General features: G+C 72.7%; 43 protein-coding genes and 1 tRNA gene (1 of these 44 running past the window's edge). 23 read left to right on the plus strand and 21 right to left on the minus strand.

Translation table 11 applies throughout. The annotated features are described in order from the left end of the window. Positions 1-90: 90 nt before the first annotated feature. Complete coding sequence (locus tag ACFVWY_RS25510; RefSeq protein ID WP_389876573.1) at positions 91-558, minus strand: RDD family protein; 468 nt, start codon at positions 556-558, stop codon at positions 91-93. A 245-nt stretch (positions 559-803) separates the two neighbouring features. On the opposite strand from ACFVWY_RS25510, the gene glnA (ACFVWY_RS25515) reads away from it, so the two are divergent. After that, entirely contained in the window at positions 804-2,213 is a 1,410-nt protein-coding gene (gene glnA, locus ACFVWY_RS25515) for a type I glutamate--ammonia ligase (protein ID WP_389876574.1), read from the plus strand. Positions 2,214-2,602: 389 nt separating this feature from the next. Next, positions 2,603-3,994 (plus strand): lipase family protein, encoded by a 1,392-nt coding sequence (locus ACFVWY_RS25520; RefSeq protein WP_389876576.1) that lies wholly within the window; start codon positions 2,603-2,605, stop codon positions 3,992-3,994. A 12-nt stretch (positions 3,995-4,006) separates the two neighbouring features. On the opposite strand, the gene ACFVWY_RS25525 is transcribed toward ACFVWY_RS25520, so the two are convergent. Then, positions 4,007-4,492 carry a hypothetical protein gene (locus ACFVWY_RS25525; RefSeq protein ID WP_389876577.1) on the minus strand — a complete coding sequence of 162 codons (486 nt, stop codon included), beginning with the start codon at positions 4,490-4,492 and terminating at the stop codon, positions 4,007-4,009. 146 nt (positions 4,493-4,638) lie between these two features. Between ACFVWY_RS25525 and ACFVWY_RS25530 the strand changes: the two genes are divergently transcribed. Further along, positions 4,639-5,073 carry a hypothetical protein gene (locus tag ACFVWY_RS25530; protein ID WP_389876579.1) on the plus strand — a complete coding sequence of 145 codons (435 nt, stop codon included), beginning with the start codon at positions 4,639-4,641 and terminating at the stop codon, positions 5,071-5,073. A gap of 35 nt (positions 5,074-5,108) precedes the next feature. On the opposite strand, the gene ACFVWY_RS25535 is transcribed toward ACFVWY_RS25530, so the two are convergent. Further along, a complete protein-coding gene (locus ACFVWY_RS25535; RefSeq protein WP_389876581.1) occupies positions 5,109-5,378 on the minus strand; it encodes a hypothetical protein in 270 nt (89 codons plus the stop codon). Between the two features lie 130 nt (positions 5,379-5,508). Here ACFVWY_RS25535 and ACFVWY_RS25540 point away from each other — a divergent pair, with 130 nt between their 5' ends. Further along, positions 5,509-5,868 carry an arsenate reductase family protein gene (locus tag ACFVWY_RS25540; protein ID WP_389876583.1) on the plus strand — a complete coding sequence of 120 codons (360 nt, stop codon included), beginning with the start codon at positions 5,509-5,511 and terminating at the stop codon, positions 5,866-5,868. 280 nt (positions 5,869-6,148) lie between these two features. Here the strand turns inward: ACFVWY_RS25540 and ACFVWY_RS25545 are convergent, their stop codons facing one another. Continuing rightward, positions 6,149-7,060, minus strand: a complete 912-nt coding sequence (locus ACFVWY_RS25545; RefSeq protein ID WP_389876584.1) for a Gfo/Idh/MocA family protein — start codon at positions 7,058-7,060, stop codon at positions 6,149-6,151. Positions 7,061-7,359: 299 nt separating this feature from the next. On the opposite strand from ACFVWY_RS25545, the gene ACFVWY_RS25550 reads away from it, so the two are divergent. From ACFVWY_RS25550 to ACFVWY_RS25575, 6 genes are all read left to right on the plus strand, one after another. Next, positions 7,360-8,829, plus strand: coding sequence for a hypothetical protein (locus ACFVWY_RS25550; RefSeq protein WP_389876586.1), 1,470 nt, complete (start codon positions 7,360-7,362; stop codon positions 8,827-8,829). Further along, positions 8,826-9,977: a hypothetical protein gene (locus ACFVWY_RS25555; protein WP_389876588.1), complete on the plus strand. Its 1,152-nt coding sequence runs from the start codon at positions 8,826-8,828 to the stop codon at positions 9,975-9,977. The genes ACFVWY_RS25550 and ACFVWY_RS25555 overlap by 4 nt, the downstream gene beginning before the upstream one ends. Positions 9,978-10,167: 190 nt before the next feature. Next, positions 10,168-11,202 (plus strand): glutamine synthetase, encoded by a 1,035-nt coding sequence (gene glnII / locus ACFVWY_RS25560; protein WP_389876589.1) that lies wholly within the window; start codon positions 10,168-10,170, stop codon positions 11,200-11,202. Between the two features lie 531 nt (positions 11,203-11,733). Then, entirely contained in the window at positions 11,734-12,345 is a 612-nt protein-coding gene (locus tag ACFVWY_RS25565) for a winged helix-turn-helix domain-containing protein (RefSeq protein ID WP_389876591.1), read from the plus strand. Between the two features lie 144 nt (positions 12,346-12,489). Then, entirely contained in the window at positions 12,490-13,758 is a 1,269-nt protein-coding gene (locus ACFVWY_RS25570) for a sensor histidine kinase (protein WP_389876593.1), read from the plus strand. Next, positions 13,743-14,390, plus strand: coding sequence for a LuxR C-terminal-related transcriptional regulator (locus tag ACFVWY_RS25575; protein WP_389876594.1), 648 nt, complete (start codon positions 13,743-13,745; stop codon positions 14,388-14,390). The genes ACFVWY_RS25570 and ACFVWY_RS25575 overlap by 16 nt, the downstream gene beginning before the upstream one ends. A gap of 49 nt (positions 14,391-14,439) precedes the next feature. Here ACFVWY_RS25575 and ACFVWY_RS25580 read toward each other — a convergent pair whose 3' ends face one another. Beyond that, positions 14,440-14,766, minus strand: coding sequence for a hypothetical protein (locus tag ACFVWY_RS25580; RefSeq protein ID WP_389876596.1), 327 nt, complete (start codon positions 14,764-14,766; stop codon positions 14,440-14,442). 313 nt (positions 14,767-15,079) lie between these two features. On the opposite strand from ACFVWY_RS25580, the gene ACFVWY_RS25585 reads away from it, so the two are divergent. The 5 genes from ACFVWY_RS25585 to ACFVWY_RS25605 all read left to right on the plus strand — a co-directional run bounded on the left by ACFVWY_RS25585 (position 15,080) and on the right by ACFVWY_RS25605 (position 23,042). Beyond that, the gene (locus tag ACFVWY_RS25585) at positions 15,080-18,202 is read left to right on the plus strand and encodes an alpha-N-acetylglucosaminidase (protein ID WP_389876598.1); all 3,123 of its coding nucleotides are present in this window, start codon (positions 15,080-15,082) and stop codon (positions 18,200-18,202) included. A gap of 59 nt (positions 18,203-18,261) precedes the next feature. Then, positions 18,262-20,169: a hypothetical protein gene (locus ACFVWY_RS25590; RefSeq protein WP_389876600.1), complete on the plus strand. Its 1,908-nt coding sequence runs from the start codon at positions 18,262-18,264 to the stop codon at positions 20,167-20,169. A 77-nt stretch (positions 20,170-20,246) separates the two neighbouring features. After that, positions 20,247-21,152: a metal-dependent hydrolase gene (locus ACFVWY_RS25595; RefSeq protein WP_389876602.1), complete on the plus strand. Its 906-nt coding sequence runs from the start codon at positions 20,247-20,249 to the stop codon at positions 21,150-21,152. A 2-nt stretch (positions 21,153-21,154) separates the two neighbouring features. Next, entirely contained in the window at positions 21,155-22,237 is a 1,083-nt protein-coding gene (locus ACFVWY_RS25600) for a PDR/VanB family oxidoreductase (protein WP_389876604.1), read from the plus strand. 82 nt (positions 22,238-22,319) lie between these two features. Beyond that, the gene (locus tag ACFVWY_RS25605; RefSeq protein ID WP_389876606.1) at positions 22,320-23,042 is read left to right on the plus strand and encodes a TetR/AcrR family transcriptional regulator; all 723 of its coding nucleotides are present in this window, start codon (positions 22,320-22,322) and stop codon (positions 23,040-23,042) included. Between the two features lie 13 nt (positions 23,043-23,055). Here the strand turns inward: ACFVWY_RS25605 and ACFVWY_RS25610 are convergent, their stop codons facing one another. The 8 genes from ACFVWY_RS25610 to ACFVWY_RS25645 all read right to left on the minus strand — a co-directional run bounded on the left by ACFVWY_RS25610 (position 23,056) and on the right by ACFVWY_RS25645 (position 38,888). Continuing rightward, the gene (locus ACFVWY_RS25610) at positions 23,056-25,092 is read right to left on the minus strand and encodes an ATP-binding protein (RefSeq protein ID WP_389876608.1); all 2,037 of its coding nucleotides are present in this window, start codon (positions 25,090-25,092) and stop codon (positions 23,056-23,058) included. A 190-nt stretch (positions 25,093-25,282) separates the two neighbouring features. Next, positions 25,283-30,616: a pullulanase-type alpha-1,6-glucosidase gene (gene pulA / locus ACFVWY_RS25615; RefSeq protein WP_389876610.1), complete on the minus strand. Its 5,334-nt coding sequence runs from the start codon at positions 30,614-30,616 to the stop codon at positions 25,283-25,285. 119 nt (positions 30,617-30,735) lie between these two features. Continuing rightward, entirely contained in the window at positions 30,736-32,460 is a 1,725-nt protein-coding gene (locus ACFVWY_RS25620; protein WP_389876612.1) for a carbohydrate-binding module family 20 domain-containing protein, read from the minus strand. 416 nt (positions 32,461-32,876) lie between these two features. After that, positions 32,877-33,947, minus strand: coding sequence for a LacI family DNA-binding transcriptional regulator (locus ACFVWY_RS25625; RefSeq protein ID WP_389876614.1), 1,071 nt, complete (start codon positions 33,945-33,947; stop codon positions 32,877-32,879). Further along, positions 33,932-35,608, minus strand: a complete 1,677-nt coding sequence (locus tag ACFVWY_RS25630) for a glycoside hydrolase family 13 protein (RefSeq protein WP_389876616.1) — start codon at positions 35,606-35,608, stop codon at positions 33,932-33,934. Before ACFVWY_RS25630 ends, ACFVWY_RS25625 begins: the two co-directional genes overlap by 16 nt. 106 nt (positions 35,609-35,714) lie before the next feature. After that, positions 35,715-36,542 carry a sugar ABC transporter permease gene (locus ACFVWY_RS25635; protein ID WP_389876716.1) on the minus strand — a complete coding sequence of 276 codons (828 nt, stop codon included), beginning with the start codon at positions 36,540-36,542 and terminating at the stop codon, positions 35,715-35,717. Positions 36,543-36,580: 38 nt separating this feature from the next. Further along, positions 36,581-37,597 carry a carbohydrate ABC transporter permease gene (locus ACFVWY_RS25640; protein WP_389876618.1) on the minus strand — a complete coding sequence of 339 codons (1,017 nt, stop codon included), beginning with the start codon at positions 37,595-37,597 and terminating at the stop codon, positions 36,581-36,583. Between the two features lie 19 nt (positions 37,598-37,616). After that, positions 37,617-38,888, minus strand: a complete 1,272-nt coding sequence (locus tag ACFVWY_RS25645) for an extracellular solute-binding protein (RefSeq protein WP_389876619.1) — start codon at positions 38,886-38,888, stop codon at positions 37,617-37,619. A gap of 361 nt (positions 38,889-39,249) precedes the next feature. Here ACFVWY_RS25645 and ACFVWY_RS25650 point away from each other — a divergent pair, with 361 nt between their 5' ends. Beyond that, positions 39,250-40,287, plus strand: coding sequence for a LacI family DNA-binding transcriptional regulator (locus ACFVWY_RS25650; RefSeq protein WP_389876621.1), 1,038 nt, complete (start codon positions 39,250-39,252; stop codon positions 40,285-40,287). Positions 40,288-40,489: 202 nt separating this feature from the next. Continuing rightward, positions 40,490-41,335 carry a phosphatase PAP2 family protein gene (locus tag ACFVWY_RS25655; RefSeq protein WP_389876718.1) on the plus strand — a complete coding sequence of 282 codons (846 nt, stop codon included), beginning with the start codon at positions 40,490-40,492 and terminating at the stop codon, positions 41,333-41,335. On the opposite strand, the gene ACFVWY_RS25660 is transcribed toward ACFVWY_RS25655, so the two are convergent. The 7 genes from ACFVWY_RS25660 to ACFVWY_RS25690 form a co-directional block, all read right to left on the minus strand. Then, positions 41,323-44,313, minus strand: a complete 2,991-nt coding sequence (locus ACFVWY_RS25660; protein WP_389876623.1) for a bifunctional [glutamine synthetase] adenylyltransferase/[glutamine synthetase]-adenylyl-L-tyrosine phosphorylase — start codon at positions 44,311-44,313, stop codon at positions 41,323-41,325. The two genes, ACFVWY_RS25655 and ACFVWY_RS25660, sit on opposite strands and share 13 nt — an antisense overlap. A gap of 48 nt (positions 44,314-44,361) precedes the next feature. After that, positions 44,362-45,159: a putative protein N(5)-glutamine methyltransferase gene (locus ACFVWY_RS25665; protein WP_389876624.1), complete on the minus strand. Its 798-nt coding sequence runs from the start codon at positions 45,157-45,159 to the stop codon at positions 44,362-44,364. A 194-nt stretch (positions 45,160-45,353) separates the two neighbouring features. Continuing rightward, positions 45,354-46,379, minus strand: a complete 1,026-nt coding sequence (locus ACFVWY_RS25670; protein WP_389876626.1) for a TolB family protein — start codon at positions 46,377-46,379, stop codon at positions 45,354-45,356. Beyond that, positions 46,376-47,692 carry an MFS transporter gene (locus ACFVWY_RS25675; RefSeq protein WP_389876720.1) on the minus strand — a complete coding sequence of 439 codons (1,317 nt, stop codon included), beginning with the start codon at positions 47,690-47,692 and terminating at the stop codon, positions 46,376-46,378. The genes ACFVWY_RS25670 and ACFVWY_RS25675 overlap by 4 nt, the downstream gene beginning before the upstream one ends. Positions 47,693-47,694: 2 nt before the next feature. Next, positions 47,695-49,020 carry a discoidin domain-containing protein gene (locus ACFVWY_RS25680; protein WP_389876627.1) on the minus strand — a complete coding sequence of 442 codons (1,326 nt, stop codon included), beginning with the start codon at positions 49,018-49,020 and terminating at the stop codon, positions 47,695-47,697. Positions 49,021-49,386: 366 nt separating this feature from the next. After that, positions 49,387-49,509: a hypothetical protein gene (locus ACFVWY_RS25685; RefSeq protein WP_389876629.1), complete on the minus strand. Its 123-nt coding sequence runs from the start codon at positions 49,507-49,509 to the stop codon at positions 49,387-49,389. A gap of 261 nt (positions 49,510-49,770) precedes the next feature. Then, positions 49,771-50,055, minus strand: coding sequence for a hypothetical protein (locus ACFVWY_RS25690; protein ID WP_389876630.1), 285 nt, complete (start codon positions 50,053-50,055; stop codon positions 49,771-49,773). A 208-nt stretch (positions 50,056-50,263) separates the two neighbouring features. Between ACFVWY_RS25690 and ACFVWY_RS25695 the strand changes: the two genes are divergently transcribed. Beyond that, positions 50,264-50,338 (plus strand) — tRNA-Trp (locus ACFVWY_RS25695). Between the two features lie 599 nt (positions 50,339-50,937). Here the strand turns inward: ACFVWY_RS25695 and glnA (ACFVWY_RS25700) are convergent. Further along, the gene (gene glnA, locus ACFVWY_RS25700; RefSeq protein ID WP_389876631.1) at positions 50,938-52,299 is read right to left on the minus strand and encodes a type I glutamate--ammonia ligase; all 1,362 of its coding nucleotides are present in this window, start codon (positions 52,297-52,299) and stop codon (positions 50,938-50,940) included. A gap of 234 nt (positions 52,300-52,533) precedes the next feature. On the opposite strand from glnA (ACFVWY_RS25700), the gene ACFVWY_RS25705 reads away from it, so the two are divergent. From ACFVWY_RS25705 to ACFVWY_RS25725, 5 genes are all read left to right on the plus strand, one after another. Continuing rightward, positions 52,534-53,214, plus strand: a complete 681-nt coding sequence (locus tag ACFVWY_RS25705; protein ID WP_389876632.1) for a DUF3105 domain-containing protein — start codon at positions 52,534-52,536, stop codon at positions 53,212-53,214. After that, complete coding sequence (locus ACFVWY_RS25710; RefSeq protein ID WP_389876634.1) at positions 53,211-53,969, plus strand: DUF305 domain-containing protein; 759 nt, start codon at positions 53,211-53,213, stop codon at positions 53,967-53,969. The genes ACFVWY_RS25705 and ACFVWY_RS25710 overlap by 4 nt, the downstream gene beginning before the upstream one ends. A gap of 126 nt (positions 53,970-54,095) precedes the next feature. Further along, positions 54,096-54,521: a CBS domain-containing protein gene (locus ACFVWY_RS25715; protein WP_389876635.1), complete on the plus strand. Its 426-nt coding sequence runs from the start codon at positions 54,096-54,098 to the stop codon at positions 54,519-54,521. Between the two features lie 301 nt (positions 54,522-54,822). Further along, positions 54,823-56,511, plus strand: coding sequence for a multicopper oxidase family protein (locus tag ACFVWY_RS25720; RefSeq protein ID WP_389876637.1), 1,689 nt, complete (start codon positions 54,823-54,825; stop codon positions 56,509-56,511). A gap of 88 nt (positions 56,512-56,599) precedes the next feature. After that, a protein-coding gene (locus tag ACFVWY_RS25725; RefSeq protein ID WP_389876638.1) for an NAD+ synthase crosses the window boundary here: on the plus strand, positions 56,600-57,671 show its 5' portion. It continues 683 nt past the right edge of the window; the window shows 1,072 of its 1,755 coding nt (coding positions 1-1,072); it begins with the start codon at positions 56,600-56,602; the stop codon falls past the right edge of the window.

Raw genomic sequence — 57,671 nt, forward strand, 5'->3', positions numbered from 1 at the left:
GGAGCCGACGCGGAGCGTCGGTGACTGACGACAACGCGGCAGATGTGCGTGCCGGCCCCCGCGAGCCCGGCATGATCCAAACGAGAGGCCCTAGATACGGACCTGTACGGAGCGGGCCAGCCGGTCGTGCAGGCCGCGCCCGTCGCGGTCCCAGACCAGGGCCGGGATCACCAGGCACACCAGCACGCTCCGGACGACCACGCGTCCGAACGTCAGCCGGCCGCCGCCCTCGGCGACGACCCTGATCCCCAGGATGCGCTTGCCCGGCGTACAGCCGAGGGTGCCCACGGTGAGCACGCTCAGCACGAAGAAGATCCCCAGCGCCCAGTTTCCGGCCGCCTGCTGGTCACCGCGAGCGAACAGCCCGTATGCGATCAGCAGGCAGAGTGACCAGTCGATGAAGAGCGCGCCGAACCGGCGGCCGAGGGGCGCCATGGAACCGGGGCCGTGCTCGGGCAGGCCGAGCCGCTTGCCCCGGTAGCCGAAATCGGCCCCCATCTCCTCGGCGGCCGCGCGCGGCCCGGAGAGCCACGATCCGATTGCTTGCCTATTGTCCACCCGGACACGGTACTGCGCCCGCCCCCGCGCCCGGCCGGGCGGGTGCCGCAACCGGGCCCGGTCGCGGGGCTGCGTAGCGGCTCGCGAGGCGCTGGTCACACCCGCCCCGGTTAACTTCTGCGAAACAAATGGGTCATGCTTGAGAAATCCGGTCTGCCTATGGTCGGGTCCAGCGTGTGCCAGCGCACTGGCCGCACCACGAGCCACAACCCCGTCCCGTCCGGGCCGGGAGTAGGAGGAGTTGGATGTTCCAGAACGCCGACGACGCGAAGAAGTACATCGCGGACAACGACGTCAAGTTCATCGATGTCCGGTTCTGCGACCTGCCCGGTGTGATGCAGCACGTCACCGTCCCGGCGCCGACCTTCGACCCGACCGAGGAGCTGGCCTTCGACGGCTCGTCGATCCGCGGCTTCCAGGCCATCCACGAGTCCGACATGGCGCTGCGCGCGGACCTGTCGACCGCTCGCCTCGACCCCTTCCGCCGTGACAAGACCCTCAACATCAACTTCTTCATCCACGACCCGATCACCGGCGAGCAGTACAGCCGTGACCCGCGCAACGTGGCGAAGAAGGCCGAGGCGTACCTCGCCTCCACCGGCATCGCCGACACCGCGTACTTCGGCCCCGAGGCCGAGTTCTACGTCTTCGACCACGTCCGTTTCCAGACGTCGGCGAACGAGAGCTTCTACCACATCGACTCCGAGGCAGGCGCCTGGAACACCGGTGCGGTCGAGAACAACCGCGGCTACAAGGTCCGCTACAAGGGCGGCTACTTCCCGGTCCCGCCGGTCGACCACTTCGCCGACCTGCGCGCCGAGATGTCCCTGGAGCTGGAGCGCAGCGGCCTTCAGATCGAGCGCCAGCACCACGAGGTCGGCACCGCCGGCCAGGCCGAGATCAACTACAAGTTCAACACGCTGCTCGCCGCGGCCGACGACCTGATGCTCTTCAAGTACATCGTGAAGAACGTCGCCTGGCGCAACGGCAAGACCGCCACCTTCATGCCGAAGCCGATCTTCGGCGACAACGGCTCGGGCATGCACGTCCACCAGTCCCTGTGGGCCGGTGGCAGCCCGCTGTTCTACGACGAGCAGGGTTACGCGGGCCTCTCGGACATGGCCCGCTACTACATCGGCGGCATCCTCAAGCACGCCCCGTCGCTGCTGGCCTTCACCAACCCGACGGTGAACTCCTACCACCGCCTGGTCCCCGGCTTCGAGGCCCCGGTCAACATGGTGTACTCGCAGCGCAACCGCTCGGCCGCGATGCGCATCCCGATCACCGGCTCGAACCCGAAGGCCAAGCGCGTCGAGTTCCGCGCCCCGGACCCGTCGTCCAACCCGTACCTGGCCTTCTCCGCGCTGCTGATGGCGGGCCTGGACGGCATCAAGAACAAGATCGAGCCCGCCGAGCCGATCGACAAGGACCTCTACGAGCTGGCCCCCGAGGAGCACGCCAGCGTCCAGCAGGTCCCGACCTCCCTCCCGGCCGTCCTGGAGGCGCTGGAGGCGGACAACGAGTACCTCCAGGCCGGTGGCGTCTTCACCTCCGACCTGATCGAGACCTGGATCGACTACAAGCGCACCAACGAGATCGCTCCGATCCAGCTCCGCCCCCACCCGCACGAGTTCGAGCTGTACTTCGACCTCTAGGAAGCAGCTCCCGAACGCGGCGGGCAGGTGGCCGAGGAGCTCTCCGGGCGTCCGCCTCCGCCTCCAGCGAGTCCGGCTGGAGGCGGACGCCCGATCCTGGAAAGCTCGTAGGTCAGAGTGGTTCTTCCTCGCCGCTCAGACCCCCCGGGGCCGCATGTTCCACGCCAGTGCCGCCATCCGAAGTCAGGGTGGCGGCCCTGGCGCGTTGGTGCGCGCGGCCGCGTGAGCGGAGGGCCGCAGACGTCTTGTCGCCCGGAGACACCTGGACTTACTCTGAAGTAAGTACCGGTGAGTAACCGCGCTGCCCCGGCGCCCGCAGGCATGGCCCTGCCGGGCCGGCGGGCCCGGATCCGGTGCGCTCCCTCCACACGACGAACGAGGAGCCCGTCATGAGCCGCAGGAAGACCCGTTCGCGTTCCACCCACGCCCCCGCCCCGGTGACCGGTCGCGGCGGGGCCGGGCTGCGGCTGTCGGCCTGTGCCGCCGTCGCCGCGGTCGTGGGGGCCGGGCTCTTCGCCGTGCCCGCCTCCGCCGCCCCGTCGGAGCCCGTCGTCTCGCGCGGGGTGACCATTCCCGCGTTCTACACGCCTCCCGCCCAACTTCCCGCGGAGAACGGGGCTTTGGTCCGCACCGAGGCCATGCCGCTGGGCTTGGCCATCCCCGGGCTCGACGGCCGGCCGCTGCCGGGGACCGCTACCCGTCTGATGTACAGGTCGACCGACTCGGCCGGGCAGCCCGTCGCCGTGACCGGTGCCTACATCGAGCCCTCGGCCGCCTGGAAGGGCGGCGGTCCGCGTCCCCTGGTCGCGGTGGCCTCGGGGACCATGGGCCAGGGCGACCAGTGCGCGCCCTCCTTCGCCCTGCAGAACCCGCTCACCCTCACCGGCGACACCGTGTCCGTGGGGTACGAGGCCCTGGCGGTCTACCGGCTCCTGTCGACCGGGGCCGCGGTCGTCGTGACCGACTACGTCGGCCTCGGTGCCACCGACCGCCTGCACACCTACGTCAACCGCGTCGACGAGGCGCACGCCCTGCTGGACGCGGCCCGCGCCGCCCGTGCCGTACCCGGCGCGTCGGTCACCGCGGCTTCGCGGACCGGCCTGTACGGATACAGCCAGGGCGGCGGTGCCAGCGCCGCGGCGGCCGAGCTCCAGACCTCCTACGCGCCCGACGTGCCCCTCTCCGGCACCTACTCCGGTGCTCCCCCGGCGGACCTGACCGCGGTCATGAAGGGCATCGACGGCAGCGCGCTCGCCGGTGCGCTGGCCTGGTCGATCAACGGTTTCGTCCAGTCGGACCCCGATCTGCGGGCGGTCGTCGACGCGAACGTCAACGCCGCCGGACGAGCCGCCCTGGCCGACGCCTCGACGATGTGTGTCGGCGACGCGCTGTTCGGCTACGGCTTCGCCAAGAGCGACAAGTGGACCGTCAGCGGCAGGTCCATCGGGGACGTCATCGCCGCCGACCCCCGTGCGCGGGCGGCCCTGGACAAGCAGCGGATCGGCACGCTCAAGCCCGCCGGGCCGGTACGGCTGGCCACCGGTGTCCAGGACGACATCGTGCCCCACGCCCAGGCCCGGAAGCTCGCCGTCGACTGGTGCGGCAAGGGCGGCAACGTCACCTACGACGCCGTCGTGCTGCCGGACCTCGGCGACAAGATCCTCACCAACCACCTCGTGCCGCTCATCACCGACCAGGGCAGCGCCGTCTCCTGGCTGACCGACCGCCTCTCCGGCAAGGCGGCCACGTCCAACTGCTGGTCGATGCCCGTCCAGCCCTGACCTCGTCGCCGGTCAGTGCCGCAGGGCCGTACCCACCTCGGCCTCGACCTCGCCGGAGAGCTTGCGGTTACTGCGGGCCGTGGCCTTCCTGGAGGTGTGGGAGGCCACGTCGCCGACCGTCACCACCACGACGTCGAGCAGCTTGCCCTTCGGGTCGCGGAAGTTGACCTGCACCGCGTAGGACTTCGTGGCGTCGGTGCTGTTGTCGACGGTGATCTCGGTGGTGGTGCGGCCGTCGGCCGCGGTGGCCGGGGCGGAGAGCCTGACGTCGGAGGTGGCGTCGACTCCGTTCTTGAAGTTCTTCAGCTTCTCGCTCGCGGCGGCCGTCGCCGAGGCCACCACGTCGGCGCCGCGGGAGGCCACCGACTCCGCGGCGGACGCGGCTCTGGACGCGGTGTCGGAGGCGCTGCCGCCGTTGTCGGAGCAGGCGGCGGCCGTCGTGATCACGGTCGTCGTCAGCAGTACGGCGCACAGCCCTCGGGTGGCCTTCGCGGTCATCGTGCCTCCAGCGCGGTCGCTCTCCTCGGGGTGTCCTGCCCCAGTGAACGGCGCGCGGGGGCGCGGCGCACCGCCGCGTATGCCGGACGGGTGGCGGACGGGCGGCCCGGCTGGCGGTGCGGCGGGCGTCGGGCCAGGCTGGGGGCATGGGCGACGGGCGGCCGGGCGGTGACCCTGCGACGGTGCGGCCCCGGCGGCGGTGGCCCTGGGTGCTGCTGGTGGTGGTGCTCGCGCTGACCGCCGGGGGCGCCGCGGCCGTCGTCCTGACCGCCGCCGCGCTCTCGCGGGACGGGACGCAGCCGCGCCGGATCACCTACCGGGTCACCGGGACCGCCGAGGACGTCACCGTCACCTACCCGTCCTGGCAGGAGGGCGGGCTCGCCGCCGCGCGGCTGAGGCTGCGGACGCTGCCCTGGACCGGGGAGACCCTGACCAGGGGCTTCATGAGCGGCGGCTCCTTCACCGTCACCCTCGGCGCGGCGGGCGGCGAGGTGTCCTGCGCCGTACGGGTGGACGGCGGGCCCGTCCGTACGGCCACGGCTTCCGGCGCCTTCGCCACGGCGGCCTGCGACGGCTTCTGAGCGGGAGCGGGCACGGCCGCCGAAGGACCCGGCCGTCAGCGGCCGTAGCGGATCAGGGCACGCACCATGCGGCAGGTCGTGTCGGACGGCGGGTGGATGCCGACGCGCTCCGCGGTGGTGCGTATCTTCGCGTTGGTCGCCGTCGACGGGTAGTACACCCCCGTGTCGAGCAGGGCTATCGCGAGCCGCATGGCCTTCAGGCGGCGGTTGTGCGAGACGTACCACTCGCGGGGTCGGCCCGCGGGCAGCGGCTTCTTCATCAAGGGCTGGTGGATCGGCTTGGTCGTGACTGCGGCAACGGCCATGGGCAACCTCCTGGCACGGTCGTGGAACCCTCACGAACTGCCTCCATTTTACTGCCGGGCACTGACAATCGGCCCTGGCCAGACGGGCTTTCGAGGGGCTTTCGGCGATCCCTCGCGTACCGTTGGCCCCATGGAGATCTGGATCAATCCCGCCTGTTCCAAGTGCCGCAGCGCGGTACAGCTGCTCGACGCGGAGGGTGCCGAGTACACCGTCCGCCGCTATCTGGAGGACGTGCCCTCGCCGGACGAGATCCGGGCGGTGCTCGACCGGCTCGGCCTGGAACCGTGGGACATCACCCGGACCCAGGAGGCCGAAGCGAAGGAGCTGGGGCTCAAGGAGTGGCCGCGCGAGGCCGGTTCGCGCGAGCGCTGGATCTCGGCGCTGGCCGGACACCCGAAGCTCATCCAGCGCCCGATCATCACCGCGGACGACGGCAGCGCCGTGGTGGCGCGCACGGACGAGGCGGTACGGAACGCCCTGGGCCGCTGAGACGGAAGGGGCGGCAGGGGGTGGCCCAGCCCGTTCGGGACTCCGGTCCGTTCGGGACTCCGGTCCGTTCGGGATCTCGGCTCGTTCGGGACTCCTGGCCGCCCCGCCCCGCCCGCGGCTAGGGTCTTTCGTTTGGATCAGGCTGGATCAGGGAGCGGGGGCTGGTGCGTGCAGCTGCAAGGCGGAGGAAGGAGCCGACGCGGAGCGTCGGTGACTGACGACAACGCGGCAGATGTGCGTGCCGGCCCCCGCGAGCCCGGCATGATCCAAACGAGAGGCCCTAGCCCGCCAGTTGCGCCTCCGCCTCGGCCAGCAGTTCCGTCAGACGCAGGCCGAACCGTACGTCGCAGGGGTGCGGTTGCCCCGTACGCACCGCGTCGATCAGCGCGTCGATCGCCGCCCGGAACGAGCCGACGGCGTCGCTCCAGCGGGGCAGCGCGACCCGGCCCCGCTCGCCCCGGAGCTCGATCTCCGTACCGGACGCCGCCGCGGGGGCGCCCAGAGAGAGCGTCACCGTGCTGGACGCGCCGGAGGTGTGGCGGAGCACCAGGTGGGTGGTGCCGGAGGGGCCACGGGCGGCGGTCAGCCGGGTCACGTCGCCCAGCACCGGGATCAGGACCGACAGGACGTGCGGGCCGACGTCCCACAGCCCGCCCTTCTCCTGACGCCACGGCGAGGCGGCGTACTCGCTGGTCGAGCCCGGCGCGAAGAGTGACCCGAGCCACTCGGCGCGGGCGGTGAACCAGCCTTCCAGGGCGGCCTGTTCGTCGATCCAGACAGCGGTGTCGGCCGCGAACCTGAGCGTGCAGAAGACGAGGGAGGCCACCCCGGTCTGTCCGGCGGCCCGGACCACCTCGCGGGCACCCGCGACGCTGGTCGCGACCGGCTTGTCCAGCAGCAGATGGCGGCCGGTGGCGGCGGCGCGGGCGGCCAGCGGGGCCTGGACGTCCGGCGGCAGGGCGAACGCCACGGCGTCGCTGGCGGCGAACAGCTCGTCGATGCCCGCCTCGCCGCTGTACGACGGGGCACCGTGCGCGTCGGCCAGCTCCCGCGCGGCCTCGGGGCGGCGGCCCCACACTCCGCTCAGTACAGCGCCCGGGTGGGCGGCGAGGGCGGGGGCCTGAGTGTTGCGGGCCCAGGGCCCGGTACCGACGAGGCCGATGCGCAGGGGGGTCGCGGGAAGTGTCGTCATGGGGCAAGTCTGCCCGTTCCACCGGTCCGCTCCCGTATTTGAAGCCGGTCCGCGCCCCCGGTTCGAAGCTGGTCCGCGCCCCTTGCCGAGGCCCGTGGCGCCCCTGCCGGAGCCGGGCCGCTTCCTTATCGGGTTGGCGCCGGGCCGTGTCGCTGGTTACGTTTGCGGAGCCGGCCGCGGGACTCCGGCGCGACTTCCGGGACGTGCCTCTGAAGCAGTGATTTCGCTGTTCGCGCCCCCATTCCCCGGCCGGCACCCCGCCCGGGAGCGGGGCGCGCGACATCACCACGGGGGAATCGATGACCATCAGCACCGGGGCCGACACCGGTCTCGTCGCGGCCGAGGACGTCCTCCTCTTCGTCAACGCGGCGATCACCGCGACCGGCCAGCGCGAGTTCCGCTCGACCGCGTACCAGCAGCAGCTGTCGCTGGACTTCCTCCATGCGTACGTACGGGTCAACTACCGCCGGGTCTACGCCGCCGCGCTCGCCCTCGACATCAACGACCACAACGCCGCGCTCATCGTCCGCGGTCTGCTGGAGCACGCCGCCGACGCGAGCGCCGAGGAGAAGCGCGTCGAGGGGCGTCTGATCGCCGCCCGGCTGGCGAAGCTGCCGCCGCAGCGGGTGTACCGGCTGTTCCGGGCGCTGCGCGCGGCCGGGGTGAACAACCGGCGCACCCGGGCGATCATGCGGGACTGGCTGGCCGCCCGGCCCGATCCGGCGCACGACGCGGTGAAGTACCGCGCCGGGCTGAAGGCCGCCGCCCGCCACGCCCATCTCGGATTCGGCGGGGACGGCGAGCTCGGGGACTTCCTGTTCCGGCCGAAACGCCGCAAGCGCTACGCGCACCAGCTGCTGGACGCCTGGCGGCGCGCCCACTACGAGCAGGGAGCCGTCACGGAGCTGCCGTTCACCGTGGCCGAGGGCTTCGCCGCCCGGCGGGGAACGGAGCGCGCGGAGTTCCTGGAGCGGATGGCGCCGCGGATGACCCGTCTGGAGCGGCTGCGGACCCTGGAGCAGCGCACCGCCGCGAACCGGGCCGGGCCCGCGAACGCGGACGTGGACCTGGCCGCGATGCCGCTGACCCGGCTCGCCCTGTACGTCCTGTCGCTCGGCTTCGAGGACCGGCGCGCGCGCCGTGCGGAGCTGACCGGTGCGCTGCGGGCGGCGGCCCGGCGCGCGGCGGGCCCGCACGCCGGGAGCTGGGGCCGGGTCGCGGCCGTACTGGACGACAGCTACTCCTCGTCCGGTTCGGGCGAGAAGCGGCGGCGCCCGCTCGCCGTGGCGCTGGCCTGCCACTTCCTGCTGGAGCAACTGGCTGCGCCGGGGGCGTGCGCCGGGCTGTGGACCTCGGGCCGCACCGATCCGCTGCTGGTCCGGCCGTCAGGGGCGACACCGCTCGGGATGCGGGTGCTGGACGCCCTGGAGCTGGGCCCGGACCGGCTGGTCATCGTCTCGGACGGCTGGGACAACGCGCCGCCGGGGCTCGCGGGCGAGGTGCTGCGCGTCTGGCGGACCCGGCTCGATCCGGACCGGCGCACGGCGGTGGTGCATTTGAACCCCGTGTACGACGCGGAGGGCTTCGACGTGCGGCGGCTGGCGCCGGGGGTGCCCACGGCGGGCATCCGGGACGCGGTGGACCTGCCCGCGCTGGTGGAGCTGGCGGGCTTCGCCGAGGGGCGTACGGGGACGGCGGCGCTGTACGCGTACCTGGACCGGCGGGTGGCGCGGTTCGTGCACGGTGACCGGACGGGGGCGATGGTGTGAACAGGCTCGAACTGACCGGGCTCACCACCCACCCCGCGCAGGTGTGGGGCGGCATCCGGCTGGTGCCGCTGGTGCGCGAGCGGCCGGTGGAGGGGCTGCGGCTGCACGAGGAGCTGTACGCGGAGCACGGCCACGGCGTGGTGGACCTCGGGCCGCGCGCGCACTACACCTCGGTGATCCCGCACGGTTTCGTGGCCGACTGGTCGGGCGGGGGCGAGCAGTCCGCCGCGTACGGGACACAGCTCGGCGGGGCGGACGGGCGGGCGCCCCGGACGGCACGGCTCCAGCGCCACCGCCACCACCGGATGGCCAAGCGGCGGCCGGGCGACCGGCTGCGCTTCCTGCCGCTCCATCTCGCCCTGGAGGGCTACCTCTCGCTGCACTTCGGCGGGCCCTCCACCGCCTGGGAGGAGTGGTCGCGGCAGGCGCTGCGTGACGGGCTGTCACCGAGGGCGGAGGACGCGTACCTGGGGTGGTCGGTGCGCGGGCTCGGTGACGCGCTGCGGGTCTTCGAGATCCATCCGGGCCAGTGCGGGGTGATGGTGTACGCGGCCGACGCGCTGGCCGCCGCCTTCGCCGTACCGCATCCGGAGGACTACCGGCTGCTGCACCCCTCGTTGGTGGAGGACCTGTACGGCGAGCTGATCCACCAGCACGCGCTGTACGGCGCGCCGGTGGCGGAGTTCGCGGCGCGGATACCGGACGGTCCGGGGCCCGTCTCGCTCGCCGGACTGCGGGCGGCGGCCCGCAGGCAGGAGCGGGAGTGGGCCGGGGCACACGACACGCTGTTCGCGGGCGAGCTGCTGGACGCGTCGTACGCCTTCGACCGGGTGTACCGGATGGGCGGGTTCACGCTGTGGCGGTTCCTGCCGCCGTTCCGGCCGGGCGGGGAGGGCCAGCACATCGGGGAGACGATCACCGATCACAAGGGCCGGGTGGCGTACCTGAAGACGTTCCGGCTGTCGGAGGCGCAGGTCAGGCGCGGCCATCTGCTGCACCGGCTGGCCGCGGCCCACTGGCGGATCGCGGGGGCGGCCGAGGCACTGGGCACCACCGAGGAGGAGGTGGTGCGCCGCATCCGGGCGGCCGGATTCGAGGCGCTGCTGCGGGACCGGGGGCGGTCGTTCCCGGGGCGGACATCCCGGTGACGCGGGACGGAAGGCACCGTGACGCCGGGGCGGAGGGCCTGGTGACGCGGGGCGGAAACCTCGGTGAAACGGGGCGGAAATCCCGGTAACACGGGGTTCACATCCGGGCAACGGCCGGGAAATCGCGGCTTGCGAAGCTGCGGAGCAGAGACCGGACCGCAGGACCGCAGCACCGCAAAGGATGGCTTCCGTGACGTTCAAGGCCGAGTACATCTGGATCGACGGCACCGAGCCGACCGCCAAGCTCCGCTCCAAGACGAAGATCCTGGCCGGGGACGTCTCGACCGAGGCGGCACAGCTGCCGCTCTGGGGCTTCGACGGCTCCAGCACCAACCAGGCCGAGGGACACGCCTCCGACCTGGTGCTGAAGCCGGTGTACAGCTGCCCGGACCCGATCCGGGGCGGTGGCGACATCCTCGTCCTGTGCGAGGTCCTGGACATCGGCATGACGCCGCACGCGTCCAACACCCGGGCCGCGCTGCGCGAGGTGGCCGGGCGGTTCGCCGGTCAGGAGCCGGTCTTCGGCATCGAGCAGGAGTACACCTTCTTCGCCGGGCACCGGCCGCTCGGCTTTCCCGAGGGCGGCTTCCCGGCCGCGCAGGGCGGCTACTACTGCGGTGTCGGCGCCGACGAGATCTTCGGCCGGGAGATCGTGGAGAAGCACCTCGACAACTGTCTGCGGGCGGGGCTCGGGATCTCCGGCATCAACGCCGAGGTCATGCCCGGTCAGTGGGAGTTCCAGGTCGGCCCGCTGTCCCCGCTGGAGGTATCCGACCAGCTGTGGGTGGCCCGCTGGCTGCTGTACCGCACCGCCGAGGAGTTCGACGTCTCCGCGACCCTGGACCCGAAGCCGGTGAAGGGTGACTGGAACGGGGCGGGCGCGCACACCAACTTCTCCACCCGGTCGATGCGTGAGGGCTACGACGCGATCATCACGGCGTGCGAGTCGCTGGGCGAGGGGTCGAAGCCGATGGACCACGTCAAGAACTACGGTGCGGGCATCGACGACCGGCTGACCGGTCTGCACGAGACGGCCCCGTGGAACGAGTACAGCTACGGCGTCTCCGACCGCGGCGCCTCGGTCCGCATCCCCTGGCAGGTCGAGCGGGACCGGAAGGGCTACATCGAGGACCGCCGCCCGAACGCCAACGTCGACCCGTACGTCGTCACGCGGCTGATCACCGACACCTGCTGCACCGCACTGGAGAAGGCCGGCCAGGTCTGATCCGTATCCGTTCCGTCGCCCGCGGGGCGCCCGTCCTTCCGGGTGGGCGCCCCCGCGCGTGCGCCGGGCAACCGTCACGGGGCGCGCCCTCGGCCCCGGCCGCGGTGGGCGCCCTCGTGCGTGCGCCGGGCAACCCTGGCCGGTCTGGCCGTCGCCGCCGCTCTGCTGGCGCCTCGCGCGTGCGCCGGGCAACCCCCGGACCGGCGAGGGCGGTTGGCGCGGGGCAGGCCGGACGGGCGGGCCGGGCGGGGTGAGGAAGGTAACTCCGCGGGCCGTCCCGACGGGCGGAAGGGGTCTGCTGCGCGGCCGGGTTGTCTGGTTCAATGGGGCCATGGCCAGCCTCCAGCACACCTCGACAGGTCGCAGCGACCTCGAACCGTTCTGGCCGTCCCGTCAGCACCACGACTTCGACCGGGTGTGTTGTCGCGCGTCGAACGCGCAGGCCCTCTAAAGCCGCTCACCCCGGCCTTCGGCCCGCGTGCGAGCAAGTCCGTCCACCGACGACTCCTTCGCGCGAAAGAGCTGACCCTCATGGCGAACACCCGTACCTTCTCCGTCGCGGCCGCCGTCACCTCGGCGTCCCCGGCCTCCGCTGCGGCCACCACCTCCGCCCGTACGCTCCCTCCCAGCCGGCACCGGCTGCGGGCCGTCCCCTCCGAGGAGGCCGGCCGGCCCGCCGACGCGGCTGCCCTCCTGCCCCCGGGCGCCACCTGGCTGCCCGCTCCCCAGCACACGGTTCCGGCGCTGCCGGGACAGCCTCCGATGGTCGGGTACCTGGTCCTCGTACCGGCCGACCAGCAGCCCGCCGTCGGCGCCCCGGGTGCCCAGTTCGTGGTGTCGGCGCCGGAGCCCGCCGCGGAGGCGGGGCCGGTGCGGATAGACCCCGTGCGGCGCACCGCCTCGGTCGACGGGAGCACCCTCGATCTCACGTACCTGGAGTTCGAGCTCCTCGCGCACCTCGTGACGCACCCGCACCGGGTGCACACCCGCGACCAGCTGGTGACCACGGTCTGGGGCTACGGGCACGTGGGCGACGGCCGCACGGTGGACGTCCACATCGCCCGGCTGCGCCGCAAGCTGGGCGCCGAGCACCGCCGTTCGATCCAGACGGTACGGCGGGTCGGCTACAAGTACCTTCCCTGACCGGCGTGGGCCCGGCGCCGGGGGCGGTGGCGCTGGGTACACCCCCGTCCGGGTGGCGCGACGGCTGATGTCCGGGGCCGCGCCGGGCGAGACTGTCCCCGAGCGGGCCCGGACGGAGGGCCCGGCAAGGGGGGACGGACCGGAATGAACGCGGCAAGGGGACGGATGCGCGGCACGGCGCTGGCCGCCTGGCGGGGGCTGGTGCTGTCGGTCATGAGTCTGGCCGGCTCGCTCACCCTGCTGGTGTGGGCGGTGCTGTCGATCGTGTGCGTCCCGCTGGGCATCGGGCTGTTCACCACCCCGGGTGCGCTGGAGCTGGTCCGCACGCACGCCAACCGGCGCAGGCTGCTCGCGGCGGACTGGGCCGGGATCCGCATCCCGGTTCCGTACCGCCCCTTCCCGGAGGATCTGCGCAACGGACTCGCCGGGCAGGTGCGGCGGACCGGGCTGCTGCTGAAGGACCCGGCGACCTGGCGGGACCTGCGGTGGCTGCTGGTCGACGCGACGGCCGGATACCTGGTGGCGACGCTGGCCGCCGCGCTGGTGCTCTACCCGCTGGAGGGCTTCGTCCTGGCGGCGGGCCTGTGGCGGATCTTCACCGGCGACCGCTACTGGTACGGCTTCGTCCCGGTCTCCGACCAGGCGACCGGGCTGGCCGCCGCCGGGCTCGGCGTGGTGCTGCTCGGGGTCGGGGTGCTGGTGAACGAGCGGCTGCTGCGGGCCCACTTCCTGATCGCGCGCTCCGTCCTGGCCCCCGCCCCGCAGGAGGAGCTGGCCCGGCGCATCGACCGGCTGACCGAGACCCGGCACGAGGCCGTGGACACCGCCGCCCTCGAACTGCGGCGCATCGAACGCGATCTGCACGACGGCGCGCAGGCCCGGCTGGTCGCGATGGGCATGAGCCTGGGGACGGTCGAGGCGCTGATCGAGAAGGACCCGGAGCAGGCGAAGAAGGTCCTGGCCATGGCCCGGGAGTCGTCCGCCGAGGCGCTGGCCGAGCTGCGTGATCTGGTCCGGGGCATTCATCCGCCGGTCCTCGCCGAGCGTGGACTCGGGGACGCGGTGCGGGCTTTGGCGCTGCGACTGCCCTTCACCTCGGAGGTCGCGGCCGAGCTGGGCGGCCGGGCGGACGCGGCGGTCGAGTCGGCGGCGTACTTCGCGGTGAGCGAGGCGCTGACCAACGCGGCCAAGCACGCGGGGGCGGACCGGGTCCAGGTGGACATCCGTCACACGGACTCCGCCCTGCGGATCACCGTCCTGGACAACGGGCGCGGCGGCGCGGTGGTCGGCGGCGGCTCGGGACTCAGCGGAATCGAACGCAGGCTCGGTACATTCGACGGCGTCATGGCCGTCAGCAGTCCGGTCGGCGGCCCCACCATGGTGACCATGGAGATTCCTTGCGAGTTGTCCTAGCGGAAGACCTCTTCCTGCTGCGCGACGGTCTGGTGCGGCTGCTGGAGGCGTACGGCTTCGAGATCGCGGCCGCCGTCGAGAGCGGGCCCGAACTGACCCGGGCCTTCGCCGAGTCGGAGCCGGACGTCGCGATCGTCGATGTGCGCCTCCCGCCGTCGCACACGGACGAGGGCCTGCAGTGCGCGCTGGCGGCCCGGCGGGCCAGGCCGGGGCTGCCGGTGCTGGTGCTCTCGCAGCACGTGGAGCAGCTGTACGCGCGCGAGCTGCTGGCGGACGGCAACGGGGGCATCGGCTATCTGCTCAAGGACCGGGTGTTCGACGCCGGACAGTTCGTGGACGCGGTGCGCCGGGTCGCGGCGGGCGGCACCGCGATGGACCCCCAGGTGATCGCGCAGCTGCTGACCCGGCGCTCGCGCGACGAACCGATGGGCAGGCTCACCCCGCGCGAGCGGGAGGTCATGGAGCTGATGGCGCAGGGCCGTTCGAACGTGGCGATCGCCGCACAGCTGGTGGTGACCGAGCGGGCGGTGGCCAAGCACACCTCCAACATCTTCGCCAAGCTCGCCCTGCCGCCCTCCGACGACGACAACCGCCGTGTCCTGGCGGTGCTCGCCTATCTGGACCGGGGCTGACCGGAGCTGACCGGGGCGGACCGGGGCGGGCACAGGGCTCCGGGGCGCCTCAGCCGCCGAACCAGCGCCGCGCGTCGAGCCGGAGCGCGCCCGGGGACACCATCGCGCGCAGGCCGTCCGCCATCGCGCGGACCCGGTCGGCGCCGGGCGCCTCGGCCCGCCAGGCCCGCCAGGCCCGCAGCCGTCCGAAGCCCCCGGCCGGTCCGGCCCGTACCCCGATGCCGCGCGCGGCGCGGACCCCGGGCTGGTCGCGGCGCTGCGCCAGCGGCAGCCGCTCGCGGACGAACGGCTGGAGAGGATACGGAAGTTCACCCTGGCCGTGCTCGCGTCGGGCGGCGCCGTGAGCGACGCGTCGCTCCGGACGTTCCTCGGCCACGGACACACCGCCCGCGACGCCCTCGACGTGGTCCTGGGCACCGGCGCCCGCACGGTGCCGACGCTGGCCGGCCGGACGACCGGGGCGCCGGTGAACGCCACGATGACCTCGTGCGCCTGGCCCCGGCCGGTCCGGGCGCCCGGCCGCGCTGCCGTGCGGTGGTCCGGACGACACCGCCCGTGCGGCCGAACGGCTGGATCGGCACAACCCGCCGGACGCACCATTGCCCGCCCCCGCACCCGTCGTTACCGTGCGCTGCGCACGCACCTGTTGTCGCATGCGCCACCATGAACGACGCCGAGGAGTGCGGATCATGACGGAACCCTCCCTGCCCATCAGCACCTCCGGCTCCGCCCGGCCGACGCGGCGTACGCTGCTGGGCGCCGCGGGAGCCGTGGGCGCCGCCGCCGCGTTCGGGGCCGCCTCCCCCGGATACGCCGCCTCCCCCGCACCGGCCGCCGCGGCCGGTGACCTGGCGGCGGCGGGCGCGGCGCTGCACCGGCTGCTGCCGGACCACGCGGACCAGTTCCGGCTCCGTGCCCTGCCCCGGGGCGGCGGAGCGCCGGACCGCTTCCGGGTCACCGGCGCCACCGGGCGGATCGAGATCGCGGCGACCACCCCGGCGGCGGCCCTGACCGGGGCGCACTGGTACCTCAAGTACACCTGCGACGCCGTCATCTCCTGGGCGGGCGGCAACACCGCCGGGCTGCCGCGCAAGCTGCCCGCGCCCCGGGCGCCCCTGGAGCGCTCGGCGACCGTCCCGCACCGGTTCGCGCTCAACGACACCCACGACGGGTACACCGCCCCCTACGCCGACTGGGCCCGCTGGGAGCGGACGCTCGACGTCCTCGCCCTGCACGGCTGCAACGAGGTCCTGGTCACCGCCGGGCAGGAGGCCGTCTACCACCGGCTGCTCCAGGACTTCGGCTACAGCGACGCCGAGGCCCGCGCCTGGCTGCCCGCCCCCTCCCACCAGCCGTGGTGGCTGCTCCAGAACATGAGCGGCTACGGCGGACCGCTCGGCCCCGAACTCATCGCGCGCCGCGCGGAGCTGGGCCGAAGGATCGCCGGCCGGATGCGGGAGCTGGGCATGGCGCCGGTCCTGCCCGGCTACTTCGGCACGGTCCCGGACGGCTTCACCGCGCGCAATCCGGGGGCCCGGACCGTGCCGCAGGGCACCTGGAACGGGCTGCGCCGACCGGACTGGCTCGACCCGCGCACCCCCGTCTTCGCGGAGATGGCCGCCGCGTTCTACCGGCACCAGGAGGACCTGTTCGGTCCGGCGGCCCATTTCAAGATGGATCTGCTGCACGAGGGCGGCACCGCCGGGGACGTCCCGGTGCCGGACGCCGCCCGCGCCGTGGAGTCGGCGCTGCACGCCGCGCACCCCGGCGCGACGTGGGTGATCCTCGGCTGGCAGGCCAACCCCCGGCCCGCCCTGCTCGACGCCATCGACACCAGCCGGCTGCTGATCGTGGACGGCCTCTCCGACCTGGACACCGTCACCGACCGGGAGAGGGACTGGGGCGGGGCCCCGTACGCCTTCGGCACCATCCCCAACTTCGGCGGCCGTACGACGATCGGCGCCAACACCGACCGCTGGACGGAGAAGTTCACCGCCTGGCGCGACAAGCCGGGCAGCGCCTTGGCGGGCACCGCGTACATGCCGGAGGCCACCGAGCGCGACCCGGCGGCCTTCGAGCTCTTCGGCGAGCTGGCCTGGCGGGCGGAGAAGGTGGACCGGGAGGCGTGGTTCCGGGCGTACCCGGCGTTCCGGTACGGCGGACGCGACCGTGCCGCGGAGGCCGCCTTCGGCGCGCTGGCCGCCACCGCGTACCGGCTGACGAGCACCGACGGGCGCCCCGTCGACTCGCTCTTCTCCCGGCGGCCCAGCATCACCGCCTCGGTGAACACCGCCTTCGACCCGGCCGGGTTCGACCGGGCGTTCGCCGCGCTCCTCGACGTACGTCCGGCGCTGCGTGCCTCGGACGGCTACCGCTACGACCTGACCGATCTGGCGCGGCAGGCGCTCGCCTGCCGTTCACGCACCCTGCTGCCCCAGTTGCGGGCCGCGCAGGCCGACCGGGACGTGGACAGGTTCCGGGTGCTCGCCGCGCTCTGGCTGAAGCTGATGCGCCTGGCGGACTCGGTGGCGGGCTGCCACCGGTCGTTCCTGCTGGGGCCGTGGCTGGAGGACGCCCGGCGGCTGGCGACGAGTCCGGCGGAGGCGGTGCGACTGGAGTGGACGGCCCGCACCCTGATCACCACCTGGGCGGACCGGGCGGCGGCCGACGCCCTCAGCAACTACGCCAACCGGGACTGGCACGGGCTGCTGGCCGAGGTCCATCTGCCGCAGTGGCAGGCGTACCTGGGCGAGCTGACGGACGCCCTCGCGGAGGGCCGGGCGGCGAAGGCGTTCGACTGGTACCCGGGCGAGGAGGAGTGGACCCGCCGGACCGACCGCCTCCCGGTGCGGCCGACGGGCGACGCGCACCGCACCGCCCGCCGGGTCTTCGAGACCCTGTCCACCGCCCCGTACCAGGGCGGTGTCACGGTCACGGCCGAGCCGGTGACGTTCACCCCCGGCAGCACCGGCACGGTGACGGCCGCCTTCCGCAACCTGAACGGGCTGCGGGCCACCGGCCGGGTCGACTTCGCGCTCACCGGCCTCACCGCCGTCCCGACGGGCGCCACCTCGCTCGACGGGGTCGCGGCGGGCGGCTCCGGTGCGGTGGGCTGGCGGGTCACCGCCCCGTCCGAGCCGCTGACCGCGCCGCTGCGGCCGATGCCGTACGGGCTGAGCACCGCGTACGGGCCGCTCGGCGAGGAGCGGGTGACCGAGGTGCGGCACGGCGCGGTGTACCTGGCGGCGCCGCTGGAGCCGGGGTGGCGCACGTACACCGCGAACGCGGCGGTCTTCGGGCAGCTGGGCGGGCGGTTCGCGGTGAACGGGGCGGGCCAGGACCTGTGGAAGGGCACCAGCCAGTTCGGCACCGCGTACCAGGCGGAGGTGTGGACGGACGGGGCCGAGGTCACCGTGCGGGCCGACGCGCAGGAGAACACCGGGGGCTGGGCGCGGGCCGGGATCGTGGTCCGCAACGCCCTCGGGACGCCGGGCTCCGGCGGCTTCCTGAACCTGGCGGTGACCCCGTCCAACGGGGTGGTGTTCTCGTACGACACCAACGGCGACGGCACCCTGGACGCGTATCGGCGGATCACCGGGATCAAGGCCCCGGTGCTGCTGCGGCTGACCCGGTCGGGGAACGCGTGCACGGCGTCCTGCTCCGCCGACGGCGGGGCCGTCTGGCGGGAGGTGGGCACGGTGACGGTGCCGGGCACGGCGGCGGTCCAGGACGTCGGGATCTTCATGACCGCGACGAACGGCGGCAGCGGGCTGCGCGGCACGGCCGAGTTCAGTTCCTGGCACCTGCGGTGAGGGAGCCCGGCGGGCCGGGGCTGGGGTGACCATCGCACGATTCGCTCGTTCTGCCGAACGTGTCTCCGTTGCCTGAAGTACCTTCCGCCGCACCCGGCGGGGAGCGGGCCGGGGCGGCGCTCGTCGAGCACTACGCGCGGCTGGTCCGGCTCGGCTATCTGGTGCTGCCGCCGACCCCGGGCAGCCACCGCCGGGTACTGACGGCCCATGCGCTGGCCCAGCGCTGTCTGCTGCCCTGCCGCCGGGCCGCGCGGGAGGACGGGCCGCCGCGGGCGGCACCGGCGGCCGGCCCGTCGTACGCGCGGGCCCGGCTGCGGGTGCTGCGGGCGGCGCTGGAGGCGGGGCGGGAGCGCCGCCGCTCCTTCCGCGCCCGGCTGCCGTCGCCGCTCCCGCTGGTGTGGGGGCTGCGGCTGCTGCCGCACTCGGGCGGAACGGAGGGGCTCGCCCTGGAGAACGCCCTGGCCGCGCTCTCCGGACCGGGCCGCGCGGCCCACGCCCTGCGCGGTCTGGAGGGGCTGGCCGACGCGGAGGCGCGGCGGGTCCTCGCGGCGGCCGGGGTCGCCGACCCGCACGCGGCGCTCGCCGAGGCGGAGGCGGTCTCGGCGCCGTACGCGCTCCTCGGCTCCCCGGAGTTCGACCCCTGCTCGCTCCAGGCCCGCCCGCCGGACCTGCTGCGCCGCCGCCAGTACGCGAAGGCGGCGCTGGCGGCCGGGGCGGCGCTGCTGGTGTGCGGGGCGCTGCTGGGCCCGGCGGGCCACCGGCCGGGGCGGGGCGGGGCGCCGGACCCCCGGGAGGCCGCCGCGTCCGCGGCCCTGGACCCGGGGCGGCTGGGCCGGGTGGACGCGGCGTCCTGGCGGCGCTCCGCGCGGACCGACTTCACCGCCTGGCCCGCCCGGGGCGACCGTGCCGGGGATGCCGGACTGCTGCGCCGGGCGCTCGGGGCCTGGGCCCGGCCGGGCGGCGCGGTACGGGTCTCGGTGACCTCGGACACCCCGGCCGGCCCGCCGATGGGGGCGCCTCAACTGCTGTACGCGGGCGGGGTAGGGCGGGCGGCGGTGGTGCTGCTCTACGACGGGCTGCGCGTGGTGCGGTACGCCGAGCCCCGTGACGCGGGCCGCACGGCGGGCGCCGCGCTGGACTTCGCCCGGGTCGACGGCGCGGACCGGGCGTCGGCATCCGCCCTGGTCGTGGCGCGGTCCGGCGAGCGCGTCCGCTATCTCACCGCGCCCTGGGTGAGCGCGGTGTCGGTGCGGGACCTGCTGGCACCGGACGGCGCCCCGCGCCCGCTGGGGCGGCGCGCCGACGGGGTGACCGACGCGGTGGCCGGACCGGCCACCGCGTCGGGCTGCCGGTCCTGGCCGGCGGTCGAGCTGCGCGACGGCGCGGCGGCCCGGCTGCTGACGGATCTCGGCGAGCTGGTCCCGGCCCGGCTGACCTCGGGTCCGCCGTCCGCCCCGCACGATGTCGCGGGGCGGACGGAGCGGGACGGCTGGGCGCGGACGGCCTGTCTGCTGCCGTCGGTGCGGTCGGCCGGGGTGCGGTCGGTGAACTCCTGGCGGTTCGCCGAGCAGCCGCTGCCCGAGGGGGACGGGGTGGCGCGCTGGTTCTGCACCCGGGCGGAGACCTGGCGCGGTGCCGGGAGCAGGGTCCTCGCCCAGTTCCAGGCCCCGTCGGCGCCCGCCGTGGCGACGGGCGGTCCGCCGGGCGCGGTCGCGGCCCGCGCCGAGGACTCCCCGGCCTGCGGGGTGCGTGACCCCCGGGTGCTGGCGGGGGTGTTGTGGCGGTCGCGGGGCGGCCGCTGGTACGTGCTGGCGGCGGGCAGCGAACAGGTCGCCTCGCTGGCGGCGTCGGGCGGGGTGGAGGGGCGCTCCGGCGGACGGCTGCTCGCGGTGCGGGCCCGCGCGGGCGACCGGGCCCGGCTGAACGGGACGCTGGCGGACGGGAGTCGGGTGGGCGGGCTGCGGTGAGGGGGCGGCTTCGGCGGAGACCAGGAATTCGCCGCACGCCCCTGTTCCTGGGCCTTACCTCTCAGTACATTGACGGCATGTCTAACACGCAGCCGGCGCCGGTCACGTCGGAGCGGACTCCGCTCAAGGCCCGTCAGGTCTCCTTCTCCTGGGAGAAGACGCCTCTGCACTGGGTGCCGGGCGATCCGTTCGCCACGCACACCATCAACGTGCTCCATCTCCTGCTGCCCGCCGGGGAACGCTGGTTCATCCACGTGTACCGGCAGGTGCTGCCGTACATCCACGACGAGCGGCTGCGCGAGGACGTCATCGGCTTCATCGGCCAGGAGGCCGTGCACTCCCAGGCGCACGACGACGTGCTGCCCCGGCTGAGGGAACTGGGCCTCGACCCGACGCCGTACACCGCGCAGGTCGACTGGTTCTTCGAGAAGCTGCTCGGGGACCGGACGCTGCCGCCCGGCCGGGCGCGCACCTGGTGGCTGAGGGAGCGGGTGGCGCTGATAGCGGCGATCGAGCACTACACCGCCTTCCTCGGGGACTGGGTGCTGAACGCCGGGGAGCTGGACCGGCGGGGCGCCGATCCGATGATGCTGGACCTGCTGCGCTGGCACGGCGCGGAGGAGGTCGAACACCGCTCGGTCGCCTTCGAGGTGTTCATGCACGTCGACGGCGGCTACCGGCGGCGGGCCCGCACCTGGGCCTCGGCGTTCAGCGCGCTGGTCTTCCTCTGGCAGCGCGGCATCCGCTTCTTCATGGAGAACGACCCGAGCCTGCTGAACGGCAGGGGATCCTTCAAGGAGTTCTACCGCGGCGGCAAGCGCGGCACCCTGCCCGCCACCGGCGATCTGCTGCGCTCGGCCCCCCGCTACCTGAGCCGCGGCTACCACCCCTCGCAGGAGGGCAGCACCGCCCAGGCCATCGACTACCTCGCCCACTCGCCCGCGGCCACGGCCGCCGAGGCCCGTACGACGGGAACCCGCTGACCATGCCGCTCCCCCGGCCCCGCCTGCGTACCGTCGTCCTGGTCGCGGGCACCGCCCTGCTGGCCAGGCGTGCCCTGCGCCGACGCGTCCAGCGTTCCCCGCTGTGGCCGCTGCCCGCCCTGGAGGAGCCGGTCTCGGGCCATGCCGAGCGGCGCGTCACGACCACCTGGCGGCTGCTGGTCAGCGAGCGGAGCACTCCGGCCGAGGGTGTCGTCCAGCTCCGCCTCAAGGGCTCGGGGCTGCCCGCCTGGCAGCCCGGCGCCCATCTGGACCTGCTGCTGCCCTCCGGCCTGGTCCGGCAGTACTCGCTGTGCGGTGACCCGGCCGACCCCGACACCTACACCGTCGCGGCCCGGCTGGTCCAGGACGGCCGGGGCGGCTCCCGCGAGGTGCACGAACGGCTCCGGGAGGGCGAGGAGGTGGAGGTCCGCGAGCCGCGCAACCGCTTCCCGCTGACCGAGGCCCCGGCCTACCTGTTCGTGGCGGGCGGCATCGGGATCACCCCGGTCCTGCCGATGCTGCGGGCCCTGGCCGCCTCGGGCGCCGACTGGCGGCTGCTGTACGGGGGGCGCTCCCGTGCCTCGATGCCGTTCCTGGACGAGATCGAGCGGCTGGACGCGGGCGGCGGCCGGGTGACGGTCGTCCCCGAGGACGAGGCGGGCCGTCTGGAAACCGCCGCGGCCCTGGCGGGGACGGAGCCGGGCACGGCCGTGTACTGCTGCGGCCCGGAGCCCCTGATGGACGCGGTCGCCACCGCCCTGCCGCCGGGCCGCACCCTGCACCTGGAGCGCTTCACGGCGGCGTCCGGCTCGTCGGCCGACGCCACGCCCTTCGAGGTGGAGCTGCGCCGCTCGGGCCGTACGGTCCAGGTGCCCGCGGACCGTTCGGTGCTGGCCGCGGTGCGCGAGGAAGTGCCGTACGTCCCGTACTCCTGCGAACAGGGCTTCTGCGGCACCTGCCGCCAGCGGGTCGTGGAGGGCGAGGTCGACCACCGCGACGAGCTCCTGACGGATGCCGAGCGGGCGGACGCGATGCTGATCTGCGTGTCGCGCTGCCGCGGCCCGCGCCTGGTGCTGGATCTGTGAGGGTGTGCGTCCGGCCCGGCCGGGCGCGCCCCGGGTGTCCCGGCGCCGCTCCACCGCCGCCCCACTCGGTACGCTGTGCGGCATGACGACCGGGGTGCGCCGCAGGATGGGCGTCGAGGAGCGCAGACAGCAATTGATCGGTGTCGCGCTGGAGTTGTTCAGTCTCCGCGCCCCGGACGAGGTGTCGATCGATGAGATCGCGGCGGCCGCGGGAATCTCCCGGCCGCTGGTCTACCACTACTTCCCGGGGAAGCAGAGCCTGTACGAGGCCGCGCTGCGGCGGGCCGCCGACGAGTTGGCGGCCCGGTTCGTGGAGCCCAGGGAGGGTCCGCTCGGGGAGCGTCTGCTGCGGGTGATGGGGCGGTTCTTCGACTTCGTCGACGAGCACGGTCCCGGCTTCTCGGCGCTGATGCGCGGCGGACCGGCGGCGGGTTCCTCGACGGCGAACGCCATGATCGACGGGGTGCGGCAGGCGGCCTGTGCGCAGATCCTGGAGCATCTGGGCGTCGCGAACCCACCGGCCCGGCTGGAGCTGGTGGTGCGTTCCTGGGTGTCGCTGGCCGAGTCGACGGCGCTGATCTGGCTGGACGGACGGACGATCCCCCGCGCGGAGCTGGAGCGCCAGCTGGTGCACGACTTCGCGGCGCTGGCCGCGGTGAGTGCCGCGTACGACGCCGAGATGGCGGGGATCGTGCTGCGGGTGCTCGGGCAGGAGCCCCCGGACGGGCCGTTCGGGGAGCTGCTGGGGCGGCTGTCCTCGCTGGCACCCGCCGTGCCGGCGGTGCCGCCGCAGCGGCTGCCGTGAACCGGCGCCGCGCCTACAGGAGCAGTTCGCCCTGGAGCGCGGCGGCCAGGCCCACCTCCGCGTTGTCCCTCCGGCCCCGCTCGAAGGCCCGCTGGTAGGCGGCGTCGCCGACGGCCTCGCGGGCCTGGCGCTCGCACGCCTCGCGCAACGGGCCCAGTTCGGGTGTGCCGCGCTGCGGCTGGCCGACCATGCGCCAGTAGACCTGCCCCGTTCCGTAGACCCGGGCCGCGCGGGCCCCGGCGCCCTGGGCGGCGATCGCCGCGGCCAGGATGTCCAGGCCCAGCGCGATACCGAAGCGGTCGCGCAGCCGGTGCTTGCCCGCGAGCATCGCGCGGGCGTGGGCGGCGGATTCCTGGGCCTCGCCGCGCATCAGCGCGATCAGGGCGAGCTGGTAGTCGACGTAGCTGCGGGTCCAGCACTCGTCCAGGGCCTCACAGGCGGCACGGAGCATCGCCGCAGCCTGCGCCGCCTCGTCGAGCCGGCCGAGCCCGGTCAGCGCGAAGACGATGATGAGGCGGCACCTCAGCCGGTAGGCGCGCTCCAGCGGGGTGTCGGTGCCGGTCAGGCGGAGCACCCGCTCGGCCTCGCGCAGGCCCGATTCGGGGCGGCCGGTCATCAGGTCGGTGAATCCGCTGAGGTAGGCGGCGGCGAGGATTCCCTCGTCGGTGCCGTCGCGTTCGGCCTCTCTGGTGCACTGGCGGCCGATCCGGCGGGCGGCCGGGTAGTCGCCCTGGAGCATCAGGGTCATGCCGAGGACCCAGAGCACCCGGGTGCGGTGGGGGCCCACGATGGGCCCGGCGTCCAGGGCGCGGCGGGCGTAGTCGCGGGTCTGCGGGAGGTGGCCGCAGCAGCACCAGAAGAAGCCGATCCGCCCCGCCATCTCCTGGGCGCCCGCGGTGTCGTGGACCAGCAGGTGGTCGAGGGCGGCGCAGAGGTCGGCGTGGGCGTCGGCGATGCGGTGGTACCAGCTGATCTGGTCGTCGCCGGTCCAGCCCGCGTGGGCGTCACGGGCCAGGCCCAGGAAGCAGGCGGCGTGCCGGTCCGCGGCGGCCCGTTCCTCGTGGAGTTCGGCGAGCCACATCCGTCCGTACTCGCGGATGGTGTCGAGCATCCGGTGCCGTACGCCGTCGCGCTGGACGACGGACTTGGTGACCAGCCCGGCCAGCGCCCGGGACACTCCGTCGGGGGTGAGGGGTCCTCCGGCGCAGACCTGGCGGGCGGTGGCCTCGTCGAAGGGGCCGCGCAGGACGGTGAGCCGGGCCCAGAGCAGCCGTTCCAGCGGGGCGCAGAGCTCGTGGCTCCAGCCGATGGCGGTGCGCAGGGTGCGGTGGCGCGGCGGCCAGAGGGAGCTGTCGGCCGGGAGGTCGAAGCGGGACCTGATCCGGGCGGCGATCTGTTCGACGGTCTCCCGGCCGAGGGCTCCGGCGGCCAGCTCGATGGCGAGCGGGATGCCTTCGAGACGGCGGCAGATCTCGGTGGCGGCCTCCGCGTCGCCCGGCTCGTCGAGGGCGGGCCGCAGGGCGGACGCCGAGGCCCGGTCCCGGAAGAGGGCCAGGGCGTCGGCCGCGCCCTCCACGGGGAGCGGCCCGACCTCCACGACCTGCTCGCCCCGGATGCCCAGGGGCTCCCTGCTGGTGGTGAGCACGGTGAGGCCGGGGGACGTGGTGAGGATCTCGCCGAGCAGATGGGCACAGGCCGGGCGCACGTGCTCGCAGGAGTCGAGGACGAGCAGCAGTTCCTTGTCGACGAGCCATTCGCACAGGGCGTCGATGGGCATGCGCAGGGTGTGGTCGGAGAGCCCGACCGCGTCGGAGACGGTGGCGATGAGCAGCCCGTCGTCATGGAGCGGGGACAGGTCGGCCCACCACGTGCCGTCGCGGTGCGTGGTGGCGGCCTGCCGGGCCGCGCGGACGGCGAGCCGGGTCTTGCCGACGCCGCCGGGGCCGGTGAGCGTGGTCAGCCGGTGCGTGGCGAGGGTGTGTTCCAGCCTGGCGAGCTCCGCTTTCCGTCCGACAAAACTGCTGGTCTCCTCGGGGATGTTGCTCGCCATGGTCACCGTCGCCGAAACAGGTGGACCGGCCGGCCCCGGCCCCTGCCCCGGTGCGGCACGGGCGCGTGGGGGACGCCCGGCGTACCGGGGAGGGGCCAGGACCGGCCGGGGGTGGGAGGACGTGCGCCGGGGATGCGATGCTGCGGCATTCCCCGACGGCTGCTGCCTCTCAAGGTAGCGCTGTTCCGGCCTACTTCAGGGAGAAAACCGCCACCGTACGACCCGGAACGGTGAAACTTCCCGAACTCCGCTCATATCCCGACTTCTTGACGGTACTATCCGCGCCGTTCGCCTGGATCGGATGCAGGGCGTACGGCTGGCCGGCCAGCGCGGGGACGGTCTGGGTCGTGGTGCCGGGGGCCGCGTTGAGGACGACCACCAGCTTCCCGAGCCGCATGGTGATCACGCCGGGCGTCTCGTCCTTCCCGGAGAGCGGGAAGGACAGGGCGGACTGCACCTGTCCGGCGGTGGCGAGGGAGAAGTCCCGCTCCGTCGTGCGAAGGGTGAGCAGGTCCCGGTACGCGGCGGACGCGCCGTCGATCTGCGCGCAGCCGGGCCGCAGCGCGGGGTCGGCCAGCAGCGGCCTGGCGTAGGACCACTTGCCGGCGTTGTCGGCGGCCGGGGGCAGTCCGCGGCCGAAACCGTTGCCGTCGCGGCAGTCCCAGTGCAGGGCGTTGAACCAGTCACCGCTGTCGTAGGAGTTGCGGTCCAGGGACTTGGAGCGCAGCAGGTCGGTGCCCGCCTGGGAGAGCGCGGGGCCCTGCGAGAGGGTGGCCGTGGCCATGGCCAGGACCTGCATGCGGGCCCGGTCTGCCGCCGGGGTGCCCGCGGGGAGCTTGAAGGCGAGCGCGTCGTACAGCGACTCGTTGTCGTGGGCGTCCGCGTAGGCGAGGGCGTCGCCGGGGGCCGCGGCGTATCCGGCGGGGGCGCCGTTGTAGTCGACCTCGGAGCCCTTGACGGTGCGTCCGGAGGTGTCGGTGAAGGTGTAGTCGGCGAGGCTGCCGGTGAGGCCGACCTTGACCAGGTCCTGGTAGTGCAGCAGCCGGGCCTTCTGCTCGGCCTTCGTGCCGTTGGCGGGCGAGGTGTTGGGGTCGGTGTACAGGCCGGTGGCGAAGCCCTGCACGCCGGGGTCCTCGTCGAAGGGGCTGCCGCCCCGGACGGCGTCGCGGGCCCGGTCGGAGAAGGTCGCGACGCCGGTACCGGCCATGTTCTTCTGGGTGGCCTGGACGAAGCGGGCGTCGTCGGCGATCTCGCCGAAGTTCCAGCCCTCCCCGTACAGGATGATCTTCTTCCCGTCGACGCCGTCCTTCGCCACGGTCAGCGCGTCAAGCGCCGCCCGGACGGCGAGGATGTTGGCCTTGGGGTGGTGGCCCATCAGGTCGAAGCGGAAGCCGTCGACCTTGTACTGCCTGGCCCAGGTGACGACCGAGTCCACGACGAGCTTGCCCATCATGGTGTTCTCGGGCGCGGTGTTGGCGCAGCAGGTGGAGGTGGCGACGGTGCCGTCCTCCAGAAGCCGCTGGTAGTAGCCGGGCACGATCCGGTCGAGTACGGACTTGCCGTCCTGCCCGGAGGCGACGGTGTGGTTGTACACGACGTCCATGACGGTGCGCAGTCCGGTGCCGTTCAGGCTCTGCACCATCCGCCGGAACTCGACGGTGCGCCGGGTGCCCTCCGGGTCGGAGGCGTAGGAGCCCTCGGGGACGGTGTAGTGCAGCGGGTCGTAGCCCCAGTTGAAGCCGTCCCTGGCGGCGGCCTTCGCCACGCAGGCCTGCTGTTCCTCCGAGTCGGGGGCGTAGACGGACAGGTCGCAGGCGGGCCGGGCCTGCGCGGACTTCTTCTCCGGGATCGTCCCGATGTCGAAGGCGGGCAGCAGGTGGACGTAGTCCGTCCCGGCGTCGGCGAGCCGCCTGAGGTGCTTCATCCCGTCGGAACGGGTGTCGGTGAAGGCCAGGTACTGGCCGGGGTGCTTCGAGGTGCGGTCCGCGATCGAGAAGTCGCGGATGTGCAGTTCCTGGATCTGGGCGTCGCGCGGCGGGGCGGCGGCGGGCTTCTTCAGGCCGGACCAGCCCCGGGGGGCGAGCCGCGGGTCGTCGAGGTCGACGACGAGGCTGCGCGCGGAGTCGGTGGTCAGCGCGGTGGAGTAGGGGTCGGTGACCTCGTTGGTGACGAACTTCTGGACGGTGGGGGCCCAGACGTCGACCAGGTAGCGGTAGGGCTTGCCGGTCCAGCTCCTGGTGCCGGTGGCGGACCAGACGCCGGTGCGGTCGTCGCGGCGCATCGGAACGCGGCGGCCGTCGAGTTCGAGGGCGACGGTGCGGGCGGTGGGGGCCCAGACGGAGAGGGCGGGGCGGCCCTTGGCGTCGAAGACCGGGCCGAGTGCGGCGTTCGCCGCGTTCTTCCCGTAGAGGTCGTCGAGGACTCCGGCGCTCTGTACGCCGGTGGCGGCGAGCAGGGCGCCGTTGGCGGCGCGCTGGGTGGCGATGAGCTGGCCGCGCAGTGCCTCGCGGACGCGCCCCCGGTCACGGGCGTCCACGGTGAACGCCGGGTAGTCCTTGAGGTGCGGGTACCTCGCCCTCTGCGCGTCGGTGAGCGCGGCGGGGCTGAGCCGCAGCCACTGCCCCTCGTCGGTCAGCGCCCCGTCGGCGACGGCGAGGGCGCCGTCCTTCGCATAGACGAGCTGCTGGCTGGTGGCGTCGGTGGCCTTGACCTTCCACACGACGGTGCTGGCGTCGATCCACTGCGCCTCGGCCCTGGAGAGGTCGGGGGCGGGTACGCCGCCGGTCTGGGGCAGCAGGTAGCCGGGGGTGGCGCCGAGCAGCCAGACCTCGTGCCCGTAGGTGGTGAGGTCGAGGGACTGGTCGCTGGGGAGGTCCTTCGTGTCGCCCTTGTGCAGGATGTAGCTGAGCGAGGTGGCGCCCTCGGTGAGCGGCACCTCGAAGGTGGCGCCGGAGGCGTCCTGCTTCACCGGCTGGAGCGGCTTGGCCCAGTCGGTGGGGTTCTTGGCGCCGGTCCAGGTGTGCAGGCCCCAGCCGTCGTAGTCGCCGTCGGGCCGGTAGTAGTGGAGCACGGCCTTGGTGGTGTCCTGTGGCGGGCGGGCGCCGTCGGGTGCCTCGTCGGCCTGGCCGTCCTCGCCCTGCGCGATCCAGACCTCGCCGGTCTTCGCGAGGTCGACGGTGCGCCGCGGCCCGTCGGCGGTGCCGTCCTTCTCGACGGTGTACGCGAGGTCGGCCGTGCCCTCGGCGAGCTTGATCCAGGCGAAGGCTCCGTAGGCGTCGCGCCCGGTGAAGGGGGCGGTGGTGTCACCGGAGCGGAGCTGCCAGCCGTCGTAGTCGCCGTCGGTGCGCCGGTAGTGGACGACGGCGTAGTCGCGTTCGACGGCGACGGGCCCCGGTTCGGCGGGGGCCTGTCCGGCGGTGGCCGAGGCGAGGGCGCTCGCGGTGCGGCCGGTGCGGTCGACGACGACGGCCTTGTAGCGCAGTGGCGTACCGGCCTTCACCGTGGCGCCGACGTACTGGGTGACCTTGTACGGGGCGTGGTCGGCGGAGCCGAGCGTGACCCATGCGCCGTTGCCGGTCTGGGCGGCGAACACGACGCGGTTGAGCTGTCCGCCGTCCACGTCGGCGGTGAGCTCGACGGTGCCGGTGGCTCCGGCGGCCGGCGCCTTCAGGGTGACCGAGGGCTTGGCGGCCGGGGCGGGCGGCACCTCCCCGGCCCGCAGCACGACGCTGGACAGGGCCGGGATGGTGACGGTGACCTTCTTGTCGGCGCCGCTGCGGACGGTGCCGGAACCGCCGTACAGGGTGCGGAAGCCGGTGTGCGCGGAGCCGGTGGGCAGGTCGACGGTGCGCGGGGCGGTGCCGTTGTTGGAGGCGACGAGGTACTCGTACGGTGCGGCGGGGTCGGTGCGGGAGAAGGCGTACACGGAGCCTTCGGCGTACCGCTCGGTCTGCACCCCGTCGCGCAGGGCCGGGTGGTTGCGGGTGAGCGCGGAGAGCGCGGCGATGTTCCGGTACAGCGGGTGGCCGGTGTCGTACGCGTCGGAGGCGTGGGTGCGGTCGGTGCCGAGCTGGTCGTCGTCGAGGTAGTCAGCGGTCCGCGAGGCGAACAGGGTCTGCCGGGCGTCCTTGTCGCCGCCCGCGCCGGTGAAGCCCTGCTCGTCGCCGTAGTAGACGACGGGGTTGCCGCGGCCGAGGAACATCAGCTCGTTGGCGAGCTTCGCGCGGGCGAGGAGCTCGGCGTCGTCGGCCTTCGGGTTGTCCTGCTTCAGGAACGTCCCGATGCGGCCCATGTCGTGGTTGCCGAGGAAGGTGACCTGCTCGTAGGCGTTGGCCTTGTCGGTGGTGTAGCGGTAGTCGTCGGCGAGGACGGCGGCGAGCCCGGTGGCCGGGGCGCCCTGGGAGGCGTACCGGCGGGCGGCTTCCTGGAACGGGAAGTCGAGCGTGGCGTCGAGGCGCCCGCGGGTGACGTAGGGCGAGGTGACGGCGGTGTCGGAGGAGTAGACCTCGCCGAACATGAAGAAGTCCTCGCGGCCCCGCTTGGCCGCGTAGGCGTCGAGGGCGGTGGCCCACTGGGTCCAGAAGTCCAGGTCGACGTGTTTGACGGTGTCGATCCGGAAGCCGTCGATGCCGAAGTCGCGGACCCACTTCTCGTAGATCTTCTCCATGCCGGAGACGACCTCGGGGCGTTCGGTCCACAGGTCGTCGAGACCGGAGAAGTCGCCGTACGTGGTGGACTCACCGGCGTAGGTGGAGTCCCCCCGGTTGTGGTACATCGTCGGGTCGTTGAGCCAGGCGGGGACCTTCCGCCCGGGGTTCTGCGGGGTGCTGGTGTTCTTCGGGGTGTACGGGAAGGAGTCCGCGTTCACCTTCGCGAGGCCCTTGGCGTCGTCGAAGGGGCGGCCGTCCTCATCCAGGTAGGGGTAGGCGCCCTTGGGCCGGTAGCCGTAGGTCTTCTCGGCGTAGTCGACGGTGTCGGCGGTGTGGTTGGTGATGACGTCGAAGAAGACCTTCATGCCCTTGGCATGGGCCTTGCCGATCAGCTTCGCCAGGTCGGCGTTGGTGCCGAAGTGCGGGTCGACCTGGGTGAAGTCGGTGATCCAGTAACCGTGGTACCCGGCGGAGGCGTCCTTGCCGGTGCCCTGGACGGGGCGGTTCTTGAAGATGGGTGCGAGCCAGATGGCGGTGGTGCCGAGGCCCTTGATGTAGTCGAGGCGCCCGGTGAGGCCCTTGAGGTCGCCGCCCTGGTAGAAGCCCTTGTCCGTGGGGTCGTAGCCGGTCTCCGAGCGGGAGCCGGTGAGCCCGCCGCGGTCGTTGGCCCGGTCGCCGTTGGCGAACCGGTCCGGCATGACGAAGTAGAACTGCTCCCGCGTCAGGTCGTGGCGGGCGGGCTCCCGGGCGAGCTTCGCGTCCGAGGGCGGGGCCGGTGGTCTCGGCGCGGCGGAGGCGGACGCCGCCGGGACGACGGGGAGGAGCGCCGCGCAGAGTGCGGCGACGGCTCCCCGCCGGAGGGTGGGACGGGACACGGGGCGGTTCTCCTTGCGTACGTGTGCGTGTACGGGGGTCTCGACGGGCCGGGTTCGGCTGTGGGACCGCCCCGCCCCGGCGCGTTGCGCGGGGCGGGGCGGGGTGTGGCGGCGGGCGGTCAGCCGCGCCAGACGTCGTTCGTCAGCGTGACCCTGCCGGTGGCGGGGACCGTGGCGGTGCGGTTCGCCCCGCTCTCCCAGGTGACGTTGCCGCTCGCGTCCTTGCGGAGGTACTTGTACGCGAACGAGGTGCCCGCGGGCAGGGCCACGTCCAGCTTCCAGACCGGGTACGCCGCCGGGTCGAGCTTCAGGGCGGCGCTGGTGTTCCAGTTGCCGAGGGCCAGCTGGTCGCCGGTGACGTAGATGTTCTGGCCGAGCTGGGTGGTGGCGTTGACGCCGAAGGCGGCGCCGGAGGTCCCCGTGCCGGGGTCGGTGCCCGGGTCCGTGGAGCCGCCGCCCGTGCAGGTGCGGGCGTTCACCTGGAGGGCCAGGGCGGTGTTGGCGCCCAGGGTCGCGGTGAACTGGCCGGAGCCGTTCACCGTGACGCCCTTGCCGGACTGGATGTCGCAGTAGTCACCGGCGGGCAGCGCGCTCTGGAACGTACGGGTCAGCGCGGAGCCCTCGTGGTTGATGGCCACGTACGCCTTGGAGCCGCGGCCGAAGGCGATCTGGTTCCCGCCGTTGTCCCACCAGTCGGTGACGGCCTCGCCGCGCGCGGTGTTGCGGAAGCCGACCATGGAGGAGATCTCACGCCAGGCGTGCTGGCACTTCCATCCGTCGCTGTAACAGGCGTTCACCGTGCCGCCGTTGGGCGGGCCGGCGTCCTTGTCGGACCACTCGTAGCCGGAGTGGACGTCGGGCGATCCGTACGGCCAGGCGAGCATGAAGACGCTGGCGAGGGTGTAGTTCGCTCCGTCCTTGTAGTTCAGGGTGTCGCCGCCGCGCTCGGTGTCGTGGTTGTCAACGAAGACGGCGGCCTTCGACGAGGGCAGGAAGCCCCAGCCCTCGCCGAAGTTCCTGAGGTGGACGAGGCTCCCGCCGGTGAAGACCTGCTTGAGGCCGCGGGCGTACCGGAACTCCTGGACGTCGCCGGTGCCGGTGTACTCGTCGGGCTGGACGGCCTCACCCGCGCCGTGGATCGCCTCCTGCTTCCAGTAGGCGTCGGGCTTGTTCAGCCGGGACTTGATGCTGGCGAGGTCCGCGGCGGGCATGTGCTTGGCCGCGTCGACGCGGAAGCCGTCGACGCCCAGGGAGAGGAGGTCGTTGAGGTAGGCGGCGATCCTGCCGCGTACGTACTCCTCGCCGGTGTCCAGGTCGGCGAGGCCGACGAGTTCGCAGTTCTGGACGTTGGCACGGTCCTGGTAGTTGCTGATCTGCGCGGTGCAGTCGTCCAGGTCGGGCGCGGAGTACACGCCGGGGTAGTCGTACTTGGTGTAGGAGGAGCCGCCGGTGCCGGTGCCCGATCCGGCCGCCATGTGGTTGATGACGGAGTCCGCGACGACCTTGACGCCCGCGGCGTGGCAGGTGTTGACCATGGCCGCGAAGGAGGCCCGGTCGCCGAGCCGCCCGGCGATCTTGTAGCTGACGGGCTGGTAGGAGGTCCACCACTGCCCGCCCTGTATGTGTTCCTGGGGCGGTGAGACCTGGACGTAGCCGTAGCCGGCCGGGCCGAGGGAGTCCGTGCAGGCCCTGGCCACGGAGTCGAACTTCCACTCGAAGAGAACGGCGGTGACGTCCTTCGCCCCGGGGGCGGCGGCCTGGGCGGCGGTGGTGGCGGCCGGGGCCACCAGGACGGCGGCTCCGGCCGCCAGGGCGAGCACCGCGGACAGCGGTCTGCGTGCCATGTTTCCTCCTGCTGTGGGGGAAATGCGGGTGACGGTGCAGCCTCACACGGCAACGCGCCCTGCCTTCAAGGCTCCTGAAGGTTCTTGCAGCAAGAATGCAAACCCTGCCGCGCCGACGACCGTACGAGCCCGTCAGGTCCCGGTCAACCCTTTGGACACGCCCCGATTACTTCCAGGAAATACAGCAGTTTTCTTCCTGCAAGGGCTTACGCAAGACATTGCAGCGCTGTTACATTTCACCCGACTCCGGTCCGGTCGGCCGGGGGGTTCCGGCGACCCCGGACCCCCACGCGCCCGGCCGGCCGGGCCGGTCACGCGCACGAGAGGCACCCGGAGCCGCCCACCTCCCCGCTGCGGCCCGTCCAGGGCCGGGGCTCCCGGTGCCTCTCCTGTACGTCCGGCCCCAGAACGGTCCGTCAGACGCCCCGGACCGCCGCGGTGGACCCCCGTACCACCAGCTCCGGCTGGAACACGTACTCCGTACGCTGCACCGGGCTGCCGCCGATCTCCTCCAGCAGGGCACCGACCGCCGCCGCCGCCATCGCCTGCACCGGCTGGCGCACCGTCGTCAGCGGCGGATCGGTGAACGCGATGAGCTGGGAGTCGTCGAAGCCCACCACCGACACCTCGCGCGGCACCCCGAGCCCGCGCTCCCGGGCCGCGCGCACCACGCCCAGCGCCATCAGGTCGCTGCCGCAGACGATGCCCGTACAGCCCCGGTCGAACAGCGCGCCCGCCGCCACCTGGCCGCCCTCGACGCTGAACAGCGTGGAGCAGACCAGGAGTTCGGCCTCGGCGCGGTCCAGACCCAGCAGGCTCACCGAGGCGTCGAGGAAACCCTCGCGCTTGCGGCGGGAGGGGACGTAGCGCTGCGGCCCGATCGCCAGCCCGACCCTGCTGTGCCCGAGGTCCGCGAGGTGCCCGACCGCCATCCGCACGGCCGCGGCGTCGTCGGGCGAGACGAAGGGGGCGCTGATCCGCTCGTTGCAGCCATTGATCAGGACGAACGGCACGCCGCGGTCGGTGAGCGCGGCGTACCGGGCCGGGTCGGCCGACAGGTCGGCGTGCAGCCCGGAGAGGAAGACGATCCCGTCGACGCCGCGTTCCACGAGCTGTTCGACCAGCTCGTCCTCGGTGGCGCCGCCGGGCAGCTGGGTACAGAGCACCGGGGTGTAACCGTGTCCGGCCAGCATCTGCTCCACGGACTGCGCGAACGCCGGGAAGATCGGGTTGGTGAGCTCGGGGGTCACCAGCCCGATGAGCCCGGCGCTGCGTCTGCGCAGCCGGACGGGCCGTTCGTAGCCGAGGATGTCGAGCGCGGCGAGCACCCGCTGGCGGGTGGGGTCCGCGACGCCCGGCTTCCCGTTGAGCACCCGGCTGACGGTCGCCTCGCTGACCGCCGCCTGGCCGGCGATGTCCGAGAGTCTCGGCGCACCGCCGGCCGGGGGGCCGCTCCGGGGTGGAGGGACGGTCACACCGTCCACCACACCGTGGTGTCCGCGGGCAGCTCGATCGCGTCGCCGTCGACGGCGACCGGGGTGCTGGACAGCAGGACGTTGCCGGGCGCCGGGAGGCTCACCGGGCGGCCGGTGGTGTTGACGGTGCAGACGAAGCCGGGGCGGGCGAAGACCAGCACCCCCTCGGGGGCGTCCAGCCACTGGACCGCGTCCCCGGCGCCGAGGCCCGGGTGCGCCCGGCGGGCGGCGATCGCGGCCCGGTACAGCTCCAGGGTGGAGCCGGGGACGCCGGTCTGCGCCTCGACGCTCAGCTCGCCCCAGCTGTCGGGCTGGGGCAGCCAGCTGCCGCCGTCGCCGAAGCCGTACGAGCTGCCCCCGCGGGTCCACGGGATCGGCACCCGGCAGCCGTCGCGGAAGCCGTCCTGGCCCTCGGCGCGGAAGAACGACGGGTCCTGGCGGACCTCGTCGGGCAGGTCGGTGACGTCGGGCAGGCCCAGCTCCTCGCCCTGGTAGACGTAGGCGGAGCCGGGCAGGGACAGCATCAGCAGGGTGGCGGCGCGGGCGCGGCGCAGGCCGAGCTCGCGGTCGCCGGGGGTGCGGATCTGGGTGCCGAGGCCGGGCGGGTTGGCGAAGCGGGTGGCGTGCCGGGTCACGTCGTGGTTGGAGAGCACCCAGGTGGTGGGGGCGCCGACCGGGCGCATCGCGTCGAGCGAGGTGTCGATGACGGCGCGCAGCTCGGCCGCGTCCCAGGCGGTGCCGAGGTACTGGAAGTTGAACGCCTGGTGCATCTCGTCGGGGCGTACGTAGTTGGCGGTGCGCTCGACGGTCGGGGTCCAGGCCTCGGCGACGAGGATGCGGGCGCCGGGGTACTCGTCGAGGATGGTGCGCCAGGAGCGGTAGATCGCGTGCACCCCGTCCTGGTCGAAGAACGGCATGACGTCGTTGCCGAGCAGCTTGAGCTGGTCGTGGCTGCCGAGGTCGGGCAGACCGGCGGCCTTGACCAGTCCGTGGGCGACGTCGACCCGGAAGCCGTCGACGCCCATGTCGAGCCAGAAGCGCAGGATGGAGCGGAACTCGTCGGCGACGGCCGGGTGTTCCCAGTTGAGGTCGGGCTGCTCGGGGGCGAAGAGGTGGAGGTACCAGTCGCCCGGGGTGCCGTCCGGGCCGGTGGTCCGGGTCCAGGCGGGACCGCCGAAGATGGACTCCCAGTCGTTGGGCGGGAGTTCGCCGTTGTCGCCCTTGCCGGGGCGGAAGTGGTAGCGGTCGCGCAGGGCGGAGCCGGGGCCCTCGGCCAGCGCGCGCCGGAACCAGTCGTGGCGGTCCGAGGAGTGGTTGGGCACCAGGTCGACGATGACCCTGAGGCCCAGGTCGTGGGCGTCCCTGATCAGCGCGTCGGCGTCCGGCAGGGTGCCGAACATGGGGTCGATGGCCCGGTAGTCGGCGACGTCATAGCCCGCGTCGGCCTGCGGCGAGGCGTAGAACGGGCTGAGCCAGACCGCGTCCACACCGAGTTCCCCGAGGTACGGGAGTCTGCCGCGGACGCCCGCGAGGTCGCCCATGCCGTCGCCGTTACCGTCGGCGAAGCTCCTTGGATAGACCTGGTAGATCACCGCGTCCTGCCACCAGCCGGTCTGGTGGGCCGAAGCGGCGCCGGACGTGCTGTTGACGGGGGCAGCGAGGTGCTGGGTCATGTCGTCCCTGAGGTGTCGGGGTGGGTGGCGGCGCCGGGACCGGGGTCGGACACCGGCGGCCGCCGTGACTTGGTGCGTGCGGGTCGCGCGGGGCTCTCGGTTCGGCTCAGCCCTTGACGGCTCCGGCGGACATGCCGGTGACCAGGTGGCGCTGGGCGAAGAGGAAGACCAGGGCCGCGGGTATCGCGATCAGCACGGAGGCCGCGGTCATCGGCCCCCACTGGGCTCCGTACTGGTTGACGAAGAGCTGGAGTCCGCCCGCGAGGGTGAGGTTGTCCTCGCCGACCATGAACGCGGAGGCGTACGCGACCTCGCCCCACGCGGTGATGAAGGAGTAGAACGCGGTGACGGCGAGGCCGGGCTTGGCGAGCGGCAGGATCAGCCGCCAGAAGGTGCCGAACGGGGTGAGCCCGTCGACCTGGCCCGACTCGTCGATCTCGCGCGGGATGGTGTCGAAGAAGCCCTTCATCATCCAGGCGCAGAACGGCACCGAGATGGTGAGGTAGGTGATGACGAGACCGGCGGGCTGGTTGAGCAGCCCCATGCTCGACATGATGTTGTAGATCGGCACGATGAGAACGGCGACCGGGAACATCTGGGTGATCAGCAGCGTCCACATCAGCCCGCGCTTGCCGGGGAAGCGGAAGCGGCTGACGGCGTAGCCGGTGGAGGCGGAGACGATGACGCCGAGGAGTGTGGTGAGTCCCGCGATGAGCAGGGAGTTGCCGAACCAGGTGAGGAACTTCGTGTTCTGGATCAGGTTCGTGTAGTTCTGGATCGTCGTCTCTTTGAAGAAGTCCGTGGTGGTGGCGTAGGCGGCGGGCTTCAGCGAGGTGAGCAGGACCCACAGCACGGGGAACACGGCGATCACGGACGCGACGATGAGCGTGAGGTGCAGCCCGGCGGAGGCGAGCGGGGAGCGCTCGCCGCGCATCCTGGGCTTGCGCGCGGTGGCGGGCGCGGGGGCGGTGGTCACCAGTCGTCTCCCTGGGTGCGCAGGACCCGCCGGTAGACAGCGGCGAAGATCAGCAGGAGTACGAGGATCAGGACGCCCCAGGTGGAGGACTGCGCGAAGTCGCGCGGGCTGATCTCGAAGGAGAACTTGTACGCCTGGGTGACCAGGATCTGGGTGGCCTCGCCGGGTCCGCCGCGGGTCAGCAGGAAGATCACCGGGAACATGTTGAAGGTCCAGATGGTGGAGAGCAGGATCACCGTGGTGGAGACCGGCCGCAGCCCCGGCAGGGTGATGTGGCGGAACCGCTGCCAGGCGGTGGCTCCGTCCATCTCGGCGGCCTCGTAGTGCTCGCTGGGGATCGACTGGAGTCCGCCGAGCAGGGCGACCATCATGAACGGCACGCCGAGCCAGACGTTGACGGCGATCACCGAGAACTTCGCCCAGGTGGGGTCGTTCAGCCAGGGGATGCCGTCGATGCCGGCGCCGGTGAGGATCTCGTTGAGCAGCCCGCGCTTCTCGTTGTAGAGGAAGCGCCAGGCGAAGACGGAGACGAAACCGGGGATGGCCCAGGGCAGGATGAGCGCCATCCGGTAGGCGGAGCGGCCGGCGATGCGGCGGTTGAGGATGTTGGCGAGGGCCATCCCGAGGCCGAAGGTGATGGCCACGCAGGAGACCGTCCACACCAGGGTCCAGCCGAGCGTGCCGAGGAACTGGTCGCCGGTGAGCGCCTCGGTGTAGTTGTCCAGCCCCACGAACTTGTACGTGGCGGGGAGGTGGTTGACACCGATGGACCGGGCGACGTTGCGTTCGTTGGCGTCGGTCATCGACAGGTAGACACCGCGGACCAGCGGATAGCCGATGATCACGCCGATCACGATGACGACCGGGGCGACCATGGTCCAGGCGTACCAGTGGGTCGACAGGGCCCGTCGGATCCTGCCCGGCGGTGGGGGGGTGCCAGTGCCGCGGCTCCGGCCGCGGGCGACGTCGTCGCCCGCGGCCTTCGCCACCGACTGGCCGGTGTGGACTGCCATCAGCCGGCCTGCCTTCCTGTTACTTCCAGCCCTTGAGGAGCTTGCGGTAGGAGTCGCCGGTCGTCTTGACGGCCTTCTCCGGCGTGGCCTGGCCGGTCAGGACCTTGGTGTACTCGGTGACGAGCGGGGCGAACAGGCTGCCGGTCTCCGGGATCCAGGGGCGCTCGACGGCGGTCTCGACGACGGGCTTGAAGAAGCCGACGATCTCGTTGTCGATGACGTCCGGCTTGGCGTACGCGGAGGTGCGGGTCGGCAGGAGGCTCAGCTCCTTGGTGACCTTGGCCTGGGTGTCCGCGGAGGTCATGTAGTCGACGAAGGCGTAGGAGGCGTCCAGGTTCTTGGAACCGGCGTAGACGGCCAGGTTGTGGCCGCCCTGCGGGGCACCCTGACCGGCGGAGCCGGCCGGGACCGGGGCGACGCCCAGGTTGGCCTTGTCCTTGAACTCCTTGCCGGTGTAGGTGTCGGCGACGGCCCACGGGCCGTTGATGATCATCGCGACCTTGCCGTCCTTGAAGGACGCCTGCATGTTCTCCCAGCCGTCCGTGGCATCGGTCTGGGCGGCACCCGATTCGACCAGGTCCTTGACTACCTTCATCGCCTTGACGCCGGCGGGGTTGTCGATGGTGACGGACTTGTTCCCGGGCTCGACCATGTCACCGCCCTCTCCGTACAGGAAGGAGAGGAACCAGTAGGCGTCGTCGCCGCGCAGGTACATACCGGTCTTGCCGGTCTTGTCCTTGATCTTCTTCGAGACGGTCTTCAGCTCGCCGACGGTCTTGGGGACCTCGGCACCGGCCTCCTTGAAGATCTTCTTGTTGTAGAAGATGCCCATGGAGTCGATGACCTGCGGGACCGCGTACGTCTTGTCCTTGTACTTGGTGGACGCGGCGGCCTGCTTCAGGAAGTCGTCCGGGTTCTTCAGCGCGGGGGTGCCGTCGAGCGGGGCCAGGTAGCCGAGGTCGGCGAACTCGGGGGTCCAGGCGACCTCGGAGCGGATGACGTCGGGAGCGTCGGAGCCGGACTGGGCGGCGTTCTTGAACTTGTTCTGGGCGTCGCCGAAGGGAACGTTGACGTACTTGATCTTGACCTTCGAGTGCTGCTTGGTGAAGTCCTCGGCGAGCTTCTTGAAGACCTTGTCCTCGCTGCCCGCGGTGGAGGTGTCCCACCACGTCACGGTGCCGGAGAGCTCGCCCGAGCCGTTGCTCGTGCCCCCCTCGTCATCGCTGCCGCAGGCGGTCGCCGCGAGCGCCAGGGCCGCGACCAGGGCGGTGGCCGTTATGCCACGTCGCATCTGAACTCCTTCAACTGCCGAACCGCTCCGTCGCGGCGCCGGGTCGACGTGAACGTAACAAGGATGAAAGAACGCCGAAAGAGTTTGCGGAAGATTTCTGCAAGCCCCGACGATCGTTACATTCGCGTGTCCTCACGGTTGCCGTCAAGCCTCTTGACGAAGGACGTCACACCCTGGCAATGGCGGGCCACGCACCGGAGACGGGCGGTACGACCATCGGATCGACGGCGGCGGAATCTCCCCGCAAGACCTTGCAAGACGTTGCCGAAGTCCTCCCCCGGACCCTCACGGAACTCCGGCCGGCCGCCCCGCCCCGGTCCCCGGTGGGCAATCCGACACACGCCCGGTACAGTCCACTTCCATGACCGCACGGCTTGCCGATATCGCAGCTCAGGCGGGGGTCAGCGAAGCGACGGTCAGCCGCGTACTGAACGGCAAGCCCGGTGTCGCAGCGGCCACCCGTGAATCCGTTCTCGCCGCACTCGACGTGCTCGGCTACGAACGGCCCGTGCGGCTGCGCAGGCGCAGCGCCGGACTGGTCGGCCTGATCACTCCCGAGCTGGAGAACCCCATCTTTCCCGCGCTGGCCCAGGTCATCGGCCAGGCACTGACGCGGCAGGGCTACACCCCGGTGCTGGCGACCCAGACCCCCGGCGGCTCCACCGAGGACGAGCTGACCGAGATGCTGGTCGACCGCGGCGTCGCGGGCATCATCTTCGTCTCCGGACTGCACGCCGACACCTCGGCGGACATGCGGCGCTACGAACAACTGCGCGCCAAGGGCGTCCCGTTCGTCCTGGTCAACGGCTTCGCCCCGAAGGTCCAGGCGCCGTTCATCTCACCGGACGACCGGGCGGCGATGCGGCTCGCGGTGACGCACCTGGTGTCGCTGGGGCATCAGCGGATCGGGCTGGCGGTCGGCCCGAAGCGGTTCGTGCCGGTACTCCGCAAGATCGAGGGCTTCCGCACCACCGTGCAGGAGCAGTTGGGCCTCGCGCCGGAGGCCGTGGAGGAGCTGATCCAGCATTCGCTGTTCACCCTGGAGGGTGGTCAGGCCGCGGCCGCGGCACTGATCGAACGGGGCTGCACGGCGGTGGTGTGCGCCAGCGACATGATGGCGCTCGGCGCGATCCGGGCGGCCCGCCGGATGGCACTGGAGGTGCCGCGCGATCTGTCGGTGGTCGGGTACGACGACTCGCCGCTCATAGCGTTCACCGATCCGCCGCTGACCACGATCCGTCAGCCGGTCACGGCGATGGGCCAGGCGGCCGTGCGGACCCTGCTGGAAGAGGTCGGCGGCACCCCCGCGCCGCACAGCGAGTTCGTCTTCATGCCGGAGCTGGTCGTCCGCGGCTCGACGGCCGCGGGACCGGGCGCCGCCCCGGCCACCGTCGCCTGAACCAGCATCCCACGCAGACCCCCGCCCCGCAGTCCGGCGACGGGGGTCTTCCCCTGTACGCCCTGGCGCGCCCGCACACCCCGACGGCTCCCGCCGCGCCCCCTCCGGCGACTTTCCCCGTGCGCCCCTGACCCGGCCGGATGGTCATCGGGCGGGAGGGCGTTTTCTGGCAGACTCTATGCCTATGGGTGAATTGAGCGTGATGCCACAGGAAGACCGGTCGGAGCTGCGTTCGCCGCACTCCCTCCGCCCCTTCCGCCACTCCCGCGCTCCCCGCCGACCGCGCGTGTGGTTCGAAGTCCTGCTCGTCGCCGCCAGTTACTGGGTGTACTCGCTGGTGCGCAACGCCGTCCCGGAGCAGCGGACGAAGGCCCTGCGCAACGCCGACCTGGTCTGGTCGGCCGAGCGGTATCTGGGCATCGCCGTCGAACAGTCGGTCAACCACGCGGTGAACTCCGTGACATGGCTGATCGTCACGATGAACTACTACTACGCGACCCTGCACTTCGTGGTGACGGTCTGTGTGCTCGTGTGGCTGTTCCACCGCCACCCCGGCCGTTACGCGGCAGCCCGGCTGACCCTGTTCGCGACGACGGGTGCGGCCCTGATCGGTTACTACCTGTATCCGCTCGCGCCGCCCCGGTTGATGAACGGCGGCCACTTCGTCGACACGGTGCTGGTCCACCACACCTGGGGTTCGATGGCCTCGGGCAACTTCAAGAACATGTCGAACCAGTACGCGGCGATGCCCTCGATGCACATCGGCTGGTCGCTCTGGTGCGGCCTGACGGTGTTCGCGCTGGTCTCCGCGCCCTGGGCCCGGATCCTGGCCCTGCTGTACCCGGCCCTCACCCTGGCCGTCATCGTGGCGACCGCCAACCACTTCTGGCTGGACGCGCTGGGCGGCATGGCCTGCCTGGCCTTCGGTTACGCGGTGTCGTACGCCTGGTACGGCTCGCTGCCGCACCACCTCGCGAAGCGGGTGCCGGTGCCGGGCGGGCGGGCCCGGCTGGCCGGTCTGTCCACCACGGGGCATCACGCCCCGTAGAAGCGCTCCTCCACCACCGCGCGGGCCCGCCGGGTGATCCGCCGGTAGTCGTCCAGCATGTCCCCCACGTGTCCCGGCTCGTAGCCCAGGTACCGTCCGACGGCGGTCAGTTCGCGCGGGCCGGACGGGAAGGTGTCGCCCGGCCGTCCGCGTACCAGCATCACCGCGTTGCGCACCCGGGTCGCCAGCACCCACGCCTCGTCCAGGGTCTGGGCCTCCTCGGCCGGGATGAGACCGGCCGCGCACGCCGCGGCCAGGGCCTCGCGGGTGCGGGTGGTGCGCAGTCCGGGCTCGTGCCAGCCGTGCTGCATCTGCATCAGCTGGACCGTCCACTCCACGTCGCTCAGCCCGCCGCGGCCCAGCTTGGTGTGGAGCGTGGGATCGGCGCCGCGCGGCATCCGCTCGGACTCCATCCGGGCCTTCAGCCGCCGGATCTCGCGGACCGCGTCCTCCCCCAGACCCTCCATCGGGTACCGCAGCGGATCGATCAGCTCGATGAACGCGCCCCCCAGCCCGGCATCGCCCGCGACCGGTTCGGCGCGCAGCAGCGCCTGGCTCTCCCAGACCAGCGACCAGCGCCGGTAGTAGGCGTCGTAGGACCGCAGCGTACGGACCAGCGGGCCGTTCTTGCCCTCCGGGCGGAGGTCCGCGTCGATGATCAGCGGCGGGTCGGCGGTGGGCAGCTGGAGCAGGCGGCGCATCTCGGAGACCACCGCGTTCGCCGCCCGGCCCGCCTCCTGCTCGTCGACGCCCTCGCGCGGTGCGTGGACGAACAGCACATCGGCGTCGGAGCCGTAGCCCAGTTCGTGGCCGCCGAAGCGGCCCATGCCGATGACCGCGAACCGGGTGGGCAGGGTGTCGCCCCACTGCTCGCGCACAGCGGCGCGCAGGGCGCCCGCGATGGTGACGGCGGTCAGATCGGTGACCGCGTTGCCCACCCGGTCGGCCAGCGCCCCGGGGTCCTCCTCGGCCGGGCTCTCCTCCGTGCCGTACGAGCCGATGAGGTCGGCGGCCGTCGTCCGGAACAGCTCGCGCCGCCGCACCCCGCGCACCACCGCCACGGCGGTCTCGGCCCCCTCCGCGCGCCCCACCGCGGCCAGCACCTCCTGCTCCAGGTGTTCCCGGGTACGCGGCCGCAGCCCCTGCGGGTCGCCGAGGATCGCCACCGCCTCCGGGGCCCGCAGCAGCAGGTCGGGGGCGAGCCGCCCCGCCGACAGCACCCGTGCCAGGTTCTCCGCCGCCGCGCCCTCGTCCCGCAGCAGCCGCAGGTACCAGGGGGTCTTGCCCAGGGCGTCGGACACCTTGCGGAAGCCGAGCAGTCCGGCGTCCGGGTCCGCGGAGTCCGCGAACCAGCCGAGCAGCACCGGCAGCAGGGTGCGCTGGATGGCGGCCTTGCGGGACACCCCGGACGACAGGGCCTCCAGATGGCGCAGCGCCGCCGCCGGGTCCGCGTAGCCGAGGGCTTCGAGCCGGTGCTTGGCGGCCTTCGCGCTGAGCCGGATCTCGCCGGGGGCGAGCTGGGCGACGGCGTCGAGCAGCGGCCGGTAGAAGAGCTTCTCGTGCAGGCGCCGCACCACCGAGGCGTGCCGCTTCCAGGCCTGGTTGAGCTCGGTGATCGGGTCGGTGCGCATCCCGAGGGAACGGCCGATCCGCCGCAGGTCAGGGGCGTCCTCCGGGACGAGGTGGGTACGGCGCAGGCGGTGGAGCTGGATGCGGTGCTCCAGGGCGCGCAGGAAGCGGTAGGCGTCATCGAGCTGGGCGGCGTCCACCCGGCCCACGTAGCCGCCCTCGGCCAGTGCGCCCAGGGCCTCCAGGGTGGTGCCGCTGCGCAGGGTGGTGTCGCTGCGGCCGTGCACCAGCTGGAGGAGCTGTACGGCGAACTCGACGTCCCGCAGCCCGCCGGGGCCGAGCTTGATCTCCCGGTCGACCCGGTCGGCGGGGATGTTGTCGACGACCCGGCGGCGCATCCGCTGGACGTCGGGGACGAAGTTCTCCCGGTCGGCGGCCTGCCAGACCAGCGGCGACACGGCTTCGACGTACTCCGCGCCGAGCTCCGGGTCACCGGCCACCGGACGGGCCTTGAGCAGTGCCTGGAACTCCCAGGTCTTGGCCCAGCGCTGGTAGTACGCGAGGTGCGAGGAGAGCGTCCGCACCAGGGGGCCGTTGCGGCCCTCGGGACGGAGGTTGGCGTCGACCGGCCAGATGGTGCCCTCGACGGTGGTGTCGGAGCAGATCCGCATCATGTGCGCGGCCAGCCGGGTGGCGGCCTGCACGGCCTCGCTCTCCTCGAAGCCCTCGGCCGGTTCCGCGACGAAGATGACGTCGACGTCGGAGACGTAGTTCAGCTCGTGACCGCCGCACTTGCCCATCGCGATGACGGCGAGCCTGCACCGGGCCGCGTCCTCGGGGGCGGCCGTGCGGGCGATGGCCAGCGCCGCCCGCAGCGTCGCGGTGGCCAGGTCGGCCAGTTCGGCGGCGGCCTCGGCGACGTCCGTGGTGCCGCACACGTCGCGGGCCGCTATGGCCAGCAGGCAGCGGCGGTAGGCGACGCGCAGCGCGTCGGGGTTGTCGGCCCCGGCGAGGCCCTGTTCGAACTCGGCCACGCCGGGGTGCAGGTCGGTGGCCTCGTACGTGGACAGGGCCTGCCAGTCGCGGGGGTGGCGGGCGAGGTGGTCACCGAGCGCCTCGGACGCCCCGAGCACCCCGAGCAGCCGGTCGCGCAGCGGTTTGGCGGTGACCAGGGTGTCGAGCAGCATCTGCCGCTCGTCCGGCGTCTCGGCCTCCACGAGCCGGACCAGACCGTTCAGGGCCAGATCGGGGTCGGCGGTGGCGCCGAGCGCTTCGAGCAGCACCGGGTCGGTGCGGACCGAGGACAGCTCGGGCAGGTCGAGCAGGCGCTCGGCGGCGGAGGGATCGGTGAATCCGTGCCGCAGCAATCGGGTGAACGTGCTGCTCCTGCGCCCCGGCACCGTCGTCATTCCGTGCTCTCCCGCTCGCCGCCCACACACCGTCCAGCCGTCCCGAGCCTAGCCGAGGCCCTCGGGACGGGTCGCGACGACGACGGTGGCGTACAGCTCGTCGGAGACGACCACCCGGGGGATCAGCCCGTGGCGGGCGAGGGTCTCCTCGGCCCGGGGGGCCTGCCGTTCGCTCGTCTCGATGAGCAGATGGCCGCCCGGTGCCAGCCAGTGCGGGGCCTCGGCGGCGACCCGGCGCAGGACGTCGAGGCCGTCCGGTCCCCCGTCGAGCGCCACCCGCGGTTCGTGGATGCGGGCCTCCGGGGGGAGCAGTCCGACATCGTCGGTGGGGACGTAGGGCACATTGGCCAGCAGGATCTCCACCCGGCCGCGCAGCGGGCGGGGCAGCGGGGCGAAGAGGTCGCCCCGGTGGACCTCGCCGGTGCCCGCGAGGTTGCGGCGGGCGCAGCGCACGGCGGCGGGTTCGACGTCCGAGGCGTGCAGTTCGACCCGGCCGAGCCGGGCGGCGAGCGCGGCCCCCAGCGCCCCGGATCCACAGCACAGGTCGACGACGACCGCGCCGGGCCGGGCCAGGGCGACGGCCTGGTGGAGCAGGAACTCGGTGCGGCGGCGGGGCACGAAGACGCCGGGGCCGACGGCGATCCGCAGACCGTCGAACTCGGCCCAGCCGAGGACGTGTTCCAGGGGGTGCCCGGCGGCCCGCTGTTCGACCATGGCCGCGAGGGCGGCGGGTCCGGCAGCGGCGGCGACGATCAGTTCCGCCTCGTCCTCGGCGAATACGCAGCCGGCGGAGCGCAGGGCGGTGACCACGGCGGAGAGGGCGGGCGGAGCGGAGGAGAGCGACATGAGCGGAGCCTTTCGGGAAGCCGATGGGCGCTCCGCCGGACGACCTACGTCGAATCGGTCGCGCGGTCGCGGTCGGCGAGCACCCAGCCAGATACAGCGGTAATGGGTCTCACCTCCTTGGGTCGGTCCCCGGGTGGGGACGCGTCACAATACACCGCGCGCCCGTCCGCACGCCCCCCTTTCCTCCTCAGCTCTCAGCCGGCCACCGCCGCTGGGGACGCCCCTCCTTCCACGGCCAGCCGGGGCGTGCCCGTACCGTCGGCGGGGACGGTCCAGACGTCGCTCCGGCGGCCCCCGGTGCCGGGCAGGGCGTAGGCGAGGGTGCGGTCGTCGAGCCAGGCCGCCTGGTCGTCGACGCTGTGCTGTTCCGCGAGCGGGGTCTCGCGCAGGGTGCGCAGGTCCAGTACGTACAGCCGCCAGGGCGCCGAGGCGTCGTCGGAGACCTTCTTCTTGAAGGCGAGCCGGGTGTTGTCGGGTGACAGGGAGGGGCATTCGACGTTCTGCCGCAGCGCCTTCGCCGTCCAGTCCCGCATGTTGCCCTCGACCAGGTAGGTGCGTCCCTTGGTGGAGACGGTGGCGTAGAAGCGGTTGTCGTCACGGGCGAAGGTGACGCCCCAGTAGTTGACGTCGGGGGCGTGGTAGCGGGCGCCGTCGAGGGTGAGCTGGATGTTCTCGATGGACTTGATGAGGTAGCCGGTGCGCAGGTCGAGGATGGCGGTGCGGGTGGAGAAGGAGCTGGTGGCGTACGAGTCGCCGGTGGCGAACACCGTCCAGGACAGCATCCGTCCGGAGGCGGAGACCCGGGCCCGGGTGGGCACTCCGGGCACGGTGACGCGGCGTTTCTCGCGCAGGTGCCGGTCGAGGACGATGGCCCGCGTCCTCGGCAGCACTCCGGGCTCGGCGCGCAGGCAGAGCGCCCCGTCGCCGGAGGCGTAGAAGCGGTCGCAGGCGGGGCCGCCGGTGGTGCGCGTCCCGGTGGCGCGGGTACCGGTGAGGGGCTGGTGGGCGACGCGTCCGCCGTCGGTGTCCCGGAAGTAGAGGGCGGGGCCGGTGAGGGTGAACGAGGCGTCGGCGCCGTCCCGTTCGCCCCGGGTCCGCTGCTGGGCGTGGAGTACGTAGCCGAGGGAGCCGCCCGCGAGGAGCAGCACCGCGGCCGCCACGACCGCGATCCGGGCCCGGGGCCCCAGCGGGGCCGTGGTGGTCGGGAACCTGGCACTCATGCGGTCCGCCTTTCGGGAGTCGTGGCGTCCGGCCCGGCCGGGGCCCGGTCGCCGGAAGGGGTGCGGGGCAGCAGCGCCCAGCCGCCCACGAGGGCGATGAGCAGGGCCGAGACGGCGGCCCACAGCGCGGTGTCCGGCCCCCGTACGGTCCAGGCGGCACCGAAGCCCGCAGCGGCGAGCATCCGGGCCAGGGCCTGGCCCGTCTGGAGCACGGCGAGGCCGGACGCCCGGCCGTCGGCGGGCAGTACGGGACCGGCCAGGGCCATCAGGACCCCGTCGGTGGTGGCGTAGAAGACGCCCAGCAGGGCGAGGACGGGCACCAGGAGCAGCATCCCGGGGCCGCTGGCCGGGGCGAGGAGCGTGGCGTACACGCCGAGCAGCGCGAGGTGTCCGTACAGGAACGGCAGCCGTCGGCCGACCCGGTCGGCGATCCTTCCGGCCGGTATGGCCAGCAGCAGGTAGCAGGCGGCGGCGCCGAGCGGCAGCAGCGGGAACCAGCCGACCGGGAGGGCGAGGCGCTGCTGGAGCAGGAGGTAGACGAAGGAGTCGCCGACGGTGGCGGCACCGAGCAGGGCCGCCGCCGCGAGGACGCGCCGGAAGGCGGGGTCGCCAAGCGCCTCGAACGCCTTGCGCCCGCGCGGGGCCCGGCGAGCGGGACGGGCCGCGGGACGGGGGCCCGGTGGGTGGCCGGCGGGGACGTAGAGGACCAGGAGCAGTACGCCGAGCAGCCCGACGCAGAAGCTGACGACGAACACCGCGTCGTAGGCGTCGGCGGTCGCCCAGAGCAGGGCGAAGGCGGCGAGCGGGCCGAGCAGGGCGCCGGTGGTGTCCATGGCCCGGTGCACGCCGAAGGAGCGGCCGAGGGTCTCCGGCGGGCTGCTCAGGGTGATCAGCGCGTCCCGGGGCGCGGTGCGGATGCCCTTGCCGACCCGGTCGGTGGCGAGGGCGGCGGCGATGCCCGCGGTGGCGCCGCCCGCGAGGAGCAGGCCGATCCGGGAGAGGGCGGAGAGCGCGTAGCCGAGTCCGGCGACCCGTTTGTGTCCGCGGCCGTGGTCGGCGGCGTATCCGCCGAGGAGGCGTACGACGGCGGCGGCTCCGTTGAACAGACCGTCCAGAAAGCCGAATTGGAGGGGGGACAGACCGAGTCCGAGGACCAGGTAGAGCGGCAGCACCGCGGTGACCATCTCGGAGGAGATGTCGGTGACGAGGCTGACCGTGCCGAGCGCGAGGACGGCGCCGGGGACGCGCCGGCCCGCTCCGCTGCCGCGGGGCGGGGCCGGCGTGTCCCGGCGGCCTGTGGTCGCCAGGTACATCATCAGTGGCAGGTGTAGTTCGGGCTGGTGTCCTTGGCCTTGTCGTCGGTGCCGACGTAGGTCCAGCTGTAGCCGTTGTCGGTGAGGTTCAGCTTGAGGACGCCGTACTCACCGCTGATCCGCTTCTGGCTGTTGGGCTGGACCTCCTCGATGGGGTACGGCTCGGCGCCTCCCATCCCGCCGACGATCTCGGTGATGCCGTCGGCGACGGCCTTGCCGTCGGGGTTCTGCGGGGCGAAGCGCTCGTAGTGGTGGTCGTGGCCGTTGAGCACCAGGTCGGCCTTGGCGCCGTACAGGAGCTTCCAGACCGGGCGGCTGACGGGGTCGTTGCCGTGTCCGCCGGAGGAGTACAGCGGGTGGTGCCAGTAGGCGGCGACGCAGGCCTTGGTGTTCTTGGCGAGGTCGGCCTTGAGCCAGTCGGTCTGGGCGGTCTTGTCGAAGGAGTTGGAGTCGAGGGCGATGAAGTGCCAGTTGCCCTCGTCGAAGCTGTAGTACGTCTTGCCCTGGGGGTAGGCGATGTCCCCGAAGTACGCCTTGTACCCGGCGAGCGATCCGGCCGGGTCGTAGGTCTCGTGGTTGCCGGGCACCGGGCGGGTCTTGGCCTTGAAGGCTCCCCAGGTCTTGTCGTAGTAGGCGCGGAAGTCGGAGATCCGGGCGTCGTCGTACTGGCTGTCGCCCATCGTCAGATAGAACTTCGGGTTCATCCGCTGGGCCAGCGCCGCGGTCTTGGGGTGGGCGCAGTCGCTGTCGGAGGCGGTGCACTGGGCGGCGATGTCCCCGGCGGCGACCACCGTGAAGCCGCCGGTCTGCGGGGGCTCGCTGCCGGGGGTGCCGTAGACCTCGGCCTCGTACAGCGAGTAGCCGTAGGACGTGCCGCGGGCGGTGCCGTAGACGCGCAGGTAGCGGCCCTTGCCGGTGAGCGAGGTCCAGTCGTCGGTGGCGCCGTCACCGGCCGTCTCCTCGGCGAGCTTGGTCCAGGCGGAGCCGTCGGCGGAGATCTCGATGCGGTACGCCTTGGCGTACGCGTCCTCCCAGCCGAGCTTCACGCGGGTGACCTGGGCCCCGTCGCCGAGGTCGACGGTGATCCACTGCGGGTCCTTGCCCTCGGCGCTCGCCCAGCGGGTGGCGGGGTCGCCGTCGAAGGCGTTCTGCGGTCCGAGGCCGGAGGTCTCGTCGGAGGACGAGGTGGCGGTGCGGTCGCGGGAGATGAGGGGGTCGGCGACGGCACCGGCCCGGTCGGGGTAGGCGAGCAGCAGCCCGCCGAAGAGGACGAGTACGGCGGCGACGACCATGCCCACCGTGCGGTGCCGCCCGGACGGGCGGAGCAAAGCTGAACCGTTCGGATGCATCCCTGAACTCCTGGCCTGTGTGGGGGTTGGCGAGAGCTGGGCAGCTGTGCGGGTGGCCCCGGGCCCGGCCCGCGTACGGGCACGGGAGGACGGGGTCGTGGTGGCCGGGCCAGAGCTCTCACTGAGCGCGTCATGCCCGAGCGGCGGGCACCGCGCCGAGCCACCGCCGGGAATGCTAGCGAACAGGAAACTTTCCTACCAGTCCCCCAACAGGCTTGCTCCCAGGGCCTGTTCGAGCACGTCGGCGAGTCGTTCGAGGCGGTCGGCGGAGCGGCGGCGGAGAGCCGGAACGCACTGCGGGCCGGAGGCGGGATCGCCTCCGGCCCGCAGTGCCGCGAACGACCGTCAGGGCACCGGCAGCAGGTTCTTCGGCTCGAAGGCGGTGACCTCGCCGCGGTGCTCCTCCCCCTCCTGCCTGTTGTTGCGCAGGAAGTGTCCTGCCTGGTTCCCGGCCCGCGGCCACTTCAACGGTCAACACCGTGACCTGCCGCCGAGCTGCTGGCGGTTGTCAGTGCCGGTCATCGCCGAGCGCCCTCTCACGGCCCCGGGACGGCCCCACGGGGCGCGCTGCCGTTGCCGTCGGCTGCCCACTCGATGCGCGCTGCGGGCAGGACGGCCGCCGGGGCCTGTCCGCCTGGCCGGGCCGGCCGTCCGGGGCGGTTGACGGTCGGCGGCGGCTGGCGGGGCTGGCGCACTTCGCTGCCGCCCTTCGCGCGGTGGTCTCTGCCGCTATTCGCCTGGCGGGATCCGCACGAAGCCCTCGGTCCAGGTGTCTTCATCGAGTTCGTAGCCGTCGAGGATGAAGCACTCCGGCTCGTCCCGGAAGCCCGGCAGCAGCAGAGCCCGCTTCCTGCGCTCCTCCGCCCGCTCCCGTGTCGAGTAGATGCCGAGCAGTTTCACGTCGTCGCCGTCCTGTTCGTCGACGAAGACGCCGCACTCGTCGACGTGAACGGTCGAGTGGTTGTCGCCGGCCTCGTTTTGGTGGCCGACATGCCAGAGCGGGTACACGATCACGCTCCCGAAGCTATCAGCGCCGGAGTTGGGCCACGTCCTCAGTACCGCGGCTGAACGGCTCCTGACCAGGTGAGTCGGCCGGGGCGCTTCGTCTGCGGGCTGTCCGCCGGTATCCGTGGTTCGCCGTCAGTTCCCGGCCGGACGGGCACGGCAAGGGCACGGATACCACCTCGGCAGCAGCGGAAGTCCTTAGGATGGCGGACGGGGCGGAGCTGTAGCGCAGAGGTCGTCGCGCGCGGTCTCCACCATCGCGAGGACGCCGGTTCGAATCCGGCCGGTTCTGCCCTCCCTCCGCCCCCGGCCGACTCCGCGGCCCTTCGCCTCGGGCCAGGATCAGGCGGACCGGGCCCTCTTCGCGATTGGCGTCGCCCTCAAGACGCCCGTGGCACCCGTCCCTGAGCTCGGGATCTGCGAGCCCCACGAGCCGCTCAGCCACGTCGCCCCATCCCGCGGCCCTCGCCGCAACGGTGCTCTCGGCCGCTGAGCCGTACGCCTCGAACTCCCGGTGACCGGACGCGACATCGTGGCAGCTCCCGTCCGCGCGTGCTGCGCCGGGCTTCGGGATCGGAAGGGTGGACGCCTGGGCCGCAAGGGGACTTGGCAGCGAATCGTCCAGGAGACGCGATACGGCAGAAGCTCGCAGAGCTGGAGCCGAGCAGGGGTACCAAGCCGGGCGAGCGCCGCACGGCCGCGAGAGAGCACGCACCTGCTCCCGGGCGGTGAGGGCCGGGCCCGCTGTGCCATGGACAAGGTCGGCCCGGACCGCCCGCCCCAGTCCGACGGCCCACAGACGGCCCGTCAGCGATCACGATCACTGACGGGCCGTCTCCGTTGTACCGGACAGCTCGCCCGCTTGGCGGCCTACAGGTCGCTGACCTGTGGTTACAGCACCGGCAGCAGGTTCTTCAGCTCGAAGGCGGTGACCTCGCTGCGGTACTCCTCCCACTCCTGCTTCTTGTTGCGCAGGAAGAAGTCGAAGACGTGTTCGCCGAGCGTCTCGGCGACCAGTTCGCTCTTCTCCATCAGCGCGATGGCCTCGCCCAGGTTCTGCGGCAGCGGCTCGATACCCATCGCGCGGCGCTCCGCGTCGGAGAGCGCCCAGACGTCGTCGTCGGCGCCGGGCGGGAGTTCGTAGCCCTTCTCGATGCCCTTGAGGCCCGCGGCGAGCAGCACCGCGTACGTCAGGTACGGGTTGGCGCCGGAGTCGATGGAGCGGACCTCCACCCGGGCGGAACCGGTCTTGCCCGGCTTGTACATCGGGACGCGGATGAGCGCGGAGCGGTTGTTGTGGCCCCAGCAGATGTACGAGGGGGCCTCGCCGCCGGCGCCCGCGGCACGGGAGGAGCCGCCCCAGATCCGCTTGTAGGAGTTGACCCACTGGTTGGTGACGGCGGAGATCTCCGCCGCGTGGGTGAGCAGACCGGCGATGAAGGAACGGCCGACCTTGGAGAGCTGGTACTCGGCGCCCGACTCGTAGAAGGCGTTGCGGTCACCCTCGAAGAGCGAGAGGTGGGTGTGCATGCCCGAACCGGGGTACTCGGAGAACGGTTTCGGCATGAAGGTCGCCTGCACGCCCTGCTCCAGCGCGACCTGCTTCATCACCAGACGGAAGGTCATGATGTTGTCGGCGGTGGAGAGCGCGTCCGCGTACCGCAGATCGATCTCCTGCTGGCCGGGGGCGCCCTCGTGGTGACTGAACTCGACCGAGATCCCCATGGATTCGAGCATGGTGATCGCCTGGCGGCGGAAGTCCATGCCGACGTTCTGCGGGGTGTGGTCGAAGTAGCCGGAGCTGTCGGCGGGGGTGGGACGGCTGCCGTCGACCGGCTTGTCCTTCAGCAGGAAGAACTCGATCTCCGGGTGGGTGTAGAAGGTGAAGCCCAGATCAGAGGTCTTGGCCAGGATGCGCTTGAGGACGTAGCGCGGGTCGGCGAAGGACGGCGAGCCGTCCGGCATCAGGATGTCGCAGAACATCCGGGCGGTGCCCGGGGCCTCGGCCCGCCACGGCAGGATCTGGAAGGTGCCCGGATCCGGCTTGGCGATCATGTCGGACTCGTACACCCGGGCGAAGCCCTCGATGGCCGAGCCGTCGAAGCCGATGCCCTCGTCAAACGCCTGTTCCAGCTCGGCGGGGGCCACGGCGACGGATTTGAGGTAGCCGAGGACATCGGTGAACCACAGCCGTACGAAGCGGATGTCGCGCTCCTCAAGCGTTCTGAGGACGAATTCCTGCTGCTTGTCCATAGCCACATCCTTGCAGTTCAGACAGTCCGTGCACCACCGCCCGGGACAGGGGAGGAGCTCCAGTATCACGGCCCGGGATTTCACCCAGATTACGCACACGCAGGGAGATGGAGCACCCGGCCACCCACTACGATCGGCGCCCACGGCGCGGCGGGGGCGAAGCGGCTTCGCGACGGTCCCTCACACGCCGGTGCACCTGTCCGTGACCGCCCCTTCGCAGAAGGACCTGACGCCATGAGTCTCGACCCCAGGAACCCCATGGACCAGCCGCACGACGCCCGCCGTCCGGGCGGGCGCCGCGACCGGGCCCTGGCCATAGGCCTGAGCGTGCTCGTCGTCGTGGGCCTGGTCGGCTTCGGCTCGTACCTGGTGCTGACCACGTCGGAGGCGTCCGAGCAGAAGCCGTCGTCCGCCCCGGTGGGGGACGGAAAGGCGCCCTCGGCACAGCGCGAGGGGCCCGCCGGGGGGAAGATCGAGGGGCTGCGGACCTGGGACGCGGCGAAACTGACCCGCAATCACGTCGAGGGGCCCGTCGCCTACCCGATGAAGCCGCCGGTCGGGGGTGACCACAACCCCGTTTGGATGAACTGTGACGGCGTGGTCTACACCAAGGCCGTCCCCGAGGTGAACGCCGTGCACGCGCTGGAGCACGGATCGGTCTGGGTGACCTACACCGGCAAGGCGCCGCGCGCCGATGTCGACAAGCTCGCCGAGCGGGTCTCCAGGACGCCGTACTCGCTGATGAGCCCGTACGCGGACCAGTCCGGGGCCCTCATGCTGACCGCCTGGGGCAAGCAGCTGACGGTGGACGGGGCCGACGACCCCCGGGTCGACCAGTTCTTCTCGCAGTTCGTGCAGGGGCCGCAGACTCCCGAGCCCGGTGCCACGTGCTCGGGCGGGCTGGAGGCTCCGTGACGCCGGTGAGGCGCGTCCGCGGGGTCCGCAGGACGGTGGGCTCCGTCGCGGCACTCGCGCTGCTGTGCGCGGCGGCGGCGACGGCCGCCTCGGCGCACGGGGGCGGGAGCGGGCCGGGCCACGCCGCCGCGCCGCACACGCCCGCGGTGGACTCGGCGGACGCCGGTTTCGCCCGCGACATGGCCGTCCACCACCAGCAGGCGGTGGAGATGTCCTTCCTGGTGCGGGACCGTACGCGGGACGAGGAGGTGCGCCGTCTCGCGTACGACATCGCCAACACCCAGGCCAACCAGCGCGGCATGCTGCTCGGCTGGCTGGATCTGTGGGAGCTGCCGAAGACGGCGGCCGGGCAGGAGCCGATGGGCTGGATGCCGGCCGGGCACGAGGGGCACTCCGCGGCGGGCCCGGACACCACGGCCGGCATGGCGGGCATGACCCCCACGGCCGAGAGCGGCGGGACGGCCGGGGCGGGGGCCGGTTACCGGCCGCACGACGGCTCCCTGATGCCCGGCATGGCCACCCGTACGGAACTGGCCCGGCTCCGTGACGCGAGCGGCCGGGCGGCCGAGGTGCTGTACCTCCAGCTGATGACCGACCACCACAAGGGCGGCGTCGACATGGCCCGCGGCTGCGCCGAGCTGTGCGCGGTGCCCGTGGAGCGGCGGCTGGCCCGGGGGATGGTCCAGGCACAGCAGTCGGAGCTGGACGCGATGGCCGGCATGCTGGCGGCACGCGGGGCGGCACCCCGGCCCTGAGAAGTTCCCTCCAGCCGCAGATGCACCCGAACGGGTGATAGCGGTCGCGTCCCCCGAACGGACCCATGACGATGGGTTCGCTCGGGGGCGCACAGCATGCCCATCGGCACGCAGGAGGAATCCCTCATGACCACCGCCAAGGACATCATGCACACCGGGGCCACCTGGATCCCCGCGCACGAGACGCTCGACCGGGCCGCGCAGCTGATGCGCGACCACAAGGTCGGCGCGCTGCCCATCTCGGCCAACGGCGAGCAGGACCGGATGATCGGCATCCTCACGGACCGCGACATCGTGATCGGGTGCGTGGCCATGGGCCACGACCCGTCGAAGATGACGGCGGGCGACCTCGCCCACGGCACGCCTCGCTGGATCGACGCGGAGGCGGAGGTGGAGACGGTGCTGGAGGAGATGCAGACGCACCGGATCCGCCGGCTTCCGGTGGTCGAGAACAAGATGCTGATCGGCATGATCAGTGAGGCCGATCTGGCGCAGCACCTCAGCGACGAGCAGATCGCCGGCTGGGCGGCGAAGGTCTACGCACACGGCTGATCCCTGCCGCGCGGCCACGCCGTCCCGGTGCCCGTACCGCACGGCCCGGCACCCCCCCGTACGGCGGGGTGCCGGGCCGTCGCGCGCCTGCGGGGCCGGGGCCGTGCGGACGCGGACGCGGGACGCGCGCCCGCTCCGCGCGCGGGTGATACCCGGCGGGGGTAGTGTGCTGGGCATGACCCTGAGTGGACGCATGACCTACGGACAGTCGTCACTGTCCGGCCTGCTGATATAGGAGGGGCGCGCCTCCCCCTCCCCCAGCAGACCGACCCACCGAACACATTCCGAGGTGCACTCCGTCATGCGTACTCCACCTACCCGACGCGCCGTGCTCGGCGCCGCTGTCGCCACCGCCGGTTCGGCGGTACTGGCGGGCTGCTCCGACGAATCCGGCACGGGCCGCGGCGGCCGGACGGCCGACGGCCCGAGCGCCGGTGGCACGAACCACGGCAGCGCGAACCGCGGGGGCCTGCCCGGCGGGAGATCCAAGGGCGAGTACGTCTCCCCCGACGGTCCGGAGGTCGCCACGGCGGAGACCGGGCGGGGCACGGGCCCCCTGCGGAAGCTGAACGTCGTCGCCGCCCCGGCCCGGCTCGAACTCGGCGCCGGGATCACCGTCGACTCCTGGGCGTACGACGGCAGGCTGCCCGGCAAGGAGCTGCGGGTCACCGTCGGTGACACCCTGGCGCTCAACCTGACCAACAACCTCCCCGCGGAAACGTCACTGCACTGGCACGGTCTCAACGTGCGCAACAACATGGACGGCGTGCCCGAGGTGACCCAGGCCCCCATCGGGCCCAGGACCGAGTACGCCTACCGGTTCACCGTGCCGCACCCCGGATCGTTCTGGTTCCACCCGCACGTGGGCGTCCAGCAGGACCGGGGGCTGTACGCGCCGCTGATCGTGGACGACCCGAAGGAACCCCTCACGTACGACAAGGAGTGGGTCGTCGTCCTGGACGACTGGGTCGACGGGGTGGACGGATCGACGCCCGACTCGGTGCTGAACGAGCTGAGCGGCGGCCGGGGCGGCATGGGCCACGGCATGAGCCACGGCGCGGGCGGGCACGGCGCGCCCGGGAAGCCGGCCAGGTCCAACGGCGGGAAGCCCCTCAGCGGGCCCTCGCGGCTGGGGAAGCACTCGTACAGCAAGCTGCTCGGCAGCCACGGGGGCGATGTCGCCTACCCGTACTACCTGATCAACGGACGGGTCGCGAAGGACCCCACCACCTTCACCGCCAAGCCCGGCGAGCGCATCCGGCTGCGCATCGTCAACGCGGGCGGCGACACCGCCTTCCGGGTGGCGCTCGGCGGCCACCGGATGACGATCACCCACACCGACGGCTACCCGGTCCGGCACACCACGACCGACGCCCTGCTGCTGGGCATGGGCGAGCGGTACGACGTGGTGGTCACCGCGGGCGACGGGGTCTTCCCGCTGACCGCGCTCGCGGAGGGCAAGAACGCCACGGCACTGGCCCTGCTCCGCACCGGGAAGGGGACCGCCCCTGCCGCGACCGTGCGCCCCAAGGAGCTGGACGGCAAGCTGGTCGAGGCGTTCGCGCTGATGCCGGACGGGTCCGCGGAGCTGTCCCGGCGCGAGCCCGACCGGACCATCCGGTTCAAGATGACCGGCAACATGCGGGCGTACAACTGGGCCTTCGACCACCGTCCGTACACCTCTGGCCAGCGCCATCCGGTGCGGGCGGGCGAGCGGGTCAGGCTGGAGTTCTACAACGCCACGGAGATGTGGCACCCGGTCCATCTGCACGGGCACTCCTTCGGCGTGGTCGGCCCGGCCGGGCGGCGCCACGAGGCCACCGAGCGGAGCCGGGCCCACTGGGCGCGCAAGGACACCGCGATCGTCCGTCCCAACAGCTCCCTGGCCGTCGAGTTCGACGCGAACAACCCGGGGCTGTGGATGCTGCACTGCCACAACATCTACCACTCGGACGTGGGCATGATGACGGTCCTCGGCTACCGCGCCTGACCCGCCCCCGGCACGGTCCGGCGGGCCGCGGACGTGGTTCCGCGGCCCGCGAGGACATTGCGTCAGTCAGACGATTACACTGGTGGGCGTGCCTCAACTACGTCTCGCACTGAATCAGATCGACTCGACCGTCGGCGATCTCGCCGGAAACACCGAGGCGATCGTCCACTGGACCCGGCACTCCGCCGAGCAGGGCGCCCACCTGGTGGCGTTCCCGGAGATGGTGCTGACCGGCTACCCCGTCGAGGACCTGGCCCTGCGCCCGTCCTTCGTCGAGGCGTCCCGGCAGGCGCTGCACGCGCTCGCCGCCCGGCTCGACGCGGAGGGCTTCGGCGAGCTGCCGGTGGTGGTCGGCTACCTCGACCGCTCCGGGACGGCCCAGCCCCGCTACGGGCAGCCCGCGGGCTCCCCGCAGAACGCCGCCGCGGTGCTGCACCGCGGCCGGGTGGCGCTGAGCTTCGCCAAGCACCACCTGCCCAACTACGGCGTCTTCGACGAGTTCCGGTACTTCGTGCCGGGCGACTCGATGCCGGTGGTGCGGGTCCACGGCGTCGACGTGGCGCTCGCGATCTGTGAGGACCTCTGGCAGGACGGCGGCCGGGTGCCCGCCGCACGGGCCGCCGGCGCCGGGCTGCTGCTGTCGATCAACGCCTCGCCGTACGAGCGGGACAAGGACGACACCCGGCTGGAACTGGTCCGCAAGCGTGCCCAGGAGGCGGGCTGCACCACCGCGTACCTGGCGATGATCGGCGGCCAGGACGAGCTGGTCTTCGACGGCGACTCGATCGTCGTCGGCCGGGACGGCGAGGTCATCGCCCGCGCCCCCCAGTTCGCCGAGGGCAGTGTCGTGCTCGACCTGGAGCTTCCGGCGGCAGCCGCCGAGGCACCGTCCGGGGTGGTCAACGACGGTCTGCGGATCGACCACGTGGTGCTCTCCGCGGACCCGCTCCCGGCCTACCCCGCCGAGCTGACCGGCGGCTACGCCGAGCGGCTGGACGACGACGAGGAGCTGTACTCGGCGCTGGTCGTGGGCCTGCGGGCCTACGCCGCGAAGAACGGCTTCCGCAGTGTGCTGGTCGGGCTCTCCGGCGGGATCGACTCGGCACTGGTCGCGGCGATCGCCTGCGACGCGCTGGGCGCGCAGAACGTGTACGGCATCT

It is taken from the genome of Streptomyces sp. NPDC058195, assembly GCF_042883525.1.
In the GTDB taxonomy this organism is placed as follows: Bacteria; Actinomycetota; Actinomycetes; order Streptomycetales; family Streptomycetaceae; genus Streptomyces.

Excerpts from the sequence above, each read along its gene's own strand:
- ACFVWY_RS25605 (WP_389876606.1), top strand. The coding sequence starts at position 22,320 with ATGACGACCGGGGTGCGCCGCAGGATGGGCGTCGAGGAGCGCAGACAG.
- ACFVWY_RS25520 (WP_389876576.1), top strand. The coding sequence starts at position 2,603 with ATGAGCCGCAGGAAGACCCGTTCGCGTTCCACCCACGCCCCCGCCCCG.
- ACFVWY_RS25595 (WP_389876602.1), top strand. The coding sequence starts at position 20,247 with ATGTCTAACACGCAGCCGGCGCCGGTCACGTCGGAGCGGACTCCGCTC.
- ACFVWY_RS25670 (WP_389876626.1), bottom strand. The coding sequence starts at position 46,379 with ATGAGTGCCAGGTTCCCGACCACCACGGCCCCGCTGGGGCCCCGGGCC.
- ACFVWY_RS25705 (WP_389876632.1), top strand. The coding sequence starts at position 52,534 with ATGAGTCTCGACCCCAGGAACCCCATGGACCAGCCGCACGACGCCCGC.
- ACFVWY_RS25550 (WP_389876586.1), top strand. The coding sequence starts at position 7,360 with ATGACCATCAGCACCGGGGCCGACACCGGTCTCGTCGCGGCCGAGGAC.
- glnA (WP_389876631.1), bottom strand. The coding sequence starts at position 52,299 with ATGGACAAGCAGCAGGAATTCGTCCTCAGAACGCTTGAGGAGCGCGAC.
- ACFVWY_RS25650 (WP_389876621.1), top strand. The coding sequence starts at position 39,250 with ATGACCGCACGGCTTGCCGATATCGCAGCTCAGGCGGGGGTCAGCGAA.
- ACFVWY_RS25600 (WP_389876604.1), top strand. The coding sequence starts at position 21,155 with ATGCCGCTCCCCCGGCCCCGCCTGCGTACCGTCGTCCTGGTCGCGGGC.
- ACFVWY_RS25660 (WP_389876623.1), bottom strand. The coding sequence starts at position 44,313 with ATGACGACGGTGCCGGGGCGCAGGAGCAGCACGTTCACCCGATTGCTG.
- ACFVWY_RS25525 (WP_389876577.1), bottom strand. The coding sequence starts at position 4,492 with ATGACCGCGAAGGCCACCCGAGGGCTGTGCGCCGTACTGCTGACGACG.
- ACFVWY_RS25540 (WP_389876583.1), top strand. The coding sequence starts at position 5,509 with ATGGAGATCTGGATCAATCCCGCCTGTTCCAAGTGCCGCAGCGCGGTA.
- ACFVWY_RS25675 (WP_389876720.1), bottom strand. The coding sequence starts at position 47,692 with ATGTACCTGGCGACCACAGGCCGCCGGGACACGCCGGCCCCGCCCCGC.
- ACFVWY_RS25565 (WP_389876591.1), top strand. The coding sequence starts at position 11,734 with ATGGCGAACACCCGTACCTTCTCCGTCGCGGCCGCCGTCACCTCGGCG.
- ACFVWY_RS25570 (WP_389876593.1), top strand. The coding sequence starts at position 12,490 with ATGAACGCGGCAAGGGGACGGATGCGCGGCACGGCGCTGGCCGCCTGG.
- ACFVWY_RS25715 (WP_389876635.1), top strand. The coding sequence starts at position 54,096 with ATGACCACCGCCAAGGACATCATGCACACCGGGGCCACCTGGATCCCC.
- ACFVWY_RS25645 (WP_389876619.1), bottom strand. The coding sequence starts at position 38,888 with ATGCGACGTGGCATAACGGCCACCGCCCTGGTCGCGGCCCTGGCGCTC.
- ACFVWY_RS25630 (WP_389876616.1), bottom strand. The coding sequence starts at position 35,608 with ATGACCCAGCACCTCGCTGCCCCCGTCAACAGCACGTCCGGCGCCGCT.
- ACFVWY_RS25640 (WP_389876618.1), bottom strand. The coding sequence starts at position 37,597 with ATGGCAGTCCACACCGGCCAGTCGGTGGCGAAGGCCGCGGGCGACGAC.
- ACFVWY_RS25535 (WP_389876581.1), bottom strand. The coding sequence starts at position 5,378 with ATGGCCGTTGCCGCAGTCACGACCAAGCCGATCCACCAGCCCTTGATG.
- glnA (WP_389876574.1), top strand. The coding sequence starts at position 804 with ATGTTCCAGAACGCCGACGACGCGAAGAAGTACATCGCGGACAACGAC.
- ACFVWY_RS25545 (WP_389876584.1), bottom strand. The coding sequence starts at position 7,060 with ATGACGACACTTCCCGCGACCCCCCTGCGCATCGGCCTCGTCGGTACC.
- ACFVWY_RS25665 (WP_389876624.1), bottom strand. The coding sequence starts at position 45,159 with ATGTCGCTCTCCTCCGCTCCGCCCGCCCTCTCCGCCGTGGTCACCGCC.
- ACFVWY_RS25655 (WP_389876718.1), top strand. The coding sequence starts at position 40,490 with ATGCCACAGGAAGACCGGTCGGAGCTGCGTTCGCCGCACTCCCTCCGC.
- ACFVWY_RS25585 (WP_389876598.1), top strand. The coding sequence starts at position 15,080 with ATGACGGAACCCTCCCTGCCCATCAGCACCTCCGGCTCCGCCCGGCCG.
- ACFVWY_RS25530 (WP_389876579.1), top strand. The coding sequence starts at position 4,639 with ATGGGCGACGGGCGGCCGGGCGGTGACCCTGCGACGGTGCGGCCCCGG.
- ACFVWY_RS25720 (WP_389876637.1), top strand. The coding sequence starts at position 54,823 with ATGCGTACTCCACCTACCCGACGCGCCGTGCTCGGCGCCGCTGTCGCC.
- ACFVWY_RS25610 (WP_389876608.1), bottom strand. The coding sequence starts at position 25,092 with ATGGCGAGCAACATCCCCGAGGAGACCAGCAGTTTTGTCGGACGGAAA.
- ACFVWY_RS25635 (WP_389876716.1), bottom strand. The coding sequence starts at position 36,542 with ATGCGCGGCGAGCGCTCCCCGCTCGCCTCCGCCGGGCTGCACCTCACG.
- ACFVWY_RS25620 (WP_389876612.1), bottom strand. The coding sequence starts at position 32,460 with ATGGCACGCAGACCGCTGTCCGCGGTGCTCGCCCTGGCGGCCGGAGCC.